Source organism: Paenibacillus anaericanus, assembly GCF_003994475.1.
Classification (GTDB): Bacteria; Bacillota; Bacilli; order Paenibacillales; family Paenibacillaceae; genus Fontibacillus; species Fontibacillus anaericanus.
On record NZ_RZNY01000003.1, the window covers coordinates 115,343 to 173,013 of the forward strand.

General features: G+C 43.3%; 64 protein-coding genes and 1 riboswitch (1 of these 65 cut by a window edge). Of the genes, 6 read left to right on the top strand and 58 right to left on the bottom strand.

Translation table 11 applies throughout. The features are described from left to right. The 16 genes from ccsA to ribD form a co-directional block, all read right to left on the bottom strand. Window positions 1–882, bottom strand: the 5' portion of a protein-coding gene (ccsA, locus tag EJP82_RS04795) for a cytochrome c biogenesis protein CcsA (protein WP_127190897.1). 381 nt of this gene lie to the left of the window's left edge; 882 of the gene's 1,263 nt are visible here — the first part of the coding sequence; the start codon lies at window positions 880–882; its stop codon lies off the left edge, out of view. Next, window positions 879–2,546 carry a cytochrome c biogenesis protein ResB gene (gene resB, locus EJP82_RS04800; protein WP_127190898.1) on the bottom strand — a complete coding sequence of 556 codons (1,668 nt, stop codon included), beginning with the start codon at window positions 2,544–2,546 and terminating at the stop codon, window positions 879–881. Before resB ends, ccsA begins: the two co-directional genes overlap by 4 nt. Window positions 2,547–2,568: 22 nt before the next feature. Continuing rightward, the gene (locus EJP82_RS04805) at window positions 2,569–3,096 is read right to left on the bottom strand and encodes a redoxin domain-containing protein (protein ID WP_127190899.1); all 528 of its coding nucleotides are present in this window, start codon (window positions 3,094–3,096) and stop codon (window positions 2,569–2,571) included. Between the two features lie 124 nt (window positions 3,097–3,220). After that, window positions 3,221–3,976, bottom strand: coding sequence for a pseudouridine synthase (locus EJP82_RS04810; protein ID WP_127191173.1), 756 nt, complete (start codon window positions 3,974–3,976; stop codon window positions 3,221–3,223). A 128-nt stretch (window positions 3,977–4,104) separates the two neighbouring features. Beyond that, window positions 4,105–5,085, bottom strand: a complete 981-nt coding sequence (locus EJP82_RS04815) for a DUF2167 domain-containing protein (RefSeq protein ID WP_170220130.1) — start codon at window positions 5,083–5,085, stop codon at window positions 4,105–4,107. Between the two features lie 167 nt (window positions 5,086–5,252). Continuing rightward, window positions 5,253–5,786 (bottom strand): spore maturation protein, encoded by a 534-nt coding sequence (locus EJP82_RS04820; RefSeq protein WP_127190901.1) that lies wholly within the window; start codon window positions 5,784–5,786, stop codon window positions 5,253–5,255. Window positions 5,787–5,792: 6 nt separating this feature from the next. Then, window positions 5,793–6,419: a nucleoside recognition domain-containing protein gene (locus EJP82_RS04825; protein WP_127190902.1), complete on the bottom strand. Its 627-nt coding sequence runs from the start codon at window positions 6,417–6,419 to the stop codon at window positions 5,793–5,795. 34 nt (window positions 6,420–6,453) lie between these two features. Further along, window positions 6,454–7,635 (bottom strand): D-alanyl-D-alanine carboxypeptidase family protein, encoded by a 1,182-nt coding sequence (locus EJP82_RS04830; RefSeq protein ID WP_127190903.1) that lies wholly within the window; start codon window positions 7,633–7,635, stop codon window positions 6,454–6,456. A gap of 150 nt (window positions 7,636–7,785) precedes the next feature. Continuing rightward, on the bottom strand, window positions 7,786–8,271 hold the full coding sequence (gene ytfJ, locus EJP82_RS04835) for a GerW family sporulation protein (protein ID WP_127190904.1): 486 nt from the start codon (window positions 8,269–8,271) through the stop codon (window positions 7,786–7,788). Then, window positions 8,244–8,927 (bottom strand): DUF2953 domain-containing protein, encoded by a 684-nt coding sequence (locus EJP82_RS04840; protein ID WP_127190905.1) that lies wholly within the window; start codon window positions 8,925–8,927, stop codon window positions 8,244–8,246. Before EJP82_RS04840 ends, ytfJ begins: the two co-directional genes overlap by 28 nt. 155 nt (window positions 8,928–9,082) lie before the next feature. Next, entirely contained in the window at window positions 9,083–9,709 is a 627-nt protein-coding gene (scpB, locus tag EJP82_RS04845) for an SMC-Scp complex subunit ScpB (RefSeq protein ID WP_127190906.1), read from the bottom strand. Continuing rightward, window positions 9,678–10,475, bottom strand: coding sequence for a segregation and condensation protein A (locus tag EJP82_RS04850; RefSeq protein WP_127190907.1), 798 nt, complete (start codon window positions 10,473–10,475; stop codon window positions 9,678–9,680). The genes scpB and EJP82_RS04850 overlap by 32 nt, the downstream gene beginning before the upstream one ends. A gap of 330 nt (window positions 10,476–10,805) precedes the next feature. Continuing rightward, window positions 10,806–11,273 (bottom strand): 6,7-dimethyl-8-ribityllumazine synthase, encoded by a 468-nt coding sequence (ribH, locus tag EJP82_RS04855; protein WP_127190908.1) that lies wholly within the window; start codon window positions 11,271–11,273, stop codon window positions 10,806–10,808. A 54-nt stretch (window positions 11,274–11,327) separates the two neighbouring features. Continuing rightward, entirely contained in the window at window positions 11,328–12,566 is a 1,239-nt protein-coding gene (locus EJP82_RS04860; RefSeq protein ID WP_127190909.1) for a bifunctional 3,4-dihydroxy-2-butanone-4-phosphate synthase/GTP cyclohydrolase II, read from the bottom strand. Window positions 12,567–12,592: 26 nt separating this feature from the next. Then, window positions 12,593–13,273: a riboflavin synthase gene (gene ribE, locus EJP82_RS04865; protein ID WP_127190910.1), complete on the bottom strand. Its 681-nt coding sequence runs from the start codon at window positions 13,271–13,273 to the stop codon at window positions 12,593–12,595. 273 nt (window positions 13,274–13,546) lie between these two features. Next, window positions 13,547–14,659, bottom strand: a complete 1,113-nt coding sequence (ribD, locus tag EJP82_RS04870) for a bifunctional diaminohydroxyphosphoribosylaminopyrimidine deaminase/5-amino-6-(5-phosphoribosylamino)uracil reductase RibD (RefSeq protein ID WP_127190911.1) — start codon at window positions 14,657–14,659, stop codon at window positions 13,547–13,549. A gap of 269 nt (window positions 14,660–14,928) precedes the next feature. After that, a riboswitch (FMN riboswitch) is annotated at window positions 14,929–15,098 on the bottom strand. A gap of 256 nt (window positions 15,099–15,354) precedes the next feature. Here ribD and EJP82_RS04875 point away from each other — a divergent pair. Continuing rightward, complete coding sequence (locus EJP82_RS04875) at window positions 15,355–15,801, top strand: V4R domain-containing protein (RefSeq protein ID WP_127190912.1); 447 nt, start codon at window positions 15,355–15,357, stop codon at window positions 15,799–15,801. Between the two features lie 56 nt (window positions 15,802–15,857). Here EJP82_RS04875 and EJP82_RS04880 read toward each other — a convergent pair whose 3' ends face one another. The 18 genes from EJP82_RS04880 to EJP82_RS04965 all read right to left on the bottom strand — a co-directional run bounded on the left by EJP82_RS04880 (window position 15,858) and on the right by EJP82_RS04965 (window position 31,845). Then, window positions 15,858–16,295 carry a peptidylprolyl isomerase gene (locus EJP82_RS04880; protein WP_127190913.1) on the bottom strand — a complete coding sequence of 146 codons (438 nt, stop codon included), beginning with the start codon at window positions 16,293–16,295 and terminating at the stop codon, window positions 15,858–15,860. Window positions 16,296–16,422: 127 nt separating this feature from the next. Next, entirely contained in the window at window positions 16,423–17,754 is a 1,332-nt protein-coding gene (lysA, locus tag EJP82_RS04885) for a diaminopimelate decarboxylase (RefSeq protein ID WP_127190914.1), read from the bottom strand. 111 nt (window positions 17,755–17,865) lie between these two features. Next, window positions 17,866–19,392: a spore germination protein gene (locus EJP82_RS04890; protein WP_370877670.1), complete on the bottom strand. Its 1,527-nt coding sequence runs from the start codon at window positions 19,390–19,392 to the stop codon at window positions 17,866–17,868. 79 nt (window positions 19,393–19,471) lie between these two features. After that, window positions 19,472–19,897 carry a stage V sporulation protein AB gene (locus EJP82_RS04895; protein ID WP_127190916.1) on the bottom strand — a complete coding sequence of 142 codons (426 nt, stop codon included), beginning with the start codon at window positions 19,895–19,897 and terminating at the stop codon, window positions 19,472–19,474. Beyond that, window positions 19,894–20,535: a stage V sporulation protein AA gene (locus EJP82_RS04900; protein ID WP_127190917.1), complete on the bottom strand. Its 642-nt coding sequence runs from the start codon at window positions 20,533–20,535 to the stop codon at window positions 19,894–19,896. The genes EJP82_RS04895 and EJP82_RS04900 overlap by 4 nt, the downstream gene beginning before the upstream one ends. A gap of 145 nt (window positions 20,536–20,680) precedes the next feature. Then, the gene (sigF, locus tag EJP82_RS04905; RefSeq protein WP_127190918.1) at window positions 20,681–21,436 is read right to left on the bottom strand and encodes an RNA polymerase sporulation sigma factor SigF; all 756 of its coding nucleotides are present in this window, start codon (window positions 21,434–21,436) and stop codon (window positions 20,681–20,683) included. 11 nt (window positions 21,437–21,447) lie between these two features. After that, window positions 21,448–21,900 (bottom strand): anti-sigma F factor, encoded by a 453-nt coding sequence (gene spoIIAB, locus EJP82_RS04910; protein ID WP_127190919.1) that lies wholly within the window; start codon window positions 21,898–21,900, stop codon window positions 21,448–21,450. Then, the gene (spoIIAA, locus tag EJP82_RS04915) at window positions 21,897–22,250 is read right to left on the bottom strand and encodes an anti-sigma F factor antagonist (protein ID WP_127190920.1); all 354 of its coding nucleotides are present in this window, start codon (window positions 22,248–22,250) and stop codon (window positions 21,897–21,899) included. The genes spoIIAB and spoIIAA overlap by 4 nt, the downstream gene beginning before the upstream one ends. An 88-nt stretch (window positions 22,251–22,338) precedes the next feature. After that, complete coding sequence (locus EJP82_RS04920; protein ID WP_127190921.1) at window positions 22,339–23,526, bottom strand: D-alanyl-D-alanine carboxypeptidase family protein; 1,188 nt, start codon at window positions 23,524–23,526, stop codon at window positions 22,339–22,341. A 162-nt stretch (window positions 23,527–23,688) separates the two neighbouring features. Beyond that, a complete protein-coding gene (locus EJP82_RS04925) occupies window positions 23,689–25,020 on the bottom strand; it encodes a pyrimidine-nucleoside phosphorylase (RefSeq protein WP_127190922.1) in 1,332 nt (443 codons plus the stop codon). A 21-nt stretch (window positions 25,021–25,041) separates the two neighbouring features. Continuing rightward, window positions 25,042–25,866: a purine-nucleoside phosphorylase gene (locus EJP82_RS04930; RefSeq protein WP_127190923.1), complete on the bottom strand. Its 825-nt coding sequence runs from the start codon at window positions 25,864–25,866 to the stop codon at window positions 25,042–25,044. Between the two features lie 18 nt (window positions 25,867–25,884). Continuing rightward, window positions 25,885–27,075, bottom strand: a complete 1,191-nt coding sequence (gene deoB, locus EJP82_RS04935) for a phosphopentomutase (RefSeq protein ID WP_127190924.1) — start codon at window positions 27,073–27,075, stop codon at window positions 25,885–25,887. A gap of 20 nt (window positions 27,076–27,095) precedes the next feature. Then, complete coding sequence (gene xerD / locus EJP82_RS04940; protein WP_127190925.1) at window positions 27,096–28,025, bottom strand: site-specific tyrosine recombinase XerD; 930 nt, start codon at window positions 28,023–28,025, stop codon at window positions 27,096–27,098. 97 nt (window positions 28,026–28,122) lie between these two features. Continuing rightward, entirely contained in the window at window positions 28,123–28,359 is a 237-nt protein-coding gene (locus EJP82_RS04945) for a DUF4227 family protein (protein WP_127190926.1), read from the bottom strand. Window positions 28,360–28,569: 210 nt separating this feature from the next. Continuing rightward, window positions 28,570–29,040, bottom strand: a complete 471-nt coding sequence (gene fur, locus EJP82_RS04950; RefSeq protein WP_127190927.1) for a ferric iron uptake transcriptional regulator — start codon at window positions 29,038–29,040, stop codon at window positions 28,570–28,572. A gap of 99 nt (window positions 29,041–29,139) precedes the next feature. Then, entirely contained in the window at window positions 29,140–29,784 is a 645-nt protein-coding gene (gene spoIIM, locus EJP82_RS04955; RefSeq protein WP_127190928.1) for a stage II sporulation protein M, read from the bottom strand. 298 nt (window positions 29,785–30,082) lie between these two features. Then, window positions 30,083–31,279 (bottom strand): endonuclease Q family protein, encoded by a 1,197-nt coding sequence (locus EJP82_RS04960; RefSeq protein ID WP_127190929.1) that lies wholly within the window; start codon window positions 31,277–31,279, stop codon window positions 30,083–30,085. Next, complete coding sequence (locus EJP82_RS04965) at window positions 31,276–31,845, bottom strand: NUDIX domain-containing protein (RefSeq protein ID WP_127190930.1); 570 nt, start codon at window positions 31,843–31,845, stop codon at window positions 31,276–31,278. Before EJP82_RS04965 ends, EJP82_RS04960 begins: the two co-directional genes overlap by 4 nt. A gap of 94 nt (window positions 31,846–31,939) precedes the next feature. On the opposite strand from EJP82_RS04965, the gene mciZ reads away from it, so the two are divergent. Continuing rightward, window positions 31,940–32,080, top strand: coding sequence for a Z-ring formation inhibitor MciZ (gene mciZ, locus EJP82_RS04970; RefSeq protein WP_127190931.1), 141 nt, complete (start codon window positions 31,940–31,942; stop codon window positions 32,078–32,080). 30 nt (window positions 32,081–32,110) lie between these two features. Continuing rightward, window positions 32,111–32,863 (top strand): tetratricopeptide repeat protein, encoded by a 753-nt coding sequence (locus EJP82_RS04975; protein WP_127190932.1) that lies wholly within the window; start codon window positions 32,111–32,113, stop codon window positions 32,861–32,863. Window positions 32,864–32,949: 86 nt separating this feature from the next. On the opposite strand, the gene EJP82_RS04980 is transcribed toward EJP82_RS04975, so the two are convergent. Beyond that, window positions 32,950–34,077: a M20/M25/M40 family metallo-hydrolase gene (locus EJP82_RS04980; RefSeq protein ID WP_127190933.1), complete on the bottom strand. Its 1,128-nt coding sequence runs from the start codon at window positions 34,075–34,077 to the stop codon at window positions 32,950–32,952. A gap of 97 nt (window positions 34,078–34,174) precedes the next feature. Between EJP82_RS04980 and prli42 the strand changes: the two genes are divergently transcribed. Continuing rightward, the gene (gene prli42 / locus EJP82_RS04985) at window positions 34,175–34,273 is read left to right on the top strand and encodes a stressosome-associated protein Prli42 (protein ID WP_127190934.1); all 99 of its coding nucleotides are present in this window, start codon (window positions 34,175–34,177) and stop codon (window positions 34,271–34,273) included. Window positions 34,274–34,281: 8 nt separating this feature from the next. On the opposite strand, the gene lipB is transcribed toward prli42, so the two are convergent. The 5 genes from lipB to lpdA all read right to left on the bottom strand — a co-directional run bounded on the left by lipB (window position 34,282) and on the right by lpdA (window position 39,949). Further along, window positions 34,282–34,962: a lipoyl(octanoyl) transferase LipB gene (lipB, locus tag EJP82_RS04990; RefSeq protein ID WP_127190935.1), complete on the bottom strand. Its 681-nt coding sequence runs from the start codon at window positions 34,960–34,962 to the stop codon at window positions 34,282–34,284. Between the two features lie 60 nt (window positions 34,963–35,022). After that, on the bottom strand, window positions 35,023–36,372 hold the full coding sequence (locus EJP82_RS04995; RefSeq protein ID WP_127190936.1) for a dihydrolipoamide acetyltransferase family protein: 1,350 nt from the start codon (window positions 36,370–36,372) through the stop codon (window positions 35,023–35,025). Between the two features lie 17 nt (window positions 36,373–36,389). Beyond that, a complete protein-coding gene (locus EJP82_RS05000; protein ID WP_127190937.1) occupies window positions 36,390–37,376 on the bottom strand; it encodes an alpha-ketoacid dehydrogenase subunit beta in 987 nt (328 codons plus the stop codon). After that, complete coding sequence (locus tag EJP82_RS05005; RefSeq protein ID WP_127190938.1) at window positions 37,377–38,405, bottom strand: thiamine pyrophosphate-dependent dehydrogenase E1 component subunit alpha; 1,029 nt, start codon at window positions 38,403–38,405, stop codon at window positions 37,377–37,379. A 122-nt stretch (window positions 38,406–38,527) separates the two neighbouring features. Beyond that, window positions 38,528–39,949 carry a dihydrolipoyl dehydrogenase gene (gene lpdA, locus EJP82_RS05010; protein ID WP_127190939.1) on the bottom strand — a complete coding sequence of 474 codons (1,422 nt, stop codon included), beginning with the start codon at window positions 39,947–39,949 and terminating at the stop codon, window positions 38,528–38,530. Between the two features lie 259 nt (window positions 39,950–40,208). On the opposite strand from lpdA, the gene EJP82_RS05015 reads away from it, so the two are divergent. Then, complete coding sequence (locus EJP82_RS05015) at window positions 40,209–40,481, top strand: DUF2627 domain-containing protein (protein WP_127190940.1); 273 nt, start codon at window positions 40,209–40,211, stop codon at window positions 40,479–40,481. Window positions 40,482–40,534: 53 nt separating this feature from the next. Here the strand turns inward: EJP82_RS05015 and EJP82_RS05020 are convergent, their stop codons facing one another. From EJP82_RS05020 to EJP82_RS05030, 3 genes are all read right to left on the bottom strand, one after another. Beyond that, window positions 40,535–40,753, bottom strand: coding sequence for a hypothetical protein (locus EJP82_RS05020; RefSeq protein WP_127190941.1), 219 nt, complete (start codon window positions 40,751–40,753; stop codon window positions 40,535–40,537). Window positions 40,754–40,922: 169 nt separating this feature from the next. After that, window positions 40,923–41,303 carry a VOC family protein gene (locus EJP82_RS05025; RefSeq protein ID WP_127190942.1) on the bottom strand — a complete coding sequence of 127 codons (381 nt, stop codon included), beginning with the start codon at window positions 41,301–41,303 and terminating at the stop codon, window positions 40,923–40,925. A gap of 114 nt (window positions 41,304–41,417) precedes the next feature. Beyond that, a complete protein-coding gene (locus EJP82_RS05030) occupies window positions 41,418–41,645 on the bottom strand; it encodes a hypothetical protein (RefSeq protein WP_127190943.1) in 228 nt (75 codons plus the stop codon). Window positions 41,646–41,902: 257 nt separating this feature from the next. Between EJP82_RS05030 and EJP82_RS05035 the strand changes: the two genes are divergently transcribed. After that, complete coding sequence (locus EJP82_RS05035) at window positions 41,903–43,645, top strand: ABC-F family ATP-binding cassette domain-containing protein (protein WP_127190944.1); 1,743 nt, start codon at window positions 41,903–41,905, stop codon at window positions 43,643–43,645. A gap of 200 nt (window positions 43,646–43,845) precedes the next feature. Here EJP82_RS05035 and spo0A read toward each other — a convergent pair whose 3' ends face one another. The 15 genes from spo0A to EJP82_RS05110 all read right to left on the bottom strand — a co-directional run bounded on the left by spo0A (window position 43,846) and on the right by EJP82_RS05110 (window position 57,637). Further along, the gene (gene spo0A / locus EJP82_RS05040) at window positions 43,846–44,652 is read right to left on the bottom strand and encodes a sporulation transcription factor Spo0A (protein ID WP_127190945.1); all 807 of its coding nucleotides are present in this window, start codon (window positions 44,650–44,652) and stop codon (window positions 43,846–43,848) included. Between the two features lie 228 nt (window positions 44,653–44,880). Beyond that, the gene (gene spoIVB / locus EJP82_RS05045; protein WP_127190946.1) at window positions 44,881–46,206 is read right to left on the bottom strand and encodes a SpoIVB peptidase; all 1,326 of its coding nucleotides are present in this window, start codon (window positions 46,204–46,206) and stop codon (window positions 44,881–44,883) included. A 114-nt stretch (window positions 46,207–46,320) separates the two neighbouring features. Continuing rightward, window positions 46,321–48,045, bottom strand: coding sequence for a DNA repair protein RecN (recN, locus tag EJP82_RS05050; protein WP_127190947.1), 1,725 nt, complete (start codon window positions 48,043–48,045; stop codon window positions 46,321–46,323). Window positions 48,046–48,088: 43 nt separating this feature from the next. Further along, complete coding sequence (gene ahrC / locus EJP82_RS05055; RefSeq protein ID WP_127190948.1) at window positions 48,089–48,538, bottom strand: transcriptional regulator AhrC/ArgR; 450 nt, start codon at window positions 48,536–48,538, stop codon at window positions 48,089–48,091. Window positions 48,539–48,556: 18 nt separating this feature from the next. After that, window positions 48,557–49,036 carry a hypothetical protein gene (locus tag EJP82_RS05060; RefSeq protein WP_127190949.1) on the bottom strand — a complete coding sequence of 160 codons (480 nt, stop codon included), beginning with the start codon at window positions 49,034–49,036 and terminating at the stop codon, window positions 48,557–48,559. A gap of 143 nt (window positions 49,037–49,179) precedes the next feature. Continuing rightward, a complete protein-coding gene (locus tag EJP82_RS05065) occupies window positions 49,180–50,028 on the bottom strand; it encodes a TlyA family RNA methyltransferase (RefSeq protein WP_127190950.1) in 849 nt (282 codons plus the stop codon). A gap of 41 nt (window positions 50,029–50,069) precedes the next feature. Next, window positions 50,070–51,977, bottom strand: a complete 1,908-nt coding sequence (gene dxs / locus EJP82_RS05070; RefSeq protein ID WP_127190951.1) for a 1-deoxy-D-xylulose-5-phosphate synthase — start codon at window positions 51,975–51,977, stop codon at window positions 50,070–50,072. Window positions 51,978–52,067: 90 nt separating this feature from the next. Then, window positions 52,068–52,991, bottom strand: coding sequence for a polyprenyl synthetase family protein (locus EJP82_RS05075; RefSeq protein WP_425464323.1), 924 nt, complete (start codon window positions 52,989–52,991; stop codon window positions 52,068–52,070). Further along, the gene (gene xseB, locus EJP82_RS05080) at window positions 52,963–53,220 is read right to left on the bottom strand and encodes an exodeoxyribonuclease VII small subunit (RefSeq protein ID WP_127190953.1); all 258 of its coding nucleotides are present in this window, start codon (window positions 53,218–53,220) and stop codon (window positions 52,963–52,965) included. The genes EJP82_RS05075 and xseB overlap by 29 nt, the downstream gene beginning before the upstream one ends. Next, window positions 53,198–54,571 (bottom strand): exodeoxyribonuclease VII large subunit, encoded by a 1,374-nt coding sequence (gene xseA / locus EJP82_RS05085; protein WP_127190954.1) that lies wholly within the window; start codon window positions 54,569–54,571, stop codon window positions 53,198–53,200. Before xseA ends, xseB begins: the two co-directional genes overlap by 23 nt. 21 nt (window positions 54,572–54,592) lie before the next feature. After that, window positions 54,593–55,450 (bottom strand): bifunctional methylenetetrahydrofolate dehydrogenase/methenyltetrahydrofolate cyclohydrolase FolD, encoded by an 858-nt coding sequence (gene folD / locus EJP82_RS05090; RefSeq protein ID WP_127190955.1) that lies wholly within the window; start codon window positions 55,448–55,450, stop codon window positions 54,593–54,595. A 47-nt stretch (window positions 55,451–55,497) separates the two neighbouring features. After that, complete coding sequence (gene nusB / locus EJP82_RS05095; RefSeq protein ID WP_127190956.1) at window positions 55,498–55,947, bottom strand: transcription antitermination factor NusB; 450 nt, start codon at window positions 55,945–55,947, stop codon at window positions 55,498–55,500. Between the two features lie 373 nt (window positions 55,948–56,320). Further along, window positions 56,321–56,554 carry a DUF2273 domain-containing protein gene (locus EJP82_RS05100; RefSeq protein WP_127190957.1) on the bottom strand — a complete coding sequence of 78 codons (234 nt, stop codon included), beginning with the start codon at window positions 56,552–56,554 and terminating at the stop codon, window positions 56,321–56,323. Between the two features lie 14 nt (window positions 56,555–56,568). After that, entirely contained in the window at window positions 56,569–57,108 is a 540-nt protein-coding gene (gene amaP / locus EJP82_RS05105; RefSeq protein ID WP_127190958.1) for an alkaline shock response membrane anchor protein AmaP, read from the bottom strand. Window positions 57,109–57,229: 121 nt separating this feature from the next. Continuing rightward, window positions 57,230–57,637, bottom strand: coding sequence for an Asp23/Gls24 family envelope stress response protein (locus EJP82_RS05110; RefSeq protein ID WP_127190959.1), 408 nt, complete (start codon window positions 57,635–57,637; stop codon window positions 57,230–57,232). Window positions 57,638–57,671: the final 34 nt, after the last annotated feature.

The following is a 57,671-nucleotide window of genomic DNA, read 5'->3' on the forward strand; positions in this document are numbered from 1 at the left end:
CCCATACAGTAGGGATCCGGAAATAACTGACCAAACGATCGTGTTCAACTTGCGACCTGCATTTACTCCAGCCATCCATGACGGGGCTTCAAACAAAGGCTTATCCATCCCGAGGAATGACTTTACGCTCTCAGACTGACTTTGATAAGGGGCTACAATGGGAGGCATTTTATAAACCACTTTCCCTATTGTACTATCTTGTTGTACTTGGTTGTCAATCGTTGTCGAATTTGTTGTAAAAACCGCTTCATATCCTGCGGCTCGAAATGCGAAAACAGAGCCAATAAAGCCCACCAATATAATTATAGAAAAAAAAGTGAATTCAATCCACCATTTTTGTCGACGTGTCGATTTATCGTTCTCACCGAATGGAATACTACGTAGCAAATACATAAATCCTGCTACAAAACCAACAGCGAAGAACGATTCACCAGCTGCGGCGAGCGTTACGTGTATGTAGAGCCATATCGATTTCAATGAAGGAATCAACGGCTGAACATCCTGGGGAAATACTGCGGCATAAGCCATTATAATGATCGCGATAGGAACAGCGAACATTCCAAGTAAGATTTTACGATAAATCAGAAATACGATAGTAAAAGCAATCATTATCATCATGGATAAAAAGGACATGAATTCATACATGTTACTTACTGGAATATGTCCACTATAAGCCCAGCGAGTTCCACAATAGGCTAAATGGGACACCAAACCAAGTGTGGAAGTCGTAAAAGATATCCTTCCCCATTTCCGCTCATGTTGCTGTGGATCTCGGTTTCTCCACGTTTTTCCCGTTACTGCGATCACATAGAAGATAAACGCTACACAATACAGATAGAATCCGATGACGAAAGCCTGCTTACTGAATTCTAATAAACTCATGGCCGATTCCCCCCGTTATCCAATGACTTCTCATCCACTTCTACACCCATGGTTTGAAGGAACGATGACACCTCGCGGCGCATTCCGAACCAATTCTTTGTCGTATGTCCACCAAGTGTTAGTATTGTATCGTCCACACGTAGCCAAATCCGGCGATGCTGCCAATAGAATCCCATAATTAACCCCAGCATAACGATCCCTAGTCCCAACCATACAAACGGCATGGCCCTGTCGATACGTATGTTCAAGTAACTGCTTGAATTGCTGAAGTCTACATCTTCCATAGCCAATACGTCCAATTCCAACTTATTCTGTAGACCGCCGAGTTTCTCGTTGATAGCGTCCTGTTGAAAGCGTTCTTTGTCTATTTGCTTAGGGAAATAAATATATTGGCCACCCGTATCTGGCACTCCCGGACCTTTGATTGTAAATAAAAATGCGGGAGCATTCGGTTTGGCTGATTTGGAAATGGGTTGCCCTTGATCATTTAACGAGAAGTCCATAAATTTATTACTAAGTTCAAGTGTGTAAGGTCCTAGTTTGAACTCACGCAGGGGGTTTGTCATATCAAGCTTGAACTTTCCATATTGCTCACCTGTCGTCTTATCAACCAACATAGGCTGTACTGATCGAAGCTTGGGGGTCAGATCGAAATCAAATTGATACGCTGAAAGACCTTTATAACTTAAAGGGTCATTCACTTGAATCGCATGTCGTTTAACCTCTTCGAGCACAGGGATTTTTGATGGATCCCCGCAATCCGCAGTACACTCGTACAACACAACTTTTGTTTCAAAAAGTTTAGGAACTATTTTACCCGTCCCTTTGAAGTCATCCGACATCTCTTCTTCGCTATAATATTCCACTCTAAACTTCTCATTTTTCAAATAAAAAGTTGTATCTGGAATCCGTGTAATCTCGCCTTCTTGAAACCAGTAATGCTTATCAAGATGTAGACCCGGTAATCCACGGAATAATACGGCAAGTAAGAAGATAATCAACCCGATATGAATGACATAAGGTCCCCAGCGGCTAAACCGTTGTTTCTCAGCCAGAAGTGCGTCGCCGTCAATGTGGACGCGGTAGCCCTTCTTCTTCAGTGGACCAGCACATCGCTGTACCCACTCAACGGCATTCTCTTCAATAGGACCTTGATAAACGACTTTCTGCCGGGTGAGAAATTGCAAATGCTTCCGAATCTTCTGTTTGGAGAGGGCCTTGTACAGTGGCAGTACCCGATCCAAGCTACAAATGATAAGTGAGGCTCCGATCATCACTAGCAATGTGATAAACCACCACGACTCATACGTATGAGATAGACCAAGCTTATAATAGATATCGCCAATTGTCCCATAGTTCTCTTTATAGAACTTTGATGCATCTACTTGCACGAAGTTACTTTCTTGCTGAAATATCGTACCGAAAATCGAACCAATCAGCGTAAATATAATGAGATAAATAGCGACTTTAACGGATGAGAAGAAGTTCCAAACCTTGTCGATAATATTGGGATTAACCCGCTGAGAACGTCTAGCGGTCCCATCATAGCGCATTTCAAGGACTTCTCCAGAATCAACCTCAAACAGTGGTTTCCCACAAGCCTCACAAAGAACAGTTCCTACCCGGTTCTGATGTCCGCATTCACATTTTGTATTCTCAATCAACAGAAAGCCCCCTCTATCTTCATCAAGGATTCACCAGTTGCCTGATTTGGTCATTAAGACTTTCCAAATTCAGTTCCCCCTGATGGATGGAGGATATTTTCCCATTCTTGTTTACAAAAAATGTTGTTGGCATCGGTACAACACCGTATTTCCGAACTGCTTCATTATCGCTATCAAACACCACAGGAAAATTCACACCCATTTGCTCGGTAAAATTACGCACGGTCATTTCGTCTTCTCCCGTATTAATCCCCAGAATAACGACTCCCTGATCGCGCCATTTCTCCCATTGAGCTTGGAGCGCGGGCATCTCTTTCACACAGTACGTGCACCAAGTAGCCCAAAAGTTGATGACTATCGCTTGCCCCTTGTAGTCATTCAGGGTATGTACTTCTCCATCAAGTCCGAGCAGTTTGATGGCGGGTGGCTTATCACCGATTACCGGCTTGCCGTCCCCGCCCCCGATTACCGCCGTACTGATGGCATAACCACCAAGGATTATGATAAGTAGCAAAATGACGACTTGTACAGGCCGTCTCGCTTTCCCCATCTCTAACTTCCTTCCGTGACAATAATCATATTATATGAACAAATAGTGAACATCATATGAACATTATAACGAAAATTGACTCGGTTTCAGCTAGGTTGAAGGGGCAAATGTGAAAATTGTGTGTCTATTTGCGTTTACTAGGTTTACCTGGCTTGCCTGCATTTCTGGCTTGTTTAAATAATCCCTCGATCTCTTCTTTAGTCAAGTATCTATATAGGCCCCTCTTCAAGTTGCCTAGAAATAACTCACCAAACGAAATTCTCTTCAATTTAGTTACTGGATGCTGGATTGCCTCGAACATCCGACGTACTTGACGATTCTTTCCTTCATGAATCGTGATCGAAATTGTCGAAAATTTACCCTCGGGATCAATATCCTGATATTCCACTTCCGCCGGCGCTGTAATTCCGTCCTCAAGCAGAATTCCATTCTTAAGCTTGTCAAGTGCTGAACCGTGGGGTACGCCTTTAACAGTTGCTACGTATGTCTTGGGAACATGATGCTTGGGATGCGTCAGAAGATGAGCGAATTCACCATCATTCGTCAGCAATAGCAAACCCTCGGTATCGTAATCAAGTCTCCCAACGGGATAGAGACGTTCCGGAATACTCTTCAAATAATCCGTAACAATCTTCCTGCCTTGTGGATCTGATGCGCTCGTAATAACACCTTTAGGTTTATTAAAAACAACATACAGCTTCTTCTCTGCACCGATGGTTTTTCCTTCAACAGAAATTACATCAACCGCAGGATCAGCCTTTGTACCTAAGGTAGTAACGACCTCACCGTTTACTTCCACCTTACCTTTTAAAATCAGTTCTTCACATTTACGACGCGAAGCGATACCCGCTCCAGCTAATATTTTCTGCAATCTTTCCATGTTCAATAAGTCACCTCATAAACATGATACCCATAGGAGAAGAAAATCACAATAGGAAGCACCTTTCTAATCACAAAACGACCCGCAGGTTAAAATTCCCACGGGTCGTATCATTCTACTACATTCTACTATTCCGGTCGATTGAACCTATCATCGGAATTAAATCGGTCATCTGATTGACCAAATCTATCATCCTGTCCATTGTTCACTTCAATCGGCTGCTGTTGCGGCGTAACTTTCTTCTTCTTCCTGAATATCAGGCGTCCAACAAATGCAAAAGCAGCAATAATAACGACGAATCCCTTCTTAAGTACGAGGAGTATAAGCGCTAATAGTCCTGATTTCTTAGCAACTACCGCACCGGCCCCACCAAGGATAAGAGCTGTCAAACCATATTCAGCTGTCTTATCTGTCTTGGAATTATAATCTTCATAACGTTGTCCTTGCTTCAAATTAAAACCTGCAAGAACTTCATTTTCCATAACTGCGCGGTCTGCTTCTAAATTCTCAGGATCAGTTACAAGTATCGCGGATACAGTTCCTTCACGAGTCAAAATACGTATGTTGTAGTTAACCAATGGGTAATCTTCGGAGTCATGAAGCAAAAGTGACCAAGTTAAACTATGTAAAGTTTCATCATAATGTGGAGGCGTCTCCCAACCATCTACAAACAAATGATTCTCCACAGCGAGTTTTTCATTTGCCGCTTTAGTTCCTTGCTTGTAACTTTCAAGTAGATCATCGGCATTTATTTTATCTTTGTCTTTATCCTTTATATGTCCCGTATCTTCGTATTCAAGGTACAATACCCATCCTTGATTCTCATCCGCAGGGAAAATTGAAGCAATTTCAAGACCATCTGGAATGTTTCCACTTTCCTCCAAATAGGTAATTGTATCCGCCTCATCAAGGAAATAATATCCTTCGTTAAGCGTCAGATCAGCGAGTCCTGATCCTACCTCGATACTTTGTCCTGTTCCTTCTACCCAATTGAGCTCAGTCTCTGCCAGTGCTTGAAGTGGAAAAGATGCGAAAATCAACATACAAATTAACGTAGTGGCTACCCCTAGCCTTATTCTGTTACTCTTTCTGGTTCTGTTCTTGTGCAAATTCATTCTTCCTCTCTCATTCATGCTTATGTATTTTTATAGTAATTCCCATTTTACATATAGAAATCGAATATGGATAGACTTTTTTCCTGTATTAGGGAAATCAACATAAAAAATGACTTCTGAACTAGTTCAGAAGTCATGCTATCAAATCTATTAAAGTAACTTTAACTAAACATAAGAAGGCATACACAAATAGCGGCGATAAAACCAACAATGTCAGAGAATAGTCCGACCTTTAGGGCATAACGACCATTTTTGATCCCCACAGCTCCAAAATATACAGTTAACACATACAGTGTTGTATCCGTGCTACCTTGGACCGTGGAAGCTATCCGACCGATCATCGAATCTGGTCCATATGTCTTAATCAGATCCGTCGTGAATGCGAGCGAACCTGTCCCTGTTAGCGGTCTAAGGATACCTAGCGGTAACACTTCAGGTGGAACCCGAAGGCTTTCTAAGAGAGGTGTCATCCATCCAACAAAAAAATCAAGTGCGCCTGAAGCGCGAAACACACTGATTGCCACCATCATCCCCACCAAATGCGGAATAATGCCAATGGCCGTTGAAAATCCATCCTTGGCCCCATCTACAAAGGATTCATATACGGGTATTCGTTTCAAATATGCATATAATGGAATAAATGCTATCATCACAGGAACAGCCCAGGCGGACAATACATTAATCCAATCCAACAATTAGGCTCACCTCTTCAGGGATAAAGTGGGCGGAGACGATGGTGGCAGTGTTCTACGAATACTCCTCCGTCGATACCAACGATCTGCTACGATTGCAGCAGCAGTAGCAACTGCGGTCGCAAGTAAGGTTGATCCTACTATCTCGGTCGCATTTGCGGAATGAAAGTTAAGACGAATTGCAATCAGCGTAGTTGGTATTAAAGTAATACTTGCAGTATTAAGTGCTAGTAATGTACACATTGCAGGTGAGGCAGTCTCTTTATCTGGATTCAATTCTTGTAGTTCCTGCATAGCTCGGATCCCCATTGGTGTAGCTGCATTTCCAAGACCAAGTAAATTCGCGCTCATATTGGATAGAATATAGCCCATAGCAGGATGGTTCTTTGGCACATCTGGGAACAAGAATGAAACAACAGGACCAAGCACCCTAGAAATGACTTTGACCAAGCCTGAATCTTCTGCCAGTCGCATAATACCTAACCAGAATACTAGCACGCTAATAAGACCAAAACTTACAGTAACACCAGTCGCTGCACCATCAAAAGCTGCTTTCGTTACAGTGTTTATATCCCCCTTGAGCACGGCAAATATAAATCCTATTAGAATTAGCGCAAGCCAAATTTTATTCACCATAACTTATCCACTCTCCCTTCAAGGTCCCCGGTCTTTATCCGGCAAGAAGCAGTGATTTGAATACTGCGATTAGCGCACCCGTCCAACCGCTCTGTTCTGCAAGTGTGTTTCTAGTAGCAGTAGCTCCTGTAGATATTTGACGTTGGTCCTGTTGCTGTGGAATAATCCTGCCTTTCTCGTATACCGGTACATTACCAATGGGTTCACCATCTAAAGTAATTCTAATCTCGCCCCGATACCCAAAGTCATCAGGTGTTCTGATATTGGTTAGCGTAAGTCTCTTCTCAATTTTTGCTACCTCTCCAGTTGCAAGAGCATACCGGAACCCGCTTCCCGTGACTAGTCCATCCCCGACCGCTTGTCCCTCGCCGATCAAATCGGTGAGGGGAAAATTGTTAAATCCATAATCAAGCAACTTTTGATGGTCGTTCCAATCATCACCATCATTAATTGTAACTACGACAAGTTGTTGTCCCCCGCGTGTGGCCGAACTAACAAGACATCGTCTAGCAATTTTGGTATATCCAGTCTTCACACCATCTGCCCCTTCGTAGAGCCGGAGCATCTTATTCTTGTTATCCCATTTATAATCCCATGGATCGTTTGGATTAGGTGCTTTTTTACTTCGTGTGGATACGATCTCTTTAAAGTCAGGATTATGTAATGCATATGCCGTCAATTTAGCGAGGTCGTTTGCGGAAGAATAGTGATCTTTAGCATCTAAACCGTGAGGGTTTTGAAAATGTGTATGCTCTAGGCCAATTAGCCTTGCTTTCTCATTCATCAAATGAGCAAAGCCCTCTTCAGAACCTCCAATATGCTCCGCAATTGCGGTTGCCGCATCGTTACCCGAGCGTAGCATCAAACCATACAACATGTTACGCAGACTCATTTCCTCACCCAACTGAAGATATAGTGACGAACCCTCTTTCGCAAAGGCATTACGCCCAACAGTTACCATTTCGTCTAACTTACCATGTTCAATTGCAACAATAGCTGTCATAATTTTTGTCAAACTTGCAATGGGTAGCTCTTGGTCGCCATGGCTTGAATATAAAATCCGCCCCGATGTTACATCGATAAGCGCAAATGCCTGAGCATGAGTGGAGGGAGCCCCTTGATTCAGTTGTCCCGCTTGTACACCTACGGGAGAAACCAAAATAAAGCAGAGAACCCAAACGCAAATAAAAGCTGTTATTGTTGTTATCTTCTTCATCTCTAATTCCTCCGGACTAGTTGCAAGATTACTTGTATCACTATATGCGACGGTACAAGAGAGTATGTCCACCCTTGATCCGCCAAAAAAAAGACCCTTCCCGAGTTTCCGGAAAGGATCATTTCCCACCTAACACGGTACAAAGTCTTTTTAAGTGGAGGACTGTGATCCATGTTTAGAATCAGTTTCATTTAAGATGATTTTGGATTCCGGCTTACCCGCATTTTTTGAACTACCATCACTTGAGAATAAGGATTGGATTTTATCAATAAAATGTGGCAATGCATCAATCATCTTCTCCATGAGATGTGTCTGATTGTCGAGCGGCACGATGTTTACACCCTGCTTACCGACAACAAGAAATGCAATAGGATTAATGGATACCCCACCGCCGCTACCGCCACCAAATGGCCGTGATTTCCCGCCATCTGCGGAGTTGCCCGCATTATTCCCTGAACTTTCTAAGTTAAAGTCGCTCCCACCTGCTGCGAATCCGAATCCAACGCGGCTAATTGGCAGGATCACACTACCGTCTGGGGTTTCTACAGCATCACCCACAATCGTATTGACATCGACCATTTCTTTAATATTTTCCATCGCTGTTTGCATTAACCCTTGAATAGGATGTTCAGCCATTTCCTCACTCCTCCTTTCACTTTTAACACCCGAACTATAAGTATCAGTCCAGCATATATAGCATAACCGCAGCGGATTTTAGCTATGCAGTGGATTTCGGTGGAAAATAACGGCGGACTATCGAAAATAGGAACAACAAACAGTTTCGGCCTTTGTCTTAAAGATACATGATTAGAGAGCCCCCCAACCAATGTGGACTTGATCGCCCAAAGAATTCCCGTCAGAGTTGCTGTATGTGCCGCATCGGAAAGTGCAATATTTGTAGACCAATCTAGCCTGTGGAAGGAGAGTTTCTTAAGCAACTGCCTAAGCCACTTCTTAAATTCAAAGACGGCCTGCAATACTCTGTGAAATTTTGTGACCCAAATCTCCATCTTTTCCTTATTTACATCTTGTTCGTTACTTGAAGTATGGCCTTTGAAGAAATTAGTAACGACATTGTCCTCCACCTGAAAGCCTTGTTTCACACTACGTAGAACGATGGAGGGTACTTCGTAATGGATGCGAATTAATCCGTATACAAACTTGATATCCAGCAAAACAATCTCATCCCAATTTTTCTTCCGTGCCATCAAATCTATAGATATGTTGGACATCAGGATCAATACAACAGCTAACAGTAGCAAGACTAAAATGCCTCCGAGCCAAATCCACACGGGAAAGCCCTCCAAGCCTATCAAATAACAATCTTCCTGTAGTATGGCTTCCCAAAAGAGATAAAATTCGTCAATATGAACGTTTGCTTAGGCTGAACTAACGTATTTGTACAAAAAAAACGGCCGCTCTTATTCAGAGCGAACCGTCTATTTACTCATTGACCATTCTCATTCGAGTTGTCATTTACATCATCAAAAGTAAGCTGTTGCTGCTCCTCTAGTTTTTGGAACAAGAGCTGTGTCTCCTCTTCCAAGTTCTCAGTGTTCTCGAAATTAGACATATCAGGCAGATCCTTTAGACTTCCTAATGCGAAATAATCTAGAAACGCCTTCGTAGTCCCATATAAGATAGGTCGTCCGATTGCTTCGGCTCTACCTACCTCTTCAATTAAGTCTTTGTTAACCAAAGTATGAATAGCTCGTTCCGTCTTTACCCCACGTATCTCCTCAATTTCTACTCGAGTGATCGGCTGGCGGTAAGCAACAATCGAGAGAGTCTCGAGTGCAGCCTGAGATAAGGAAGAACGAGAAGGTGAATAAGCTAACCGCTCGAAATAAGGGGCATGTTCAGGTAGTGTTGCGAATTGGTATTTCCCCGCAATCTGAACAATCTGTAATCCCCGTTCTTCACGCTCGAATGATGTTTTCATATCCAATAGTGCATCTGTGATTAATTCTGGTCTTTGCTCGGTAACTTCCGAGATCTGCTTAACTCCGAGCCCCTCTTCACCTGCTAGAAATAACAATCCCTCAATAATCGACTTCAATTCCTGAAAATTCATTAACCTGTCCTTCCCCTCTCCACTCCATAACAATATCGTCAAACAGTCTACTCTGATAACAGACGATTTGTTTCATCTTCATCAATTCCAATACAGCGAGAAAAGTAACAACAATCTCATGACGGTACATCTCAGGATGCAATAGCTTTGAGAACAGCAATCTACCGCCCTTGCCGGTCATCTCTAAGGCCGATACGACTTCCCTAATACGATCTTTAACTGAGATTTCATCCCGTTGAATACGTGCGACAACATTTCGTTTAACCGCCCTTCTCAGTGCCTTCTGAAATACAGAGATTAAGTCCTCCGTATGCAGACCTTTCACTGGGTTCTCAACGACTCGAGGCATGAATGGCGTCAAATCCTCCGGCTCTTTGGAGAAAATAAGACTACGCTCCCACTCGCGTTCGTGTAGATGTTCAGCGATTCCTTTATATTTGCGATATTCGATTAGCTTGCGAATAAGTTCATCTCTAGGATCGTCTTCATCATCCATCAAATATTCAAAATCGTCATCAAACTCGATCACTGGTGGTTTGGGCAATAGTTGCTTGCTCTTAATTGACAATAACGTTGCCGCCATGACAAGAAATTCGCTCGTAACATCCAACTCTAATTCCTGCATGCTATGCAAATATTGAAGATATTGATCCGTTATATCGCTAATAGAGATTTGGTGAATATCAATCTCAGCTTTATCGATCAGATGGAGCAGCAAATCAAGCGGCCCCTCGAAAGTTTCCAACTTATATGATACTGTCGTCAATGAAAATATCCTCCGCCCATTAGTGCCTGCTTGTACACATGTAAGTATATTAGTTGATTAAATAACAAGATACAGCGGAGAGAGCGAAATGATTCTAAAGAAGTAAAAGCTTTCCTTGGAAAGTTACCTCGTAAGCATACGCTTCGTTCGCCTTTGTCTCCGAATTTCAACCTTTTAAATAATTTAATCAAGAAATACGGGGACAACAGCGATCGTAAGAACATTTCGCTATCGCAGCCTAATCACAGTCATAATCATCTTATATAGTACAAGCTGAGCAAATGAAAAATGTAGTACCCTAAGAAAAAAGGGTACTACATTAAATAAGCACTATTTTAGCTGTTTCGTCAAGTTTGCCATCTCAATTGCTGCCATCGCAGCATCCCAGCCCTTATTTCCAGCCTTCGTACCCGCACGCTCAATCGCCTGCTCGATATTTTCTGTTGTGACTACACCGAAGATCGTTGGAATACCTGTCTTGAGACCAATGGCTGCTACACCCTTTGCAACTTCATTACATACATAGTCATAATGTGAAGTTGAGCCCCGAATGACCGTTCCAAGTGTTATGACCGCATCGTAGTTGCCACTCTCGGCCAGCTTTTGTGCGGCGAAGGGAATTTCGAATGCACCCGGTACCCAAGCGACTGTAACTTCGTCATCCTGAACTCCATGTCGCTTCAACGCGTCCAACGCGCCTCCCAGTAATTTACTTGTAATAAATTCGTTAAACCGGCCAACCACGATCGCATATTTAAGTCCTTCCGATACGAGAGTTCCTTCGAATACATGTGTCATAGGAATCAAACCTTTCATTATAAGATATTATATTTTTTAGCTGAATTTCTAAGGTTAAACTTTAGCAGATTCATCTTGCTCCAAATCATCAAATTCCAGCAGATGTCCTAGTTTAGACTGTTTGACATGTAAATAATTACTATTATTTTGGTTTTCCTTGATTTGAATTGGTACTCGTTCCACCACTTCCAATCCGTAGCCTTCAAGGCCTTTGATTTTACGTGGATTATTGGTCATTAAGCGAATTTTCCGAACACCAAGATCTTTTAAAATCTGAGCGCCAATCCCATAATCTCGAAGGTCTGCCGGAAATCCAAGTTCAAGGTTAGCATCTACTGTATCCAGGCCCTGCTCCTGCAACTTGTAAGCTTTAAGCTTATTGACAAGTCCAATCCCACGACCTTCTTGCCTCATGTATAAAAGCACACCATTTCCAGCCTCTTTAATTTGGCGGAGTGCCGCTTCAAACTGCGGACCGCAATCACAACGATGGGAATGAAATACATCCCCAGTTAAACATTCTGAATGCACACGTACTAGGATCGGTTTCTCACTATCGATCTCACCCATAACAAGAGCAACGTTTTCCTTGGCATCTACATCATTGGTATACGCAATAGCTTTAAATTCACCGTAATCTGTTGGCATTTGAACTTCTACTTCACGAGTTACGAGCTTTTCTTTTTCGTTACGATAGTGGATTAGATCCTTGATACTTATTAATTTCAAATCAAATGTCTCAGCCATTTCCGCTAAATCCGGAAGCCGGGCCATCGTACCATCTTCTTTGATAACTTCACAGATCACAGCCGCTGGATACGCTCCACACATCCGAGCTAAATCTACTGCTGCTTCGGTATGACCTGCACGCCGAAGCACGCCACCTTTCTTGGCTATCAGTGGGAACATGTGGCCAGGGCGACGGAAATCTGACGGTTTAGCATTAGGATCCATAATCCCTTTCACCGTTGCCGAGCGTTCATACGCTGAAATCCCGGTTGTTGTATCTTTGTGGTCTATAGATACAGTAAACGCCGTTCCATGGTAATCGGTATTCTGTGCCACCATCGGCTGTAAATCAAGTTCTTCCGCACGCTCCTGTGTAATTGGCAGGCACACAAGCCCCCGTCCTTGACTTATCATAAAGTTGATGACTTCAGGAGTGGCTTTTTCTGCGAGAGCGATAAAATCCCCTTCGTTCTCGCGATCTTCATCATCAACCACGATAACTACTTTCCCACGCATTAAATCGTATATAGCTTCTTCGACTTGATCCAGTTGAATATCGTTCATTACGATCCCCTCCTCTGGGTTGTTCATTATACAAAACCATTCTCCACTAGAAATGACATATCTACTGTGGACGATGAAGCTCTGTTGGATGTATTAAGATCACCTTCCCGGGAATTCCCGTATTTCAGTAGGTGCTCCACATACTTCCCAAGTATGTCACACTCCAAATTCACCGTATCGCCAGTATTCTTAAAAGCAAATAAAGTTTCGGACAAAGTATGTGGAATAATCGAAATACTGAACCCTCTATCCGTTATCTCCACCACAGTCAGGCTAATACCATCCACAGTGATCGAACCTTTTGGAATAATGTATTTGAATAAGACATGATCGGCTGGAGCAATTTCGTACACAACTGCATTCTGATCTTTCTTCATGCCCACGATAGTTCCTACCCCGTCGACATGTCCCTGTACGATATGACCTCCAAACCGCCCGCCGGCTAACATTGCACGCTCTAGATTAACTTTGCTTCCAGGCTTCAAATCCTTCAAATTTGTGTTGCGGTAAGTTTGCGGCATCACATCAACAGTGAATTTATTACGATGAAATGTAGTCGCTGTAAGGCAAACTCCGTTTACGGATATGCTATCGCCCAATTTCAGCCCATCGGTTATCAGACCAGCTGCGATTTCCAGCACCATCGCTTCTCCTTTGCGACTGACGGAACTCATTGTTCCTACTTCTTCTACGAGACCGGTAAACATGGGCTCTCCTCCTTTGCTTAGTACATGTAAAAGTGTGGTGAACAGGCATGGACAATCGGTGTGATTCAAACTTCCGATCGTTGTTGCCACGTGATTGTATGATCTTATAACACCCAGCAGGGTTACAATCACGTGGCAAAGACGAACGCTACGCTTCTCCAGTTCTGAATCTCACCTCGTGTCCACCTGTACTTTTCACCACACTTTTAAAAATGTAGTGAATCAAACTCGTTTCGCGGTAGAATACGCGATTGAGTTAGATCAACGGATGCGTCAGGTGGTTTCGGTGGGCCAGATGGGGTTTCCTCTGATGCATACGTTATCTCCGATTTGTTCCACTTGGATGTTGCTTAAAGTGATTGCATCCTGCATGAGGTCAAAACCGTCAAACATGAAGTTCCCTGGAGATTCATAGCCACCGACAAGTTTTGGTGCAAAGAATAGGACGATCTCATCGGCTAGTTTCTTGTGGATGAGGGAACCATTCAATCGACCTCCACCCTCTACAAGAACTGAAGAAATATCCATTTCTCCTAACTTGGTTAGCCCTAGATACAGGTCTACTTCAGGTCCATCACCGCAGGGGATAACCGTGATCCCTTGCTTAGTTAATGTAGACAATCTTCCTTCATCTGCCTGACTTGTTGATAGGATAATCGTCTGAGCTAGGCCGTCAGTAAGTACTTTGGAGGACTCTGGAATCCGTAATGTAGAGTCAACAATGATACGGATCGGTGACAATCCAGGCACCTCAAGTCTCGTTGTTAACTGCGGGTCATCTGCAATAACCGTTCCCACACCAACCATGATCCCTTGATGCCTATGACGCATCGTGTGAACCATCTCACGGGACGACTCATTTGAAATCCATTTACTATCCCCTGACTTAGAGGCGACTTTCCCATCCAATGTACTCGCAGTCTTGATTGTCACGTAGGGAATACCGGTAGTAATAAACTTAATGAATTGCTTGTTCAGCCTGATTGCCCGGTCCCGAAGCACACCAACTTCCACTTCGATCCCGCTCTGTCGAAGTAATTCAATACCACGACCTGCAACCTGGGAATTAGGATCCTCACAAGCCACCACTACTCGTGATACCTTCTCAGCGATAAGTCGTTCTGCGCAGGGAGGGGTTTTTCCATAATGGCTACAAGGTTCAAGTGACACATAGACTGTGCTACCTTCAGCCGACGGTCCGGCCATGTTTAGAGCATAGACTTCAGCATGTGGATCGCCTCTTTTTAAGTACGTGCCTAGTCCAAGGATGGCTCCATCTTTCACCACTACAGCCCCGACAACTGGATTCATCCCCGTTTGACCTTGTGCATGCTCCGCCATATCTAGCGCTAATCCCATGTAATACTCGTCGTTGATCTTATCCATTTGCTCTTCTTCCACCCCCTACAACTGCTGATAAACATAAAAATCCCTACCGGAAAAATCCAGTAGGGAACAATGAGAGTTGTTGTACGCAAATAAAGTCAGCAAATCAGGACATTAGGCGACAAAGTTAAAATAATAGCTAACCCAAATAAGCCTAAAAACCCTTTTTCTAATGCCCACAACAAAGCAATACTACTTTGTGAAAAAATGGACATAAAAAAAACTGCTCTACATTTAGGACACATAGGTATTAATCTATGTGTACCTGCGTTCTCCTTCTCCCATCCAGACTATACTGTCGGTCCCGGAATCACACCGGCTCAGCCATATGCACATGAAAAGCCACATACAGGTCACGGACTCATGCATACCTTGATAGTTTAATCCAAGATATGCCATCACCGTCGGTAGGGAATCTCACCCCTCCCCGAAGGATTGCATCAAATATTAAATTTTGAGTTGTTACTTGAAAAGTATTACCTTTCCATTATGACGGTATCTTATCACCAAGACAAAAATAAATCAAGGTTCCTGGAAACACTTGCACGCAAACTATATTCTTGTCAAAAAATATAACTGAGAATAATTCTCATAATTTAGTGATGATAATCACAAGGGGTGTTCAAAGTTGAGGGTAGGATAAAAGCAACTGGTACAAGTAATTAAACTCTACATAAGGAATGGAGAAATGCGAAATGAATGATTTTAGCTTTGAGGACATGAAACAGATTAAACGGAAAAATTTAGGTTCTGAAGTTCCTTTAGAATTATTCAGGGCTATTCGATTAATTGGAATGTATCAAGGCTTGCCCTCAGGTGGGAAAGGTACAACCATGACGATAGGAAGAAAAATTGGTCAGAGCTTGCCTGTAACAACGGTCGAAGAACTACTACAGCTTTTGGAGGATTTAAAGATTGGTATACCTCACATCATTAGTTCTACTGAACGAAGTATGCATATCGCTGTTGAGGATTGTTTCTGTGAAGGACTTCCAGCACATGAAGGTCAAATGGTCTGTGATCTTGAAGGAGCCATTATGGAGGGGGCATTGTCTAAAATTTACAACAAGAGAGTAACAGCTAAGGAAGTGAAGTGCAACGTTAACGGAGATGAACGGTGTGAATATGAACTGAGATTCTAGCTTACAAAAAATCCCCCTTCTGATGAGTGCCATCAGGAGGGGGATTCATTATATTCCTACTCTTCGTCCCAAACAGTAACTTCTTTCATCTTGTCGCCGGCTTTGATCTGATCAACAAGTTCCATACCGGAAGTAACTTTACCAAATACAGTATGCACTCCATCCAAATGTGGCTGTGCTTCGTATACGATAAAGAACTGGCTTCCGCCTGTGTCTTTACCAGCGTGAGCCATGGATAGAACCCCACGAGCGTGTTTCGTTGTGTTGGTTGCTGTTTCACATTTGATTGTGTAACCAGGTCCACCAGTACCATTACCTGTTGGACAGCCACCTTGAGCAACAAAACCTGGAATTACACGGTGGAATGACAAACCATTATAAAATCCGGAGTTCGCTAATTTTTCAAAGTTAGCTACCGTACCTGGTGCTTCTTCTGGCAAGAACTGAATTTCTAGTTCTCCACCCTTTTCCAAAATGATTTTACCTTTTTTCATATGGATCACTTCCTTTTCATGTCTCTTAAATTGAACCTATTACAGTGTACTATGAAATCGCACAAGGAGCAAAGAGACTTGCAAAGGAAGTTCAAATAATTAAAGAAGAATACCTGAATAAATACCCTTATTTAAGCGAAGGTTGCTTTGAAATCCGTTCTGGAATCAAGTCGCCTGCGATGATATCCTGTAGACTTTCTCTCTTGACGACGAGATCGCTAGTACCCTCATTAACGAATACAACAGCAGGACGAGGAATTCGGTTATAATTGCTCGCCATAGCATAATTGTATGCTCCAGTACAAGCAACAGCAAGTAGGTCACCACTGTTAGCCTTAGGAAGTTCTAAATCCCAAATGAGCATATCACCACTTTCGCAGCATTTACCCGCAATTGAGACCGTTTCTTCGGCAGGATCATTAGCACGATTTGCTAGTGTTGCCTCATATTTGGAATCGTACAATGCTGGACGAGGATTATCTGTCATGCCGCCATCCACAGCTACGTATTTACGCACACCTGGGATGTCCTTCATCGTACCGACCGTATATAAGGTCGTTCCGGCGTCCCCGACAATACTCCGGCCCGGTTCAACCCAGATCTCTGGTAGTTGAGCGTAGACATCGGCAAAATATGTCTTCACAGCATCCGTGATTGACTTAACGTAATCGGATACTTTCAACGGCGTATCTTCAGCTGTATAACGGATGCCGAAACCTCCACCCAGATTCACTACTTTAAAGATAACATCTAGCTTTTGCTTCACTTCTCTCGAGAAGTCTGCAACTCGTTCGATTGCCAATTGAAATCCTTCAACCTCAAAGATTTGTGATCCAATATGAGAATGAAGACCAAGTAAATTCAAGTTCGAACATTCTGAAGCTAGCTGTACCGCTTCAAATGCCGATCCATTTGCGATATCAAAGCCGAACTTGGAATCTGTTTGCCCTGTAGAAATGTATTCATGTGTATGAGCCTCCACCCCAGGTGTAACACGCAGAAGAACATTGACGTTCATACCTTTATCCGCTGCGAGCGCCTGGAGCATGTGAAGCTCAGTAAAATTATCTACTACAAAACAACCGATACCTGCTGATAAAGCCATTTCTAATTCGGCAAGTGTTTTGTTATTTCCATGAAAATGGATACGCTTTGCAGGGAAGCCAGCTTGAAGGGCTGTATAAAGCTCACCTTCTGAGACAACATCAAGGGATAGTCCCTCTTCTTCGACAAGTCGGCACATCGCCATTACACAGAAAGCTTTACTCGCAAAAGCAACCTGAAACGTCAGACCTGATTCTCTAAAAGCCCCCATATATTCGCGGCATCTTTGCCGAACAAGAGCTTCATCCATGATGTACAACGGAGTGCCATAAGTTTCTTTCAATTCTACAGTGTCACAACCGCCAATTTCTAAATGAGCTTTTGCATTTATTTTGCTCGTACCGTGTAAATACATCTATGCAGGCCTCCACTTTCAATTTTTACACCAGTATAGCAAACAACTAGCAAACTGAAAAATGGATTTTTGTGAATATCATTTGTATTCTTTGTAGGACGGCCTGTTTATCTACTCATCAGTTGGCATTCTCGTATTGTCTCTTGTCTTATTTATTGACGGTCTGAGCTTAGAAGTTAAGACCGGTACACGTACCAGAACAGCCGCCATTGCTTTTGCATTAAACGGAATAAACGGCCACATATACGAAGAATTGTAGGAGCGTCGTAACGTAAGGAACACAATCCATGCAGTAACACCTACAATAAAGCCAGATGCACCAAATATGGCGACCGCAACGAGTAGTATAAGCCGTACGATTCGATTAGCTAAACCCAGCTCATAACTCGGTGTTGCAAACATACCGATTGCTGCCACGGCCATATACAACACAACCTCATTAACGAACAGCCCCGTCTTTACTGCAATATCGCCGATCATGATAGCTGCGATCAAACCCATCGCCGAAGCTAGCGGTGTCGGGGTATGTACTGCAGCCATTCTTAGAAGATCTACGCCAATCTCTACAAATATAAACTGAGCGATCAGCGGGATATTTCCCTGTTCTTGTGGACCAATAAATGCTAGAGCAGCCGGCTTCAATTCGGGATGAACAACTATTAACAGCCAGATCGGGAGTAGAAATAGGGAAGCAAATATGCCGAAGAAACGAACCCATCGCAGATAAGTTCCCATAAAGGCTGTTTGTCTATTTTCTTCGGCATGTTGGCATAGATCAAAGAAGGTAGTCGGGAGAATAATGACACTCGGTGAGGTGTCTACAAAAATAACCACGCGTCCTTCCATCATATGTGACGCCACGACATCAGGACGCTCAGAGTAACGTACGAGGGGATAAGGATTCCAACCTTTATGAAGGATTGCCTCTTCCAGTTGCTTGTCCGCTAGTGGGATCCCGTCGATATTCACTTCCTCAATCTTCTTCCGTACGTCATCCACCAAATTTTTATCTACAATATCATCGATATAGGAAAGAACAACATCCGTCCGCGTACGACGTCCAACAGTCATGGCTTCAAATTTAACGCCTGGATCCCGTAGTCGCCGTCTTACAAGTGTCACGTTGGATAGTAAAGTCTCCGTGAATCCATCTCTTGCCCCTCGAACAACCCTTTCTAGCGAAGGTTCTTCTGGACTCCGTGATGGGAAAGAGCGGGTATCCATAACGATTGCTGCCTGTACTCCTTCGATGAACAGTGCACTCATTCCCGTCATTACCTTGTTTACAGCCTCACTTAATTTCTCAAAGGTCATCACTTGAATATGAGGAATATACAAATCAAGTAGTCTTTGGAGTGCATCTTTAGACAGACTGTCCGGCTCCAAATACGTTAGTCTTTTAAGTACATCCTGCATTATTTCATCTTTAGCAAATCCACTAATGTAGAATAGCGCTGTTTTTCTGCCCCCAAACGTCATCTCACGGAATTCAATATCAAAGCTTTCACCAAGTCCTATAACTTCCTTGAGCGTCTGCTTTGTAATCTCTAGCGAATCATTGATCTCGTCTGTTTTCTGCCAATATATAATGGACTCTTCTATAGAGTCGGATTCCTCATTCTCTTTCTTACGCCGCATCGCATCACTATCAACATTATGTAGCCCTTTCTCATCATTCGCGGTTGTCCGTCCCATTTACTCATTCCTCCCTAACGATTTATGACCTGTAGATAAACCATTCAAAAAATGAACCCGCTACCTTACCACATACCATCGCAAGCAGTAAACCTAACAAATAACGCTGCATTCGCAATCTTTTGGCCAGAATCGGAAGAACGTTAAGCACTTCTGTAAGTGCAGCAGCAAGCATCCCAACAAATATCCCATTAAGTAATCCGACAATCCCGCTCCCAATCCATGGGCCAGAAATATGCCAATTCCAGAAATCGCCTACTGTTCCAATAAACGAGCCACATACCATCGCACCTTCGTACCAGTGAACTTTTTTATACGTTCTAGTAACTTGAGCCAGCCTCGGAATTACATCCAGAACGATAAACAACGCTATCACACCACCGCCTACGGCAACGCCCCCCGCTAATCCAAGAAAAATAGAAACTAGACCCGATACTAAGGGGGTCAAGGAGCTTTCTCCCGTACGGAATCATTCGGCATTTTCTTGTACTCCTCAGCTATGATGTAATGATTCAAGTTCTCCTGATATAGAAACATTTCTACTTCAAGCGGGGTAGGTTCATCATTCCAATTTTTTTTGAATAAATGGTTAAAGAAAACAATCATCCCGAGTCCGAGTCCCATGGAATAAGCCGCCTGGAACAAGTAAGGATGCTCGTCTCGTTCCCCCGTGATCATTTCAACGATACGGACTTGTACCTCAGGCATACTGACATCTGCGTGAAAGTTCATAATCGTTAGTGCAGCACCGAAGAACAATAGTAACCAGACGAGCACAAATAGGATTGGAGATGGTTTCTTCTCTTTGCTAACTAGTTCGACTAACACATGCGGCTCACCGACAAATTCGACCTGAATTTCAGGAAACTGTTCTCTGATGACTCTAATGACATGCAACATATCAATAACGATCAAATTTCCATCACGACTCTCTGGCCGAACAAGAACCAGACTCAGCAATTTTGCCTCCTGATCTGGTTCAGCTAACACGCGGGCAACGTCCCCCAGTTTAATCGGAGATCCTGGAGGGAGTCCTACCTGTTTACGAAGACGTAAATATATAATAGAGGCGGGTTTTATCCCCATTAAATTCACCCCTTAACTGCCGTATTGTGCATAGTATGCCAAGACATACTCATTTTTACTCTGTCCCACTGACTCACTGACATAACAAAAAAACGGCTCCTCGGAAAAGTCCCTGAAGAAGCCGTTTTTTAATGTTATGCATTGATTATTGAGCGATCTGGTCACGAATGCTTTGCAATATTTTTTTCTCCAACCGGGACACTTGTACTTGAGATATCCCAAGCCGTGTCGCAACTTCAGACTGGGTCTGATCGCGATAGTATCGCAAATACACGATAAGCCTCTCACGTTCATTCAAACCATCAATCGCTTCATGTAGAGCGAGCTTATCAAACCATCGTTCTTGAGACTCATCGGCAATTTGATCCATTAGCGTGATGGGATCTCCATCATTCTCGAATACTGTTTCGTGAATGGAAGCTGGTGGTTTATTCGCTTCTTGAGCAAAAACCACTTCTTCAGGGGATACCCCGAGTGCTTCAGCGACCTCTTTTATCGTTGGAAGTCGATTCAAATGCTTAGATAACTCATCTTTCATTTTGCGAACTTTATTCGCCATCTCCTTGAGAGAGCGGCTAACTTTGAGAGTTCCATCATCACGTAAAAAACGTTGAATCTCTCCGATAATCATGGGTACCGCATACGTAGAAAACTTCACATCATAACTAAGATCAAATTTATCAACCGACTTTAATAGACCGATACAACCGATTTGAAACAAATCATCTGGGTCGTATCCTCGATTCATAAACCGCTGCACTACAGACCAGACCAGCCGAATATTACTATTAACCAGCCGATCCCTTGCTCCGTTATCGCCAGACTGGCTTAGAGCAATCAACCGCTTCACTTCCGTGTCGTTTAGAAACTCTCGCGAGGTTTGCTTCACATCAGCATCCATAGACCCAACCCCTAATTGTATAAAGCTTTCTTGGATACAATCCGTTTCTTCATTCGAATGGAGGTACCACCACCGACCTCACTGACGACGTCGAACTCATCCATGAAATTCTCCATGATTGTGAAGCCCATACCCGAGCGTTCCAACTCAGGCTTTGACGTATAAAGTGGCTGTTTAGCCAACTCCAAATCCTCAATGCCTCGTCCCTTGTCTTCAATGATCAATGTAACCGTGTCGTCTTCGATACTTGCAGAAATGATCACGACACCTTCTGGATTACCATCATAGCCATGAATAATGGAATTCGTAACCGCCTCCGAAACTACCGTCTTTAAATCAGTAATTTCATCCATAGTAGGGTCGAGTTGAGACACGAAAGCCGCTACGGTTACGCGGGCAAACGATTCATTCTCCGACCTCGCAGCAAAATGCAGCGACATAAAGTTACCTTCAGTTGAACTCATAGCGCCACCTCCAAATCAGAGAGAGCCACTTCTTCGTTCTCGAATATGGACATAATCTTGAACAAACCTGACATATCAAACAGTCGGTACACCGACGGGTTGACGTCGCATAATACCATTCTGCCACCTCTCTGCTTGATCAACTTGTATCTCCCCAGAATAACTCCGAGCCCTGAACTATCCATAAACTGAAGTGATTTCAGGCTTAATACAAGATGACGGCAACCAGCACGACCAAGTTCTTCATCCATACGCATCCGTACATCATCCGCTGTATGGTGATCTAACTCTCCACTTAAACGTACAATTAACGTATCGCGGGTTCTTTCCATCTCCGCATGCAAATTCACGTCTGTTCACTCTCCTCTCTGACATGAACACACATTTCTACATGTAATTGATATAATCCTTCTCTGTGACAAAACTAGAAGAAAACTCCTATGAATCTACAAAAAACAAGTGTGATGCCGTTCGTTTAAACAATGTCCACCAACCTGCTTTATCAATCGCTGAGGGTGCTTTCAATTCAAACTCGGTTAATACCTTACCATCTTGGTAAACAACCAGCTTGCCAATTACCTGTCCTTCTTTCACAGGTGCACTGACCTTTTCAGGCACAACTACCTTCTGGGTGATTCCTTCCGCCGCTCCTTTTTTAACAAGAACGCTCAGTTGACGTGGTGCAATTATTTCAAGTTGGGCTGTTTTACCCTTTTGCACCTTCACTTTGCTGACGACTTCACCCGCTTTATAAATTGGCTGTAATGAATATTGGGAGAATCCATAGTCAAACATGGCCGAAACTTCATTATTTCTAGTCTTTGTATTTGGTTCTCCAAGCACAACCGCGATTAACCTTAGCCCATCCCGTGTAGCGGTAGCTGACAAACAGAACTTCGCTTCGGATGTATACCCTGTCTTAAGACCATCTGCGCCGCTATAGAAACGGACTAACTTATTGGTATTTACCAGCCAAAAGGGCTTTGCAGAATCTTTACGTAAATAATCCTGATAGGAACCTGTGTACTTTGTAATAATTGAATATTTGAGCAACTCTCGGCTCATAACAGCGATGTCATTAGCCGAACTATAATGATTCGTAACAGGTAAGCCATTGCAATTTTCGAAATGTGTATCCTTCATACCCAGTTGTTCTGCTCTTTGGTTCATCAGCTTTATAAAAGCCTTCTCCGATCCAGCGATTTTCTCGGCCAGAGCTACAGATGCATCATTACCTGATGCCATTGCTACCCCTTTTAACATATCGTCAACGGTCATCTCTTCCCCAGGTTCAAGGAAAATTTGTGAACCACCCATGGATGAGGCATATTCGCTCGCCCTAACTTTATCCGTTAATTTCAACGAACCTTTGTCAATGGCTTCCATAGTTAGGAGCATTGTCATGATCTTTGTAATACTAGCAGGTGGTAACTTCTCATGACTTTTCTTCTCGTAAATCACGGTACCTGTGTCCGCATCCATCAAAATAGCAGAACGGGCACTCTCCGCAAGTACGGTACCATCATCGTCTTCATGAAGTCGGCTTTGTGCTGCGTTACTAGATGCAGGATAGACCGAGACTACCAATATCAACGTGAGTATCCACGTCAACATTACCTTTTTCATGATTAATCCCCCTTAGACATACATTTAATTCTGATAACCTAGTATCATCCATATCACGGTAAAATATTCCTTATAGCACAAAAAAACCGTAGCATCTCCGGTAACCCTGATTCGGATTACTGAAAATGCTACGGTTCGCAGCAATTCAGGCTCTATCTCAACCTAGAATCTCTTTATTCCTTCCGGTGTTACGAGAGCAAATACAAGGGGGCGTCTTTGCACTTTAACTGTAGAGATACCATATGCCTCTCTTACTCTATTCCCCGCTTCTACACACCCGGCCCTATGCACCTCATTCAGGTGCAGAACAGCTAATGTTTCACCTAAGGCCACCGGATCACCGATCTTCTTGTGAAGGACTACACCTGCCGCTAGATCGATGATAGAATCCTTTGTCTCTCGTCCAGCGCCAAGTAACATTGCGGCAATTCCAATCTCCTCAGCTTGTATAGACTCCACAAAACCATCACTCGAAGATTTGACTTCGACAATAATTTCGGCCTGAGGGAGTAATTGTAGATCATGAATTTGAGTGATATCTCCACCTTGGGCTTGAACTAAGGCTTTTAACTTGTCCAGTGCTTCGCCACTGCTTAGCTTCTCCTGAAGGATCTTTCGCGCTTCAGCTTCCGACTCTGCCTTTCCACCCAACACAAGCATATGCGAGGCTAATATCAGGCAAACCTCTTCTAAGTCTGCAGGGCCCTCACCCTTCAGAGTTGCTACAGCCTCTTTGATTTCTAGTGCATTACCAATGGCATATCCGAGCGGTTGATCCATATCACTGATTACCGCAACCGTGCTTCTTCCGACCTGTGTCCCTATATCGACCATCGCTTTAGCAAGACGGATGGAATCATCCAACGTCTTCATAAAAGCTCCACTACCCGTTTTGACATCAAGAACGATTGCATCTGCACCCGCCGCAATTTTCTTGCTCATCACGGAACTAGCAATGAGTGGAATTGAATCCACCGTTGCTGTCACATCACGTAGACCGTACAGCTTCTTATCCGCAGGTGTCATGTTGCCGCTCTGACCCACAACAGCAAGTCCGATCTCATTCACTTGATTGAAGAACTGTTCTTTCCCAAGCTCCACAGAGAAGCCTGAGATGGCTTCTAGCTTGTCGATTGTTCCACCAGTATGTCCTAGTCCACGACCAGACATTTTCGCCACTGGCACGCCAGCAGCGGCAACAAGTGGCCCAAGAACAATGGTTGTCTTATCGCCTACACCGCCTGTAGAGTGCTTATCGACCATAAGACCATGAATCGAACTAAGATCAACCATATCTCCTGAAGCAGCCATATGAAGCGTCAGATCAGCCGTTTCACGCGCACTCATACCTTGATAGTATACAGCCATGGCCCAAGCCGCCATTTGATAATCAGGAACATCACCTACACTGTAACCTTGAATCAAGAAGCCAATCTCTTCGTTGCTAAGCTCCAAGCCATCTCTCTTTTTTCGAATCAGATCTACGGCTCTCATCAGTTTCATCACCTTCCAGATTTACAATTCAGGAATGATTGACAGTACAAGACTTAGAAACTTCTCACGAACCCGCTCAGTTGTCTCCATCACTTCAACATGCGATAGCGGTTGATCAAGAATACCAGATGCCATATTACTAATACAGGAAATACCGAGCACTTCGATTCCCGCATGTCTGGCTACAATAACTTCTGAAACGGTGGACATTCCAACTGCGTCCGCGCCTAGTGTACGAAGCATTACAATTTCAGCTGGCGTCTCATAAGTTGGACCAAGGAGTCCAGCATAAACACCTTCCTGAAGCTGTACACCCTGTTCTATGGCGACCCGCTTGGCTGTCTCGCGTAGTTTACGACTATAAGCCTGCGACATATCAGGGAACCTTGGACCCAGTTCATTGTCATTAGGTCCGATTAACGGATTCTTACCAGTCATATTGATATGGTCAGAAATCAGCATTAAATCCCCTGGTTCATAAGCAGTATTAACACCACCTGCAGCATTGGTTACGAGTAGTTTCGATACCCCAAGCTCCTTCATGACTCGAACGGGAAAGGCTGTCAGTTCTGGGCCGTAACCTTCGTACATATGAAAACGGCCTTTCATGAGTACAACGGGTACTCCTTGAAGTGAACCAACTAGCAATTCGCCCGCATGTCCCTCAACAGTTGATTGTGGAAAATGAGGGATATCTTGATAAGCGATACTTACCGCTTCTTCAATATGCTCAGCTAGAACACCTAGACCAGACCCTAGGATAAGTCCAATCTCTGGGGATACTGGAGATTTTGATTTGATGTATTGTGCAGCTTCTCTGATCATGTCTTGCGTTAAAGTCGTCATTATTACTTTCACTCCTAATTATGATTTCAATTGTTTTAGGAAACTTTTCCCATGCTGCGTACCGTTGATGCCAAAGTTATCTGCAATCGTTGCCGCAAGATCCGCGAATGTCGCACGAATACCCAAATCAACTGACTGAGTTAACCCTGGGCTATAAACAAGTAATGGAACGTATTCCCGTGTATGATCCGTCCCTGCATGAATTGGATCATTTCCGTGATCCGCCGTAATGATGAGTAAATCTTGATCTCCTACCTGATTCATCAAATCCGGCAATGAAGCATCAAATTCCTCCAGAGCACGAGCGTACCCTTCTGGATCTCTCCGATGACCGTATAAGGAATCAAAGTCAACTAAATTCGTAAACAATAGGCCTGAGAAATCTTGTCCCATAAGAGCAATTGTCTCATCAATGCCATGACGGTTACTCTTGGTCGGATGGGATCCTGTCACACCTTCTCCACTAAAAATATCGTTGATTTTCCCAACAGCGACTACATCTCTCCCTGCATTCTTCAGGGCGTTAAGAACCGTTGGCTCCGGTGGATTCACTGCATAATCGTGGCGATTGGATGTTCTTTTAAAATTACCTGGCTCGCCAACGAAAGGACGGGCAATAACTCGGCCCACGGTATGTTCCGGTTCTAACGTGAGTCTGCGGGCAATTTCGCATGCGCGATATAACTCGGCCAAAGGAATAACTTCCTCGTGTGCAGCAATTTGAAACACACTATCTGCTGAAGTATATACGATCCACGCCCCTGTTTCCATATGTTCTGCCCCAAGTTCATCAAGAATTTCGGTTCCCGATGCCGGTTTATTACCAATCATTTTGCGTCCTGTCTCTGCTTCAAAGCGAGCGATCAAATCACGTGGAAATCCTTCCGAATACGTTTGGAATGGAGTAGAAATCTTAAGGCCCATCAATTCCCAATGTCCGGTCATCGTATCCTTACCTGTGGAGATTTCAGCCATCTTACCATAAGAAGCAGCTGGAGACTCTACCGCGCTTAGATTTGGCAACTCAGCAATATTCCCAAGCCCTAACTTCTGTAAATTCGGTAATTTGGTGTTCGGCACTTTCTCTAAAATATGACCTAAAGTATGTGAGCCCTCATCGCCATATTTCTTCGCATCCGGTAATTCTCCAATACCCACGCTATCAAGTACAATTACAGTAATCTTCTTAAACTTGTTATTATTATCCATTTTCATTCACTCCTCTTTTCTTAGCGGTTAGTTAAGTTATCCCCATTAGTCATAAAAGCATTCTTCGCTCGGGGGTGAAATGAATCATATACGGATTTAATATTCGGCTTAGATTTATTCAAATAAATCTGTACTGTCGAAACATCAGCATGTCCTAACATTTCCTGAACCGACCTTAAGTCAGCCCCTCCGGCAATTAAATGCGCAGCGAAGGAATGACGTAACGTGTGGGGCGTAATATCGATAACAAATCCGGCTTCTTGACCATATTTCTTAATAATCTTCCAAAATCCCTGGCGGCTAATAGCTATCCCGCGGCTATTGAGAAATAGAGCACCAAGACTCTCATCATGACTCAATTGTGGCCTACTTTCCAGCAAGTACCTTTCCATCCAATCAGCAGTCATACCGCCAATCGGAATAATCCGCTCCTTGCCGGTTGTTCCGGAGCAGCGTACAAATCTTAGGCCAGTATCTACATCCTCCACCTTTAATGAGATGAGCTCAGACACTCGGATGCCCGTAGCGTACAAGAGCTCCAACATCGCCTTATCTCTCATACCCAGCGGGTTGGTTACATCAGGTAATTCCAGCAGTCTTTCCGTTTCCTCCACCGTAAGAGTCTGAGGAGTTTTCTTATCGCTCTTAGGCATGTCCATCATTAGAAATGGATCCTGATCAACAAGTCGTTCACGAACAAGAAATTGAAAGAACGCTCGTAGGGATACCGCGGCTCTAGTGATCGTCGCAGGCGCTTTTCCCCATTCCTTCATTGCAGAGAAATAGAGCAAAATTCCTGCCCGAGTAACCTCACGAAAACTGCTCGTCTCTCGATCATCGAGATAGGCAACAAACTGTTTCAAATCTCTAGAGTAAGACTCTAAAGTCGCACCGCTAAGTCCTTTCTGATCTGCTAAATGAGAAATAAAAGAGGCTACATATTGTTCCAATTTCTCATGCCTCCTTTCATCCACCATAAGTCCTATCCTATAGGATAAGTCTATTTATAATAATTCAACATTCCTACGTAATTCCCTGCTGTTGGGCTTATTCTCCATACCAGAAAAATAACTTTAATCTTTCCGACATTACACCAACGGCACTGTCCCCATCCGTACCGGAACGAAACGCTTTGACGGCGGATCCATCTGGAATACGGTACTTGTCCATCGGAAATATATACCCTTCCAACAGCCCAAGAACCCTATACATGATATAAGCTAATACGATAAAGGCTATCAAATATTTAAGCGATCGCAGCCACTTCCGCAATGAAATTACCATAATCTCTCCCTCTTCCTATATAACCGAAATGCCATCCCATCAACCCATTTGCTCATTGCATGGGACTCGCTTATATCAGTATATAAAAGAGATGTGGCTATTATGTATGTTAGCTATGGTTATGACTTGTTCTTTGCTGGCTACGACTTACAGGCCAAAAAAAGCCTCACACAGCTCAGGTGGCCATGGGAAGCTTCTCGATTCCATTGATTAATCAGTACTTTTATCCTGGTTATCACCATTCTTGTCTTTACAACGATGGCAAATGCCATGAAAGTCAAGGCGATGATCACTAACGGTAAAATTGAACTCTTTGTCCAATCGTTCCTCCAGCTCTCCAAGCCAGTCTTCACGGATTTCATCCATTGCCCCACACTGTACACAAATTAAATGATGGTGATGATGTTTCGATGTGTCCGTCCGCAAATCGTACCGGGCAACTCCGTCACCAAAATTAATCTTCTCCACGACATGCAATTCACTCAATAACTCTAGTGTACGGTAAACAGTCGCAAGACCGATTTCCGGAGCTTTATCTTTTACAAGCATAAATACATCTTCCGCACTTAGATGATCTTCTTCATTCTCTAGCAGTACCCTTACCGTGGCTTCCCGCTGGGGTGTCAACTTGTAACCGTGGGATTGTAGCTGCTGCTTGATTTTATCGATCTTTGCTTCCATGATGTCCCTCCCCCAGGAATCGCCGTGCATTAATTTCTCTTTGATCACTTCTTTTATTATAGGGGGAGTCAAACAACAAAGTCAAACATTTTACTAGAGTTACACAGGGTTTAGAACCTGCTCCAACATAGGAGTAACCCAACTCATCATCACCGGGGTAACCCATGTTTCAAAGGATGACGCCGCCAGGATTACCAGTACCATTGCGAGCGTTAAGCCTGAGTAGGACAGAAAAGGACGCGCTACGCTTCCACTACGGTTCATCAACACCCTACTTCGGATAATGCCTAACGAGAATCCGATTGCTGCAACACTACCTATAAGTAAGGCTGGTATAATAATTAAGTTATGCGGTGCAATTGAAACAAGGGCGAATAATAACCCAGACCAAGTGAATTGCCCAACCAGACAACCCACCGTAAATCCAATCAGAACACCTTTCAGGAAATCAAGAATCAGAATACCTGGAAGACCGATGACAGAAAGTCCTAAAATCCAAATCAGGCCCAGCCACTTCAAATGTAGCGCCGCCACAGCCCAAAAATCCAACTGATTAAACTCAGTCCCTCCTTGATTCACTGATACGAAGAAATCCCCAAGATACCGAGATAAATCCTGCTGTTGCTCTAAAGTCAGTGCATTAACCATTAGCGCACCAAAAACAACACCCATCAGAAAGAGCACAGCTACAAATACATATAGTGGCGTCTGATCCTTGAGCGCATGACGAAAAGGTTGAAGCATGCGTGAGCCCCCTTTCTCTTGAACATAGTCGTCTTTCCCTTTACAACAGACTATGTACAAGCTGGCTACCTTATGCTTCAACCAGAGTGATCAATTGTCGACTTTTTGAACTTCCTCTAGGATAAATGTTCAAAAAGTCGACGATTCAGCACCGAGAAGATTACTTCAAACCGAAGAAGGAGTAGCGGAGTGTAGGCAAACCTACATGAGCAACGGACTTCAAGGATTGGAGTAATCTTCGATGTAGTAAAACATCCAGAGTTACTTCGTGATCAATTGTCGACTTTTTGAACTTCCTCTAGGATTTGATGACCTTACCGTAGGTCCCGCCACCACCTGGCGATAAAGATAGCCGTCCACTGCGTGCTTCGCAGATAAGGGCAGCTAGCTCCTCATCAACTACTTCAGCAAGTTCAAGCTGAGAGACTCGGTGCAGAATATTCATTTCCGTGCCGAAGGCTTCAAGTAGGAGGTTAAGTTTAGCCGGACCAAGCCCCGGAATAAATTCAAGCGGCACCTGATAATGATACGGCGGACGATGAGATGGAATCATCGTCTCCTTGCGGTCACCGATAGAATGAATTCTATCCAGGACACCACGTACTAATTTGGTACTTCCGCAATAAGGGCAACGCTCAACAGAATGCTCAGTCTCGTTGATGATAAAATTACATCCTCCGCAGTATGTTCGGTGGTATTTGCCAAGACGAGGATTCAAACCAAAATTCCCAGCTACCCTCCGGCCACTTTCACGTTTCAGAGCTTTTTCAAATTCTCGGTAGCTAGGCCTTTGCAAGATTAACTCATTATATTCTCTTCCGATCTTACCGAGCGAATGTGCGTCAGAATTAGTTAGAATTGTATATCTGTCCAACTCGCTAATCAGTCCTGCCATTTCACTGTCAGCACTTAGTCCAAGCTCTACCGCACTAATGAGTTCAGGATTAAGCACCTGATCCAACCGTGGGGCACAGCTTCCATAAATACTGCGGTGAGGTGTAAATATATGAGCAGGAATCACCATTCCCCCTCTGTCATAAACCTCTGCTTGTAAATCACGTGCTGGTGCATACACTCGCTGAGAACTTAAACTAACATTCTTCATTCGTTGCTCTAACCAGCCAGTAAATGACTTCATCATTTCGAAGTATGGAAAATAGACAAGAATATGTGCGGGACCCATACCGGGCTCACGAATTTCTAACTCCGAACCAAGTAAGATGGTTGTTCCTTTGTAAGATATCCCACCGTCTTCTAATTCCTTCATTTCGCCCTTTTCCAAGCTTGCTACAATATCCTCTTGTACTCCAGGGGAATGACAGTCGATGATGCCTACAAGTCCAATTCCCTTATGTCCTTGGGCTTCCTTGGCGATGTTCTCAAACGTTAGATTACGACTACCGCTTATTTTGACAGGAGCCCCTTGTTCTGTTCGTCCAATATGAATATGTAGATCAGCATAGTAAGACGATAAGTCCGGTTCCTTTGGACTCATATTTCTTTGCTCTCAGTATCCCGTGCAAGCTGTTGTTGCCAAATATATACGGCCATAATGGTTTTGGCATCTGCAATACGCCCTTCCACGATATACTGCTGACATTCCTCTAGAGTCGCTTCATAAACTTCAAGAAATTCATCCTCATCCAACGCCATCTCCCCAGCCGATAATCCCTCAGCCAAATATAAATGAATGATTTCATCGGCAAATCCAGGGGAAGTATAGAAAGAATGAATGAGACTGATTTGATCACAGTGATACCCTGTCTCTTCTTGAAGTTCACGCTTAGCCGCTTCCATTGGGTCTTCGCCTTTCTCTAGCTTACCAGCGGGGATCTCGAGCTCACATCTTCTCATTGGTTGACGAAATTGATCAACGAGTAGTAAACGCCCCTCATGAATGGCAATGACCGCTACCGCACCGGGATGCTTCACAACTTCCCGAGTAGCCTTGGAACCATCAGGAAGCTCAACTGTATCGATCTGTAGAGATATAATCCTGCCCGAGAACACGGGTTCTGTAGATATTGTCTTCTCGACTAACTTATCATGCGATGTTGTCATTATTATTCCTCCTTTAAATGTAAAACGTCATAACTTGTCCGCCTGAGACATATGGTGTTATTATACCAAACTCGTTAAGAAAAGGAGCATCAACATGAAGTCATATTTCTCAAATGATCGCTTACGTGCCCAAGGAAAGGCTTGGCAAATTCGTATTCTTTTATCTCAGTGGCAAAAAGAGGCGGGTCCTTCCGTTAAAGTAAAAGAACTCTTAGCATCAAGACTCACTAAATAATTGAACTCATCGGACTGGAAGTGATGAACTATGAGCAGTTCTCCAATCTGTGAAAATAATAAGACAGAGCCGTATCGTATAATATATCTCGAAACACTCATTCGCACTGGCGAGATTGAGATAGCTTTTCAATGTATTCAGGAGTGGGAAAAGGAAGAGGCAGCTATTTCATTGCCTTTTCAAGAAGCATTACGACAGTTATCGGTCATTTGCCAACTCCATAGGGATACAAACATTTCCCAACATAACCTGAGTTCTATTCATCTCGCAGAACTTATTCAACGCACTGTATCATTAGGTTTACTTGATATCGCCGACACATTACTGGGTGGATCTCCAGACATTTACCTCCAAAGCGAGCTCATTCAAGCCCTTTATGAACAGGGGTACGTACAAGAAGCTAAGGATAAATTGTCTGCCTATCCCATTAACGAGAACAGTAACTCTATGTTAAATTTGACTTACATTTCTGCTGAGATACTTTATGATGAAGGTCAATATTCCCAAGCAACTGAATTATTTGAGTCCCTTTTGCAAAAGAGTCCCGAAATCGCTCGCGCCCGATTTGGTGCTGCATCCTGTTATTTGAACGAAGCGATGTCCAACCTCCTAAGACGGATTACGTTGTATCATCCCGCTGAAGAAGAGAGGACCAAGATTGAGCGATATCTAAATGACATTACTCAATCTCTCCAAATCATACATAGCTCGGGCTGGCATACCGAATGGTCACTGGAGCAACAACGTAACCTCCCTGCGCAAAGCGTATCCCTCAAGCATTAACTCACTTCTCTTATATTAAGCTAATAACAACGAAAAACCGCCCGAGCAGGCTTTGTAAAGCCTACTGGGCGGTGAATAAACATTGATTAATTAGTCAAAGTCTGCGTGACAATCTCAAGGGCAAGCTGAGCTACTTTAACAATATCCTCACTTTTGATTCGCTCTTTAGTGGTATGAATATCCTCGTATCCCACGGCCAGATTAACGGTTGGAATTCCTAATCCGTTGAATATGTTGGCATCACTGCCCCCGCCTGAAGTAAAGGTATCACCCGAAAGCCCCAATTGATCCGCAGCTTTCTTCGCTAGTTTGACAACATCTTCATTCCCTGAGAAATGGAAGGCCGGGTAAATAATATCGCTCTTAAATTCTCCCCGAGCATTGTAATCACGACAAGCTGATTCAACCGCTTCCTTCATCTCCGCCAGTTGTTTATTGACCTTATCTTGCGAAAGACTCCGCGCTTCTGCATACAACTTCACATAGTCAGCTACAATATTCGTCTGACCGCCGCCTTCAAATTTACCGATATTAGCGGATGTTTCTTCATCAATACGTCCCAGATTCATAAGGGAAATCGCTTTACCAGCCACCTGAATCGCACTAATTCCATCCTCTGGATTCACACCGGCATGAGCCGATTTGCCGAATATTTCAATTTCAATCCGCGCTTGTGTTGGAGCCCCAACACAAATGGTCCCCACTTCCCCGTTAGAGTCAATCGCGAATCCGAATTTTGAGTCAAGATATTTAGCATCTAGCGCTCTCGCACCCAGCAGTCCTGATTCTTCACCTGCAGTGATCACGAACTGAATTTGTCCATGTGGCAGATTGTTCTCTTTCAGAACCTCAATAACTTCTAGGAGGGCTGCAACACCTGCTTTATCATCTGCTCCCAGAATAGTAGTACCGTCGCTGCGAATCCATCCGTCTTCCCCAATTATTGGTGTGATTCCAATTCCGGGTGTCACTGTATCCATATGGCAAGTGAACAGGAATGGCTCAGCCGTATTGGCTCCACTTGGTTTAAGAGTAGCAATTAGATTGCCAGCTCCGTGACCTGTGATGGCCTGGGAGTCGTCCTCCACCACTTCAAGGCCTAGACTTTGAAATTTTGATTTCAGATAATCTGCGATTTGCCGTTCATATTTCGTTTCACTATCAATAGATACTAACTCGATGAATTGTGCGATAACTCTTTCCTTATTTATCATAATACTTTCCTCGCCTTCTTTTTTGCGTTAATATAAATGGATGTAGTCTTTAAATATACTACTTCCAATCTAATTTAATCAAAAGGAGCTTTTCTATATGCGAAAAAAATGGTTAAAGATCGTTATTTATATAATGTTGTTTGCAATGCTTGGATCGACACTACTCGCCCTGATTGAACCATTTCTCATCCGTTAATTACGGGGCTAGCTCCACGACCCATACATGCTAAATACCTCGTTAAAATAGGGGACGATGTCCCGTGAAACTTGCTCCACTGTGAATGGAAGTCCAGTGACATCCTCAAGTGATGTCACTCCATATTGCTCAATGCCACAGGGAATGATGCCCTGAAAGCCATCCGCTTGAATGCCCGCTTTGATATTAAAAGCGAATCCGTGACTGGCGATAAATCCTTTCCTGTGGCGGCACTTATTAAACTTCACGCCGATGGCTGCGATCTTCGTATCCCCGATCCAAACCCCGGTGTATTTCGGTTTTCTAGATCCGTCAACTCCGAACAATCTCAAGTAATTAATGATTACTTGTTCCAGCTCTCGTAAATACCCGTGTAAATCTAAGCCTTTCGTACCATCAAGCCACAATAAGGGATAACCCACAAGTTGCCCTGGTCCATGATATGTAATATCTCCACCTCGATCGATTTCAAACAACGCTATTCCCTGCTCCTGCAACTCTTTTGAACTAAGCAGCAAATGCTCAGGATGACGCTGTGAACCGATAGTATATGTTGGTGGATGCTGAAGAAGCAGCAGGTGTTCCTGCTGCTGACCTTCATCGATGGCTTTTACGAGCATCTTCTGCATTTCCCAAGCTTCCCCGTATTCCATCATCGGAAAATAGCGGATTTGCAAGGACTTCGTCATGCCGTTCATCGCCTCATCTCTAAATATCGCGGAGAAGGGATTTCATAATCCGCTGATCGATTAATATACCTGAGTATCCAGAGAATAGCTCTCCATATTATCTTTCACACGCTGCATAAAACGTCCACATATGACACCATCCAAAATCCGATGATCAAGTGACAAACACATATTGGCCATCGAACGAACCCCAATCATATCGTTAATAACCACAGGTCTCTTCACAATAGATTCAAATGTAAGTATAGCAGCCTGCGGATAATTAATGATCGGTTGAGTCAAAATAGAACCAAAAGATCCCGTGTTATTAACGGTAAACGTTCCACCCTGCATATCGTCTAGCTTCAGCTTACCCGCACGAACCTTACTAGCAAGATCCTCGATTTCCCGGGCAAGACCAGCGATATTTTTCTGATCTGCTTTTTTGATGACTGGAGTCATAACCGAATCTTCTGTACCTACAGCAAGTGAGATATTGATGTCCCGCTTAACAATAATCTTATCTACTGCCCAAACAGAGTTCATAATTGGATAATCTTTGATCGCACCAACAACAGCCTTCATTAGGAAGGCTAAATAGGTTAGGTTTACGCCTTCTTTTTTCATAAAATCATGTTTCAACTTATTCCGGAGCTGAACCAGATTCGTCACATCAACCTCGATCATCATCCAGCCATGCGGGATCTCCGATACACTCTGACGCATACGCGTAGCAATCGTGTTACGAATAGGTGTCACATCAATGAAATGTTCGTTGTGATTCCCTTCCTCAATCTCAATAGTTGGAATTCTAGGAGGCTCTGTTAAATGCAGTCCGGAATGACGAACAGGCTCTTCAACTACCTTCTTGGGCTCAAATGCTGCAGGTTGTGGTGTGACTTGCTGATTAAGCTGCTGTGCAGACGAAGGAGTTATTCCTGATGCATTAGTTGAAGTTACTCCGCCTCCGTCAATATAGGCCTGTACGTCCTTACGCGTAATTCGTCCGCCGAGACCACTACCTGGAATATCTTGCAGATTGAGACCGTGTTGTGCAGCAAGTGTCAATACTGCCGGTGAATAACGGCTTCGCTGATTATCTTCTGTGGTCTCTGCAGAATGAGCACTGTTCTTTGCTTCAGCAGAATTGGCATTTGAGCTCGATTCCACACCAGTAGTTGCCGTCTCAATCCGACAAATAACAGTTCCAACCTGAATCTCTTGACCTTCCTCTGCAAGCAACTCTCCCATCACCCCATCTAGGGTCGAAGGAATTTCTGCGTTAACTTTATCCGTGATTACTTCACAGATCGGTTCGTATTGTTCTACTGGATCGCCCGGCTTCTTCAACCATTTTCCAATCGTAGCAGATACAAGTGATTCCGCAAGTTGAGGCATTGTAACATCGGTTAAAATTTTATTTGATGGCATATTCTTGTCACTCCCAATTAGTAAAGCGCCAACTGTAACATGGCCTCTTTAACTTTATCTTTGTTGAGCATAAAGAACTTCTCCATTGGAGGACTGATCGGCATCGCTGGTACATCCGGTCCGCACAAACGCTGAATTGGTGCATCAAGATCGAATAGGCACTCCTCCGAAATAATCGCAGAAACCTCAGCACCAACGCCACCCGTTTTATTATCCTCGTGGACGATTAGCACTTTACCAGTTTTACGAGCTGATTCAACAATGGCTGCATGGTCCAGCGGCTGTAGTGTACGGAGGTCTAGGACATGGGCAGTAATTCCCTGCTCCTTTTCCAATTCTCCCGCAGCCTGCATAATAAAATGTAGTGGAAGACTGTAGCTGATCACTGTGATATCAGAACCTTCTCGTAACACATTTGCCTTACCAATCGGTACGATGTAATCATCCTCTGGAACATCTTCTTTAATCAGTTTGTAGCATTTCTTATTCTCGAAGAACAACACAGGATCAGGATCCCGAACTGCCGCCTTGAGCAACCCTTTGGCATCATAAGCTGAATAAGGGGCGATGATCTTCAGTCCTGGTGTACCAAAGAAAATCGATTCTGCACATTGAGAATGGTATAATCCACCGAAAATCCCGCCGCCAATAGGTGCACGGACGACCAAAGGACAGTTCCAATCATTATTGGAACGATAGCGAATCTTTGCCGCCTCGCTGATAATCTGATTTGTTGCTGGAAGCATAAAGTCAGAATATTGCATCTCTGCAATGGGCTTCATTCCATACATCGCTGCTCCAATCGCCACTCCAGCAATTGCAGATTCTGCCAGTGGTGTATCCATTACACGTTGTTCGCCGAACTGCTCCTGCAAACCTTTCGTCGTCGTGAATACTCCACCTTTGACACCAATATCTTCTCCCAATAAAAATACGTTCTCGTCGCGTTCCATTTCCTCTTTCATCGCAAGGCGAATGGCGTCGATATACTCCATAACTGGCATTTATTGACCCTCCCCTTCGCTGTCAGCGTAAACATGTAATAACGTATCTTCCGGCTTTGGAAACGGCGCTTTATCAGCCGAATCAATCGCTTCTTTTACATGCTTAGTTAATTCCTTGTTCAATTCCTCGTCCTTCGCTTCATCCCATAGATCGCATTGGATCAGATAGGACTTCAGTTTCGGGATTCCGTCTTTCTTCCAGTTCTCATCGACTTCTTCCTTCGTCCGATAAGCCAAATCGTTATCCGAGGTCGTATGTGGTGACAGTCGGTACATCACGGATTCGATTAAAGTTGGTCCTTCACCACGTATTGCGCGTTCACGTGCTTCCTTGACAACACGATATACCTCTAAAGCATCGTTCCCGTCCACCTCAACTCCAGGGAAACCATAACCCTTAGCACGGTCATACACTCTGCCACCAAGCTGTTTACTAACCGGTACCGAAATCGCATATTGGTTATTTTCACACATGAAAATGACCGGCAGCTTCTGCACACCAGCAAAGTTCAATCCTTCGTGAAAATCACCTTGGTTACTGGAACCTTCACCAAAAGTAACAAAGGAGACGATGTCTTCACCCTTCATTTTGGCAGCTAATGCCACACCAACTGCATGTGGTACCTGTGTCGTCACTGGACTAGATCCGGTAACAATCCGTAGTCGTTTGCTGCCGAAGTGACCCGGCATCTGCCGTCCACCACTGTTTGGATCTTCCGCTTTAGCGAAAGCCGACAGCATGAGTTCTCTCACTGTCATGCCGACAGAAAGAACAAAGCCGTAATCACGGTAATACGGTAGGAAATAATCGCGTTCTCGATCCAGAGCAAACGCTGCTGCTACCTGCGTAGCCTCCTGTCCAATACCCGAAACGTGAAAATTGATCTTACCTGCCCGTTGTAATAACAGGTTAAGCTCATCGAACTTCCGTGCAAGCAGCATATATCTGTACATGTCCACCACTTCGGTGTCCGATAATCCGAGCTGCTCATGTTTATGTTTGGTTTGTGTTAAACTTTTTGCGTTCATGGGAGTTACCTCCTTCAATTAGAACCCATATTCTTAATTATATGCCTCATCTTAAAACCTGGTACTAAGACTTGGGTTAACCTCATTATAATCTCTTTCTCCGCAAAAAGAAAATAATACTTTTAGATACCAATAGCGTGTCCGTCTACTGCTAAGGCAGCTTCACCAATGATTTCAGAAAGGGATGGATGTGCGAACACGGCTTGTCCGATTTCCCATGGTGTTGCGTCAAGGAGTTGGGCTAGCGAAGCACCACTGATCAACTCAGTTACATGGGCTCCGATCATATGAACCCCAACAATATCATTAGTGTTTGCATCAGACAGTATTTTTACAAATCCGTCTCGTTCCCCTAGTATTAACGCTTTACCAATTGCTGAGAAAGGGACCTTACCTACCTTGATCTCGCGTCCCTGTTCACGTGCTTCCTTCTCCGTTATTCCAACGGAAGCTACTTCAGGACGTGTATACACGCAGCGAGGTACATGATGAACGTTATAACCATGAGCAGATTCCTCTGCCAAATGATTGACGGCAACCAGACCTTCATGGCTAGCAACATGCGCTAACTGCAAACCACCAATGCAATCACCAATAGCGTATATATGCGGCTCCGTCGTCTGCATGGACTCGTTAACTCGGATGAAGCCATTTTCTAAGGCAATATCTGTATTCTCAAGTCCAATGTTCTCCACATTAGCCTGACGTCCGATGGAGAGCAGCAACTTGTCTGCTTGTAAATCAATGAGTTCTTCGCCACGTTTGGCTGAGATATGTACTAAATTATCTTGTACATCGAAAGTATCTGTTAGCACACTCACACCGGTCAACACTGCAACGCCTCGGCGTTGAAGCTGTTTCTGTAACTCACGAGCAACTTCCTCGTCTTCAGTTGGCAATAATTGCTTCGCAGCTTCCACGATGGTGACCTGTACACCAAAATCATTCAATAATGACGCCCACTCAACACCAATCACTCCACCACCAACAATTAGTATCGAGGCAGGGAGTTCTTCCATTTTAAGCGCTTCGTCACTGCTTAATATATACATCCCGTCTGGCGTTAATCCTGGTAATGTTCGTGGACGAGATCCAGTAGCGATGATCAAATGTGTCGGAAGAATGGTTTCCATCTCTCCATCACTTAATTCAACAGCAACCGCACCACTCTTAGGCGAAAAAATAGAAGGTCCCGTAACGCGTCCCTTACCTTGAACAACTTGTATTTTATTCTTACTCATCAAATATTGGACCCCTTTATGAAGCTGATCCACAATTCCCTGCTTTCGCTCCTGAACCTTCGGGAACACGAGGGAAATTCCTTCCGCTTGTATACCATAACTAGCACTATCCTTCATCTGAGCGAACAGTTCTGCACTGCGTAGTAATGCTTTACTGGGAATACATCCCCTGTGTAAACATGTCCCTCCGAGCTTGTCCTGTTCGATAATTACAACTTTCTTCCCTAGTTGAGCCGCGCGGATAGCCGCAACATATCCTCCGGTACCTCCACCAAGAACTGCTACGTCGCATGAAATTGTCATAACCTATCTCCACCCATTCCATTGAATAATCACTAGTATTTCGCCTCTTATTGTACCTCGTTTTACAGCTATTACAAATATAAGGAACCAAATAGACAGAACTTCAAGAAAAAGTTATGATCAAATAGAACCATTCTTTCGCTGTCCTCATTTGGACGATTGCCTATCTCAGTGAGTAACAACAACCAAAGTATGCGATAAACATCGTCTTTCTTACATAAATCAAAAATTGCTTTTTATCAGGAAAGGAACCGTGTCTATGAAATTAAAAACCTCCCGATTTATCGCAATTATCATCCTAGTCATCCCAGGAATCGCGGCCATGTATGGCTTTCTCAAGATGAAAGACGCCTTATTTCTATACTTAGCTAACCACGGTGATGACACACTAACCAGCATTTCGTTTGACTGGCTGAATTTCATTATCGGCCTGCTGCTGTTTCTCTGTGGGATCAGTTTTCTAGCTGGATGGACCTTCTTTCGGGATCGCAAACGAAATTATGTGGGACCCAGGTTCCGCAAGAAAGCATAAATATCTCCATACCAAAAACCTCTTCCGCTTAAATGCTGAAAGAGGTTTTTATGTTACTCATAGAGTGCGTCCTTCAATTTGCTAGACATCTTGGATTCATTCTTCGATGACACACGTAGTAATGTTCTACGCAGTCGACCATTCTCAGCTGTTAATGTTTCCACTTGTTCAATCAATTGACGAATCACAACTTTATCTTGCTCAGGAATTTCTGTATGTTCAAGCAGTTGGTTATATTGTTCCAAGTTCACATCATCTGTATTTACTGACATACTGTACCTCCGTTCAACTTAACCACATTTTTAGAATGAGTCTTTATTTTAACATATTTTCATCTTTCCACTATAACTATATAAGTCAAACTCACACCAACTTTGATCCAGTACGACAGAAAAAAAGCCAACACGAAGGTTGACTTATTCTTTCGCTTTATTATGTGATTTATTGTTTTTCCACAATTGCAAAGTAATTATTCTCATTATCAGCAAAATTAAATACTCTTCCCGTAGGCATACTCACAATTTCTCCAACTGTAATATCTTTGTCCGAAAAATCTTTGTAAAGTTGGTCGAGGTTTTCCGAGTAAAACAATAATGAAGGTGTATTAAGATTCAATTCAGGTTGCATTTTAGCAATTAGTTCCTTGTTGTGGAGCACGATACTCGTCTCCGAATCTTTTGTAGGAGCTATTTCAATCCATCTCATACCATGGCCATTATCTTGATCAGCGATTAAGCTAAAGCCAACTTTTTCAGTCCAAAATTTCAATGTTTCCTCTTGGTTATTCACATATATCATAATTTGTCCAACTTTACTGATCATTGGCTTCGCTCCATTTCCGTATATATTAACATTAATATTAATATTTTAATTTTAAAACATTCCATTATATTTTAACATTAAAAATTACATTTACAAATAAGTCTGAAGAGAATCCTAGCCGAAACTTTTTCTCGCATCTACCTCATTATCAAATAGTCTACAACCCCAGAAGGTCATAGTATCCTTATTAAAATATCGTAGCTGCTTGTGTTTTTTATCTGTTTCCATAAAGTTGATACATGCCTCCCTAAAAGTTTCACCCTCAGCACATCCAAGGTAAGCGGCACCACAAATTTGTCTAGAATCAGCAAAACCCTCTGACCAAATTTCGAAACTCTTCAAACAACACATCTCCCTAACGAATCAGTCATTTTATTACTTTACCACATTTTAAATACGACTAGAACGTAAAAAAGACGCCATCTAGGCAGGCGTGATCATGTTCTAAGTTGTATTTTTCGATTTCACGCCCAACTTTAAAGTGAAATGATTGAAGTTGGTTGTAAACAGTGTTACTCTAACAACGGCAAACTCAAAATCCATGTTCTGCAATACATCAAATAATAGTCACTATTTTAGTTATAAAGAAAGGTAATACTATGATAAAATTTGATAAGTTATCCTTCTCATTTCCGCAAAAAGAACTATATAAAAACATTTCATTTACGTTAGAAGAGGCACAACAATGCGCTTTTATAGGAACAAGTGGCAGTGGGAAAAGTACACTAATAGACATACTGATGGATCCAGAAAGATATTTGTTTGATGGCTTGTTAGAGATAGACCCGACTTGCAGAATTGGGTATGTAAGTCAGTTCTCACAACCAGAAAAAACTAAAGAAACAACCGTTTTTGAATATATCGGAGAAGAATTTATTAAGATACAACATGAAATAACAGCTATTTGCACTGAAATGGAAACATCTCAGGATATTGATTCATTACTGGAAAAGTATCAATTAGCTCTAGACGCCTTTGATTCAATAGGCGGGGATGATTTTGAAAGCAACATTAATAAGAAACTAAACCTGGCAAACCTCATGAAGCTAAAAGATGTTAGGGTATCCGACCTGAGTGGCGGGGAATTCAAGCTTATTCAAGTGATGAAGGAAATGCTTAGTAGTCCAGACTTAATGATTATGGACGAACCCGATGTATTCTTAGACTTTGAAAACCTAAATGCGCTTAAAAATCTTATTAATTCTCACAAAGGCATACTGCTAGTTGTTACGCACAACCGCTATCTATTGAATCATTGCTTCAACAAAATCTTGCATCTTGAAAACATGGAGATCCAAGAGTTTGATGGACGATATATTGAGTATAACTTCTCATTACTTCAAACAAAAATTGAGTTACAAGAACTCACGGTCGCTGAGGGTGAAGAAATTGAGAGAAACGAGAGCATCATCGATAATCTTAGAGCTATCGCAACCTATAATTCAGAAGCATCTAGAGGGAGAGCGCTCAAAGCAAGAGTTAGATTTCAAGAAAGATTGGAAGCGCGTAGAATTAAAGCGCCATTTGTTGATATTAAGCAACCGAATATTAGCTTAGATATTGATCATGAAATGGAAGAAGACACCACGGTTATCAATGTCAGTAATTATCGTGTTGCCTTTGATGAATTGCTGTTAGAAAATGTGAACTTTGAGATCAAATCAACGGATAAAGTAGCTCTGATCGGTGCAAATGGTACTGGGAAAACGACTTTACTCCGTGAAATCTTTAAAAATAATCATGATTCCATTGAAATAAATGCGAATGCTAAAGTGGCTTATTTATCTCAGCTTCAAGGCGAAGTTCTAAAGGATTCTAATACAATACTAGAAGAATTCATCGATGCTGGGTTTAACTCTTATGATGAGGTTAGATCATATATTTCGCACTATGGCTTTGAAGGCGAAATCGTTGATCAGAAGATTGAATCTTTATCTGGTGGAGAAAAAAATATACTTCAATTAGCTAAAGTTTCTGCCAGCAAAGCAAATGTATTGCTTCTGGATGAACCGACAAGTCATTTAGACACCTATACACAAATAGCACTGGAGAAAGCCACCCAAGACTACAAAGGCGCGATTCTCATGATTTCTCATGACTTCTATTCTGTGGTAAACGGTATGGATTATGTTTTAATCATTGACGATAAGACGATTAGAAAAATGAGTATGCGAAAATTTAGACAGATGATTTATGCTAGTCATTTTGATAAAGACTATTTAGAAACTGAACAAAAGAAAAAGTCAGTGGAAATGAAAATAGAATTAGCTTTAAAAGATACCGATTTCGAACTTGCAAAAGTATTGCTTGATGAGCTAGAAGAGCTGATTAAGTTGCTTTAAATTACAACCCTCTGATGGAAATGTATCAACAAAAAAGACACTGATGAATAGAATCTCAGTGTCTTTTTACTGCATTGATTTCTTGATAGCTCTTGCCGTGCACAGCGGTTCACTTTTTTATTAAAAATCTCTCTCAACATAGGATGTATTTCACATCTAGCAACATTTAATACCCTTACCCCACAAAGCCCCTAACCCTTTCAACTAACCTTATGCTCAATCCGTAGCTTGTCAGCTACCATGGCAATAAATTCGCTGTTCGTTGGTTTGGATTTGCTGATGTTGATGGTATAGCCGAAAAGGTGGCTGATGCTGTCGATGTTGCCACGTGTCCATGCAACTTCAATAGCATGACGAATTGCACGTTCGACACGAGATGGTGTTGTTTTGAATTTCTCAGCTACCGCAGGGTATAACGTTTTGGTAATCGCACCAAGTATTTCTATGTTGTTGTAAACCATTGTGATCGCTTCACGTAGATATTGATAACCCTTAATATGCGCAGGAACCCCGATCTCATGGATAATGGAAGTGATATTCGCATCCAGGTTCTTGCCCTTACCAAGGGGCACTACGTTCGATCTTGTGAACACGGAAGTTTGAGCTCCGCCAATCGTTAGGCTTTGTACGCCAACAAGTTGTCTAATTCGATTGACCAGTACCTCCATATCAAATGGCTTGAGAATGTAATATGAGGCTCCAAGTTGTACTGCACGTTGTGTAATGTTCTCTTGTCCGAAAGCTGTCAGCATAATGATCTTAGGCTGTGGAGACATATTTAAATCACGCAAACGCTCCAACACACCTAGTCCATCCAGATGTGGCATAATGATGTCTAGAATTAATACGTCCGGAACCTTAGGAGCATTCTCGATCATTTCCAGAACTTCTTCGCCATTATAAGCAATACCTGAGACGATCATATCGTCTTGTTCCGAAATGTATTCAGCAAGTAAACTTGTGAATTCCCGATTATCATCCGCCAACAACACTTCTATTTTCTGCACCGACTACTTCCTCCTTAGAATAATTACATAAATTATATTTTTCTCTTCCAGAATAAGGATTCGACATGCAAATGTAAATCCCTTCTGTCGAAATTTATTTTTCTTTATTTTTTTTTATGTATGATATATAATAATATATTTATTTACATATTACGATTCTATTCGTTAGTTTTCGACAATCACATACGAATTAATCCCCTTTTCTTTATAAAAAAAATCTTAAGGCGTCTAACTCGCCTTAAGATTTTTCTGTTGATTCCCTTGAAGAATTCCAGCATCTTGAAGCATCCATTCAATGAAACATCCATATCCAGACCGTGGATCGTTGACAAACACATGTGTAACGGCACCAATTAGTTTTCCATTCTGAATGATTGGGCTGCCACTCATGCCCTGAACAATACCACCTGTTTTATCAATAAGTCGTGGATCCGTAATACGTAGCACGAGTCCTTTTGTTTCTGGAGAGCTTTGGCGAGATACATGTACGATTTCAACCTTAAATCGTTCTACACGTTGGCCTTCTACAACCGTTAAAATCTCTGCCGATCCTTCTTTTATCTCTTCAGAAAAAGCCACAGGAATCGCTTTATTATAAACACTATGCTCTGGATTCTCAGACATTTTCCCAAAAATTCCAAAAGGAGTATTTCGCTCGATATTACCGAGAGTTTTTCCTTCTTTCAGAAAATGAGCTCTCTTCTCGCCTGGTTCTCCACTTTCACTTTTAGAAATTGAAGTTACACTGGATTGAAGAATCTCTCCGCTGCCAACAACGATCGGTGTCTGTGTATTCATGTCCGTAATAACGTGGCCTAACGCCCCATACACGCCCTGCTCAGGAGCAAAAAAAGTAAGAGTCCCGACTCCAGCAGCTGAATCTCGAATATAAAGACCTAATCTCCAAGCTTTATCCTCTTTATCAAAGGCAGGTGACAAGGAGGTAAAGTATTCCTTCCCTTTCCGCTTATAAGTAACTTTTAGCGGTTTCTTTACATCGCCAGATCTTTCAACAATCTCGCCCACTTCTTTTACGTCCTTCAATGTAGTTCCATTCAAATGGGTAATCAAATCCCCGACTTGAATACCCGCAACTTCTCCGGGTGATACTTTGCTGTCATTCGTATTAACTTGATGATGCCCCACTACCAAGATCCCTGCCGATTTAACTTTGACACCAATCGTTTGCCCGCCAGGGATAACCTTCAAGTCGGGAATGACATTAACCTTTACAGTCTTTAACGGAATTTGACCGAATAATTTCATGCGAAGTTTCGCTTCCCCACTGCTTAACGAGGAGAGATTGAGCGGATTTCCGAGGGATACCTTCATGGAGGAGCTTTTCCCGCCATTCAGCATAATCACATCGGGCCGATCCACACTGACTTCTGCCTGTACAGGCAAAGCCGAATGGATTTGCGCATTCTGCCCCTGAAATAATCGCATTTCGCCTGGCATAAAGGGCAGTTGCCCCTCAGCTGCAGATGTGCCAAGAAAACAAAAGAAGAAGGCAAGTAAAAGACCGAGCAATCTTTTCCTGAGGTTTGGGTTCAATGGCTGTCACGCTCCCTTTGCTTCTTTCGCTTGACGAAAAGGTGGTCGCCAATTGCGTACCTATAAGATACCCCCGGTGTGGTCTTTTATTACTGTCAAACATTGCTCCGAACACTAAAATGAATCCTTTTGTGCCTGTGCCAACTTCAGCATCTCCTGTGCGTGATGCAATGTTTTTTCCGTTATTTCCACGCCACCAAGCATACGTGCCAGCTCATGGACTCGCCCTTCTTCAGATAATGCTTCAACTGAAGTCATCGTGCGATCCCCTTCCACTACCTTTTCAATCAAATATTGTCGGTCAGCCATACAAGCAACTTGAGGAAGATGACTAATGGAGAATACCTGGCAGGACTTTGATAATGTATATAATTTCTCGGCAATCGATTGGGCTGCACGCCCACTGACACCCGTATCCACTTCATCAAATATCAGGACAGGCACTTCATCATGTTTAGCAAAGATACTCTTAAGTGCCAGCATCATTCGTGATAACTCCCCACCAGAGGCGATTTTACTTAGTGGTCTTAATGGTTCTCCAGGATTCGGGGAAATTAGAAACTCAGCACTGTCGATCCCCTGCTTACCTGGTCTAACTCGCTTACCTTTCCATTCGAAACCGTTGGCATCTTCATTCCAATTAAGCTTTACTTGAAGAGATGTCCGCCCCATTTGCAGATCCTTCAGTTCGCTTTCAATCTGAAGCGCCAACTCCTCAGCGTTCTTCTGACGGATGTCACTTAGTTCCCCGGCTTCATGAAGCAAACGGTTCAGCAGTTTGTCCCTGGTAGCCTCCAGCTTCTCTAAGAGTTCATCCTTATTCTCTAACGTCTCCGTCTCCCGAGATATTTTCTCGTAATACTCCAAGATACCCTCTATCCGATCACCGTATTTACGACGTAATGAAGAGATCAAATCCAACCGATCTTCAACTTCTTCCAATCTGCTGGGATTAAATTCAATGTTCTCACGGTAACTCCGAAGACCAAACGAAGCATCCTCCAATTGATAATACGCCGATTGCAATTGCTCTAATAATGGATTAATTCCATTGCTATCGTATCCAGCTACATCTTGAAGTCTTGAAACGGCCTTAGCAATTGCCTCCAAACCCTGGGGGCCATGCAGAAGGTTGTATGCCTCAGAGATTGAACCCATAGTCTTCTCACTATGAGATAGCTTGACCTTTTCTTCAGAAAGAAATTCATCCTCACCCAGTTTTAAACCAGCAGTTGCAATTTCCTCTAATTGGAACCGATACAAGTCAAGCATCTGAAGCGCTTGTTGGCTATTATTTCGTAATTCATTCCATTCTTTATCCACTTTGACAAAAGAAGCATACGTCTCTTGATATTTCGCCTTAATGGAGTTGATGGATTCCGCACCAAATGCATCGAGCAAACTCAAATGGCGTTCTGGGCGAAGAAGATTCTGATGTTCATGTTGACCATGAAGGTTGACTAATTGTTCGCCCACTTCGCGTAACATAGATAAATTGACGAGTTGCCCATTAATTCTGGCAGTACTTTTTCCCTGATGGCTAATCTCCCGGCGAATGATTAATGATTCCTTTTGGTCGGCAATAATACCTAATCCCTCAAGTGTCTTCCACACTGAATGAGCTTCAGGCAAGTCGAAGGAAGCCTCCATTTCTGCTCTTTCACAGCCATACCTGATCAAATCAGCCGTCCCCCGGCCCCCAGCAATTAGACCCAGCGCATCGATTACTATCGATTTCCCCGCTCCTGTTTCTCCTGTGAGCACGTGAAAACCACGGTAGAACTTTACGTCCACCGCTTCCACCACTGCTAAATTCCGAATCGATAAATGGACTAACAAGGTGAGTACAACTCCCTTCGCCTAAAAAAAGTCAATTCAATAATTAAGAGATAAAACCCATAATTTGTTCGATAATAAAGTGACTGTACTTCTCGTCTCTACAAATAAGCAGAATGGTATCGTCCCCACAAATGGTTCCGAGCAAATCCGGCCATTCCATATTATCGATCAATACAGCTACCGAGTTGGCTGTTCCGGGAAGACATTTTACAACAACAAGATTTCCTGTGTGATCGATATGTACGAAACTATCCACCAATGAACGCTGCAGCTTTTGTACAGGATTGTACCGCTGAGCCGTTGGCAAGGAATACTTATACTTACCTTCATCTGTTGGTACTTTGATCAGCATCAATTCCTTAATATCGCGTGATACTGTTGCTTGCGTTACCTGAAATCCTGCTTTACGTAGTGCTTCTACCAATTCATCTTGCGTGTCGATTTCCTGTCCAGTAATAATTTCTCGAATTTTAATATGTCTTTGACCTTTCATCTTGTCCTCCAAATGCCCTTAATAGGCTGATTCATCTTCGTCTTCATCACTTGTTAAGGCAATTTCCTTGATATCTCCAAGATCAGTGTCCACATAAAGCACACCAGCACATTCTGGATATAGAAGTAAATATGGCAGGAGTTCTCTACGTACACCACTGCCAGTCCATTCTAATGTTAGCCGTTCCCTAGATGTCTTGACTAAATACATTTCTCTGTTCTTCGTCACTATGTAGTCGATAAACAAACGGCTGTGCAGCACATTTCCATTTACCTTGAAAACGAGTGGCACCTTAAGCTTGTCACTGACGATCTCAAATCCTGACTGCTCTAGAAGGTCTACCGCAGGATGTTCCATGATCTCCTCATTATAATGAAACCCGATCCCTGATCGTAACGTAAATGGTTTGCGAACCCAAGATTGTAATCCACGATAAATCAGGAAAATCACAATACCTGTAATGAGTACCATCAATAGTCCATCGGTGTAATGTCCCATCGAAATCACCTCAAGGATTTAATTCGACGAATGATCTCAAGCTCCTGTTATAACAGCATAATTCATCAAGGAAAATAATGAATTATGCATTTTTATTCATTATATCGAACACTCGTTCTGATATCAAGTATACAAAAAGCCCATCACTTCGATGGGCTTCCTGTAAAGGTATCCGTAGCTTCAGCGACCACTTTCTTGGAAATATCCTTGATGTAACTCATATCGATAGTATTAGCACTTTCACTTTGATCATCAAGAGTCAAATGGACCAAAAATTCAATATTCCCTTCCCCACCTGTAATCGGAGAGTAGGTCAGCTCCTTCAACCCATACCCACCTTCGAGTGCAAATTGGAGAACTGTCTCCAAAACTTCGGAATGAACTTTGGGATCCCGTACAACTCCAGACTTACCAACCTTGTCACGTCCTGCTTCAAATTGTGGCTTTATCAAAGCAACGATATCCGCAGGTCTCTTCAGCAGTGTAAAAAGAGTTGGTAAAATAATCTTCAAAGAAATAAAGGATACATCTATACTAGCGAAATCCGGACTTGGTCCATCTAGATCTTCGGGGGTCATATAACGAAAATTGGTCCGTTCTTTCACATTAACCCGCTCATCATTACGAAGCGACCAATCCAACTGATTGTAACCAACATCAATAGCATACACATAACTGGCCCCATGCTGCAGAGCACAATCGGTAAATCCTCCGGTCGAAGAGCCAATATCAAGCATCACACGACCATTCATATCGATGTTGAATCTTTTTAGGGCCTTTTCTAGCTTCAACCCACCACGGCCAACATAAGGATGAACGGCCCCTTTAACTGTTAAAGGGGTATCTCGAGGGATCTTGGTCCCCGCCTTCTCGATTCGCTCCTGTCCTCCAAATACAAGTCCAGCCATAATCGCAGCCTTTGCTTTTTCCCTACTTTCAAAATACCCCTGTTCCACCAACAGGACATCAATACGTTCTTTGGAAACAGACATCAAATTCTCCTGACTCTCATCGGCCCCAAAGGTACCGTAACTTAAGACGGTTTGACCTTCTTGCCATAAGTAAACTGATGCTCGCTACGGAACTTCTTGATCTCACGAACGACGGATTCCGCCGTCAAACCAACTTCATCCAATTGTTCCTTTATCGAGCCATGTTCTATAAAGCGATCTGGAATTCCAAGTAGTGAGACGTCCACGCCGGAAATTCCTTGCTCCGCATAAAATTCTAACACTGCACTCCCCAAGCTACCTGCTTGCGAAGCTTCTTCCAGCACCACCATCTTGTTGCCCTCGCGAGCTAAATTAAGCAGCATGGTGTGATCGAGAGGTTTGATGAAGCGAGCATTAACTACACTTGCCGATACACCTTCACGTTTCAGAATTTCCGCTGCTTCTTCCGCCACCTGTACCATCGGTCCAACAGCTATAATGGCAAATCCTTCGCCTTCACGTACCTTCTCCCAGCTTCCGATCGGAATAGGGGTAAGGACCTCATCCAGAGGTACTCCAGGTACATTAATACGTGGATATCTATAAGCAATCGGTCCATCATTATACTCAAGCGCCGTCTTCATCATATGGCGTAGCTCATTCTCATCCTTAGGCATCATCAATACGATATTCGGTATATGGCGCATAAATGCAATATCATAAACACCATGATGAGTTTCCCCATCGGCGCCTACAAAGCCTGCTCGGTCAATAGCAAACATAACATTGGCATTATGACGGCAAATATCATGGACAATTTGGTCGTATGCTCTTTGCATAAAAGTCGAGTAGACGGCATAGACCGGTTTCATCCCTTCCATAGCCATTGCCGCACACATCGTTGCCGCATGCTGTTCAGCAATACCAACATCGATCATCCGATCAGGGAATCGTTCGGCGAATTTAACTAAGCCCGAACCACCTGGCATTGCTGGTGTAACTGCAACAATACGCTTATCCTGCTCGGCAAGTTCAATTAGTGTCTTTCCAAACACTTCGGTATACATAGGATTGCCTACCGCTTTCAACACTTGTCCTGACTCAATTTTGTATGGTGAAATCCCATGCCATTTATGTGAATCCTCTTCCGCCGGAGAATATCCTTTCCCTTTAGTGGTCAATACATGCACCAACACTGGACCGCCAACATTATTCGCCTGTTTAAAAGCTTCAATTAATCCATGTATATCATGTCCATCGACAGGTCCCAGATACTTAAAACCTAGTTCCTCAAACAGAACACCCGATACCACCATATATTTCAAACTGTCCTTCAAACGTTCGGCTGTCTTGGCTAACTTACCTCCAATGGCCGGGATTTTCTTCAATAACTGCTCAATTTCATCTTTGGCGCGCAAATAATTTTTGTCAGAGCGAATTTTCGATAAATAATTATGCATCGCCCCTACATTTGGAGCTATCGACATCTCATTGTCATTCAAAATAACCATAAGGTCTTTCTTCTCATGACCTATATGATTCAATGCTTCAAATGCCATCCCACCAGTTAGAGATCCATCGCCAATAATTGCAACTACTTTATTATTCTCGCCCTTGAGATCGCGAGCTAATGCCATCCCCATTGCTGCTGAAAGCGAAGTGCTGCTATGACCTGCTTCCCATACATCATGTTCACTTTCACACCGCTTAACAAAACCACACATACCATTATGCTTCCGTAGTGTGTCGAACTTATCCATTCTTCCCGTCAATATTTTATGCACATAAGCCTGATGACCCACGTCAAAAATAAATTTATCCACCGGACTGTTATAGCAATAATGTAGTGCAATCGTTAATTCTACTACCCCTAAATTAGAGGCAAGATGTCCACCCGTTACCGAGAGCTTCTCAATTAGAAACTGCCGGATTTCCGAAGAAAGAACCGTTAATTGCTCAACCGAATATTTCTTTAAATCATTAGGTTCATTAATTTTCGAAAGCAGCATACGAGTTCCCCGCTTTCCTTAAAAGTTGTCTCGCGTAGTTAATAGCACTCATTATATCATATGAATAGCTGAATCGAAATCTTTGTGCGATCAATGATCCCGCTCCATTAAATAATCTGCGATATCCAGCAGTTTCTCTGGATTCGGAATAAGACCACTCGTTATGGCTCCTTTTGCAGTACGGGTCAATGCTTCCAATTCGGCACGCGAGTTGTCCAGACCGATAAAATACGGATATGTTACTTTCTGTTGCTTCACATCACTTTGGGTTTTCTTTCCCAATTTCCCCTCATCGCCGATAAGGTCAAGGATATCGTCTTGAATCTGAAACGCAAGACCAATTGCCCGGCCAAACTGTTCCAGTGCAGCAAGCTGCTGTTCGGAAGCCCCAGCCACTCTTCCTCCCGCTTTCAAGGAGAACACGATAAGATCACCTGTTTTGTGCTGATGGATATAACGCAGTTGGTCCAGCTCAGTGAGACCTTGCTCACCCTCCATATCAGCAACTTGACCACCTACCATACCCGCAGGTCCAGCGAACAAAGACAGCTCCTCCACAATCGCTAGTGCAGACTCTGCTGTAATTCCAAATTGCCGGCTTGTTTGAATAATACTATAAAAGGCATGTGTCAGAAGACCATCTCCAGCCAGGATTGCCATGGCTTCACCAAACACCTTATGATTCGTTGGTTTACCACGCCGGAAATCATCGTTATCCATTGCGGGAAGATCATCATGAATCAACGAATAGGTATGAACCATTTCCACGGCGCAAGCGACGGGCAAAGCCGCTTCTCGGCTTCCGCCCAACGACTCCGCCGCAGCAATGACAAGGAGTGGCCGAAGTCGCTTGCCCCCCGCCATAAGCGAGTATTCCATCGATTCCCTAAGGTTCGTAGGAACTTCCCACGAACCAGGTACGATATCTTGAAGAGAAGAAGTCACCAAACTGGAAACAGCTTCTATATAGTCGCGAATGGACGATTTATCCAAGAGAATCACCGCTCTCCTCACTTTGTGGAGCAAAAGGTTTTTTCTCAATGTCTCCGTCATTCTCTACGATCATTTCGATTTTGCGTTCCACTTGAGCCAGCTTCTGGCTGCAAAGCTGCGAAAGCTGCATCCCCTTCTGAAACAGATCAATTGCTTTCTCAAGGGGAACATCCCCATTCTCCAATTGCGACACGACATCTTCCAATTGATTCATGGCATCCTCAAAATTAATTTGCTTCTCCTGTTTCATGATCGTCTCCTCCCCGCTTCATACCCCATACTTGGCAATCCAGCTCGCCGTCAGTCACTTTTACCTTCACCCGATCACCAAGCTCCACATCATTTAGTGATTTAATTAAAGACTTCCCTTGTTCGTCATATACGAGGCTATATCCCCGTGCCATAACCTTCAACGGACTGAGTGCATCCAATTGCCGGATGCCAGAGGTCAACTGCTGTGACTTCTCTCTAAACATTGCATTCATGGCCCCGCGAAGCTGACGCCCGGCTTCACTCTGTCTACGCTTAGCCATCTTTAGCGCATCCTGTGGATGATAACGCAGCAATCGCTCATTGAGGCGACCATGAGTCGAAATCGTGAGCTGAGTACGCGATTTCATCCTGCTCACTAAGCGAGATTGAAGCGTATCCAGCCGCACAGCATGCTGGAGTAAACTTCGCCGCGGCTGAAGCAGCGCTGGTGATCGCTGCAGACGCCGAAGTCGCTCACGCGCTTGTGACACTTGATGCTGCAAGGCACGCTGCAGCACTTGCTCACGCTGGTTCAGCTGCGCCTTCAGCTCGGCGACGTGAGGTACGGCAAGCTCCGCTGCAGCAGTTGGCGTAGCAGCGCGTAGATCCGCAACGAAATCGGCAATAGTAAAGTCTGTCTCATGGCCAACAGCCGAGATAATAGGAATTTCCGATTCGTAGATCGCACGTGCTACCGCCTCTTCATTAAACGCCCACAGTTCTTCTAAAGATCCGCCTCCACGGCCAATGATTAGGACATCAGCCTCATTCATATCGTTCAGCGTTTGAATCGCTCGAATGATCGATGGTGCTGCGCCTTTACCCTGTACCGACACGGGATACAGAACAACCTCTGCTTGAGGATATCGACGTGAGAGCGTAGTTAAAATGTCGCGCACAGCCGCTCCGGTGGGGGACGTAACCACACCGATCACACGGGGAAACCGTGGTATAGGTGATTTACGCTCTGGGGCAAACAGCCCTTCACGCTCCAGCTTTTGTTTTAATTGTTCAAAAGCTAGATACAAGCTCCCTATTCCATCTGGCTGCATATGTGTCGCATAGAACTGATACTGTCCATCACGTTCGTACACCGACACATTGCCACGAGCAATTACACGAGCACCTTCCTTTGGTATAAAAGGTAGTCTCTGATTGTGCGAAGCAAACATAATACTTTTAACTCGGCTCTCAGCATCTTTCAAGGTGAAATACATATGTCCGCTAGAGTGATGCGTAAAGTTCGAAATTTCACCACGTATCCAAACTTCCGACAGCAGCGTATCCGACTCCAGCTTCATCCGGATATACCGGTTCAATTCCTTGATGGAATAAATTCGCTGCTCCATAGGCGCTGCCCTCCCCAGATATTACGCTAGACCTTTTAGTCTCTTAGCCGCAAGTACTGTATTCATCATTAGCATTGTGATCGTCATTGGGCCTACACCGCCTGGGACAGGTGTAATCGGACCGGAGATTTCTTTTACACTCTCAAAATCTACATCTCCAGCCAATTTTCCATTATCCAAACGGTTCATACCTACATCAATAACTACTGCACCTGGTTTTACGAAAGAAGCATCAACAAAGTTTGCGCGACCAATAGCCACAACAAGAATGTCCGCCTGCTTAGTCAATTCCTTCATATTTGCCGTTCTGGAATGGCACATTGTTACGGTTGCATTCTCCCGTTGTAACAGAAGTGATACAGGTTTACCTACGATATTGCTACGTCCGATCACTACCGCATGTTTGCCAGAAATATCAATTCCTGCCCGTTTGATCAATTCAATCACTCCAGCAGGTGTACAAGGCAACAAACTATCGTCACCGATCATGAGATTGCCTACATTTACAGGATGAAATCCATCAACGTCTTTCTTCACTGAAATCGCATCAATAACAGACTTTTCGTGAATGTGTTGTGGTAAAGGAAGCTGTACGAGGATACCATGAATGCTATCCTGGTGATTTAACTTGTCCACTAAGACTAAGAGATCCTCCTCAGAAGTGGACGCTGGAAGACGGTGAACTTCCGAATAAAAGCCGAGATCCTGACATGCCTTTTCTTTATTACGCACATAAACCTGCGAAGCTGGGTCTTCTCCGACAAGAACGACCGCAAGGCCGGGTGTTAATCCCTGGCTTAACAATTGTTCAACCTCTTTGCGGAGTCCTCCGCGTATTTCCTCAGAAATTTGTTTCCCACTAATAAGTTGTGCAGTCATGTCACTCTCTCCCCTTTACCCCAATTTATCTTTACAACTTGCAGACATTAATTTTTACTTTTGATTTCATCCACTTCATGAATCATTTTTCCTAGAACGCCGTTTACGAATTTCCCGGAATCTTCCGTTCCAAAATGCTTCGCAAGGTCGATCGCTTCATTGATAACAACTTTGCTTGGAATATCATCACGGTAAATCATTTCATATGCAGCTAATCGAAGCACTTGTCGATCTACTTTGGATAAGCGACTGATATGCCACCCTTTCAAGTAGTCAACGAGGAGTTCATCGATCTCCACTTTACGTTCCCAAGTACCGTTTACAATTTCCAAGACAAATTCTTTAGTGGCATCCACATCGGACAAATCCACTTCACTTTCGTTTTCTCCTGCTGCTTCAGAAATTAACATGGTTACAGCTTCCTCAGCTTCTACTTCATTCATTTCCATTTGATACAGACTTTGTATGGCAATTTCTCTAGCTAGTCGTCGTTTCATGTGTTTCCTCCTTAAATGATTCTCATCCCACCCAACCCCTCACTTCCGTAAGGAAAGGCCCCAAGGGTTGACCACCTTTGGGACACCCGCTTAGGGAAGATTGGTTGGGAAGAGGCGCTCCTACCCGCTGTCCCCTGTGGGGATGCGCTATACTTTGGCGTTAAGAACGCTTTACCCCTTCGGGTACGTCTTACTTATGGCACTCACTGAACATTTTCTTCTTACCTTCATGATGATCCAAAACGATACGAATCATCACATTTTCTTATGGGTAATTCATTTCAAACAAAAAAATCCCTTGACACGCTCTCTCCACAAAAAATGGGCAAGATGAAATCGCAGCTCTTTTTCCGGAGAAAGCATATCACAGGAATTATTTAAAGGGGCGCCATCGAGACTCCAACCATTCCCGAAGTTCCTTCCAAGGGAAAAGTGGACCTTGACCTACATCCTTGTGTTTGCCAACTGTATATCCAACAAACAACAATAGTGCGCAGAACAGCATATTCCAAAATCCGAAATACAGATAAATTAGGCAAAAAAACACGGCCGCCACTACACCTAATAGACGTCCCTTATAACTCTCCCACAATTGTCTCCAAAACATCGGGTTACTCACCCCTATTCAACCCGGTTTTTCACAGTAGTTGATTGGACAAGGTTGGCAATATACACCGAAACATAAGAAACGGGAATGCCAGTGATGTCCTCCACATGATCATGGACTTGTTTTTGCACTTCTTCGGTCAAAGCCGGTATAGAAGATTCTCCATCTACCATGGCTCGTACCATAACTTCCATACCTGCATCCGTAATTCGAATTCTTGTCTTAACCTCTCTGATTCCCCGAACACGAGAAGCAGCCTTATAAGCTAAGTTCTGAATCGTTTCCACAGAGATTTGAATATCTCCGTACTCGGTACGCTGATCAATCGATGGCAACGAGTTACGATCCCGTCGAACAGAAATATAGAAGAAACGGATACTTAAGAGGAACAACACTACGGCAACTACCAACGTTACGATTAAGAGGTTTTTCTCTTCTGTGCTATTTAGTGATAATGGCACGACGTTCGTCAGCAGGAGGATGGCGATGACAGAAATGATTCCGATACTTAAGCTGTAAATGAACAGCAAAAGTCTGTCCAAAATTTTGGCCACGACGGGTACAGCCTCCTTAAAATGTGAGTGATCAAAAAATGACTTTTTGAACTACATCTAAAAGTTCTACTCTGAAAGTATAGTAAACCCCTGACGTAAGTCGGGGGTTTATCAATGCAATTTATTTCACTCTGTGGGTCAACTCTACCTCTTCGACTCTCTCCACTGCCTTAAAGATTACATCGTGAATATGTACATTCACTTCAATCACAGTGAGACCAGTCATTGTTTCGATAGAACGTTTAACATTGCGTTGAATTTCGGTAGCTACTTCAGGAAGACGATGACCAAACTCCACAATAACAGAGACGTCAACAGCCGCTTCACGTTGGCCTACTTCCACCTTAACACCCTTGGACAAATTCTTTCTTCCCAAGAGTTCAACAATACCTCCAGCGAATCCGCCACTCATTCCCGCGACACCTTTGACTTCAACTGTAGCAAGACCTGCAATGACTTCAATTACCTCAGGAGCAATTTGAATTTCACCAATATCTGTTCGTTCAAATTCGGTAGGCACTGTACTCATTCTATTCATCCACCTCTCAATAAGTATGACGTTG

Excerpts from the sequence above, each read along its gene's own strand:
- scpB (WP_127190906.1), bottom strand. The coding sequence starts at position 9,709 with ATGAATTTTCAGGAATTGAAGTCGATTATTGAGGGATTGTTATTTCTA.
- lysA (WP_127190914.1), bottom strand. The coding sequence starts at position 17,754 with ATGTATTTACACGGTACGAGCAAAATAAATGCAAAAGCTCATTTAGAA.
- EJP82_RS05100 (WP_127190957.1), bottom strand. The coding sequence starts at position 56,554 with ATGTTTTGGAGACAATTGTGGGAGAGTTATAAGGGACGTCTATTAGGT.
- EJP82_RS04930 (WP_127190923.1), bottom strand. The coding sequence starts at position 25,866 with ATGACGACTTTAACGCAAGACATGATCAGAGAAGCTGCACAATACATC.
- EJP82_RS04825 (WP_127190902.1), bottom strand. The coding sequence starts at position 6,419 with ATGGTGAATAAAATTTGGCTTGCGCTAATTCTAATAGGATTTATATTT.
- spoIIAB (WP_127190919.1), bottom strand. The coding sequence starts at position 21,900 with ATGAGTTCAACTGAAGGTAACTTTATGTCGCTGCATTTTGCTGCGAGG.
- mciZ (WP_127190931.1), top strand. The coding sequence starts at position 31,940 with ATGAAGTCATATTTCTCAAATGATCGCTTACGTGCCCAAGGAAAGGCT.
- xseA (WP_127190954.1), bottom strand. The coding sequence starts at position 54,571 with ATGGAGCAGCGAATTTATTCCATCAAGGAATTGAACCGGTATATCCGG.
- ytfJ (WP_127190904.1), bottom strand. The coding sequence starts at position 8,271 with ATGGCTGAACATCCTATTCAAGGGTTAATGCAAACAGCGATGGAAAAT.
- EJP82_RS05025 (WP_127190942.1), bottom strand. The coding sequence starts at position 41,303 with ATGATCAGTAAAGTTGGACAAATTATGATATATGTGAATAACCAAGAG.
- EJP82_RS05000 (WP_127190937.1), bottom strand. The coding sequence starts at position 37,376 with ATGCCAGTTATGGAGTATATCGACGCCATTCGCCTTGCGATGAAAGAG.
- prli42 (WP_127190934.1), top strand. The coding sequence starts at position 34,175 with ATGCGAAAAAAATGGTTAAAGATCGTTATTTATATAATGTTGTTTGCA.
- dxs (WP_127190951.1), bottom strand. The coding sequence starts at position 51,977 with ATGCTGCTTTCGAAAATTAATGAACCTAATGATTTAAAGAAATATTCG.
- EJP82_RS05065 (WP_127190950.1), bottom strand. The coding sequence starts at position 50,028 with ATGTCTGTTTCCAAAGAACGTATTGATGTCCTGTTGGTGGAACAGGGG.
- EJP82_RS05005 (WP_127190938.1), bottom strand. The coding sequence starts at position 38,405 with ATGAACGCAAAAAGTTTAACACAAACCAAACATAAACATGAGCAGCTC.
- deoB (WP_127190924.1), bottom strand. The coding sequence starts at position 27,075 with ATGGATAATAATAACAAGTTTAAGAAGATTACTGTAATTGTACTTGAT.
- EJP82_RS04900 (WP_127190917.1), bottom strand. The coding sequence starts at position 20,535 with ATGGGGATAAAACCCGCCTCTATTATATATTTACGTCTTCGTAAACAG.
- EJP82_RS04945 (WP_127190926.1), bottom strand. The coding sequence starts at position 28,359 with ATGGTAATTTCATTGCGGAAGTGGCTGCGATCGCTTAAATATTTGATA.
- EJP82_RS04975 (WP_127190932.1), top strand. The coding sequence starts at position 32,111 with ATGAGCAGTTCTCCAATCTGTGAAAATAATAAGACAGAGCCGTATCGT.
- EJP82_RS04805 (WP_127190899.1), bottom strand. The coding sequence starts at position 3,096 with ATGGGGAAAGCGAGACGGCCTGTACAAGTCGTCATTTTGCTACTTATC.
- ribE (WP_127190910.1), bottom strand. The coding sequence starts at position 13,273 with ATGTTTACCGGTCTCGTAGAAGAAGTAGGAACAATGAGTTCCGTCAGT.
- ahrC (WP_127190948.1), bottom strand. The coding sequence starts at position 48,538 with ATGAAAGGTCAAAGACATATTAAAATTCGAGAAATTATTACTGGACAG.
- EJP82_RS04960 (WP_127190929.1), bottom strand. The coding sequence starts at position 31,279 with ATGAGTCCAAAGGAACCGGACTTATCGTCTTACTATGCTGATCTACAT.
- lpdA (WP_127190939.1), bottom strand. The coding sequence starts at position 39,949 with ATGACAATTTCATGCGACGTAGCAGTTCTTGGTGGAGGTACCGGAGGA.
- EJP82_RS04995 (WP_127190936.1), bottom strand. The coding sequence starts at position 36,372 with ATGCCATCAAATAAAATTTTAACCGATGTTACAATGCCTCAACTTGCG.
- spoIIM (WP_127190928.1), bottom strand. The coding sequence starts at position 29,784 with ATGCTTCAACCTTTTCGTCATGCGCTCAAGGATCAGACGCCACTATAT.
- EJP82_RS04980 (WP_127190933.1), bottom strand. The coding sequence starts at position 34,077 with ATGATAAATAAGGAAAGAGTTATCGCACAATTCATCGAGTTAGTATCT.
- EJP82_RS04965 (WP_127190930.1), bottom strand. The coding sequence starts at position 31,845 with ATGACAACATCGCATGATAAGTTAGTCGAGAAGACAATATCTACAGAA.
- EJP82_RS05110 (WP_127190959.1), bottom strand. The coding sequence starts at position 57,637 with ATGAGTACAGTGCCTACCGAATTTGAACGAACAGATATTGGTGAAATT.
- EJP82_RS04860 (WP_127190909.1), bottom strand. The coding sequence starts at position 12,566 with ATGAACGATATTCAACTGGATCAAGTCGAAGAAGCTATATACGATTTA.
- fur (WP_127190927.1), bottom strand. The coding sequence starts at position 29,040 with ATGGAAGCAAAGATCGATAAAATCAAGCAGCAGCTACAATCCCACGGT.
- ribH (WP_127190908.1), bottom strand. The coding sequence starts at position 11,273 with ATGACACATGTATTCGAAGGAACTCTCGTATCGGAAGGACTTAAATAT.
- EJP82_RS05020 (WP_127190941.1), bottom strand. The coding sequence starts at position 40,753 with ATGTCAGTAAATACAGATGATGTGAACTTGGAACAATATAACCAACTG.
- EJP82_RS04890 (WP_370877670.1), bottom strand. The coding sequence starts at position 19,392 with ATGCGGCGTAAGAAAGAGAATGAGGAATCCGACTCTATAGAAGAGTCC.
- EJP82_RS04810 (WP_127191173.1), bottom strand. The coding sequence starts at position 3,976 with ATGGAAAGATTGCAGAAAATATTAGCTGGAGCGGGTATCGCTTCGCGT.
- EJP82_RS05015 (WP_127190940.1), top strand. The coding sequence starts at position 40,209 with ATGAAATTAAAAACCTCCCGATTTATCGCAATTATCATCCTAGTCATC.
- EJP82_RS04875 (WP_127190912.1), top strand. The coding sequence starts at position 15,355 with ATGAATGATTTTAGCTTTGAGGACATGAAACAGATTAAACGGAAAAAT.
- EJP82_RS04880 (WP_127190913.1), bottom strand. The coding sequence starts at position 16,295 with ATGAAAAAAGGTAAAATCATTTTGGAAAAGGGTGGAGAACTAGAAATT.
- EJP82_RS05060 (WP_127190949.1), bottom strand. The coding sequence starts at position 49,036 with ATGGGACATTACACCGATGGACTATTGATGGTACTCATTACAGGTATT.
- lipB (WP_127190935.1), bottom strand. The coding sequence starts at position 34,962 with ATGACGAAGTCCTTGCAAATCCGCTATTTTCCGATGATGGAATACGGG.
- EJP82_RS04920 (WP_127190921.1), bottom strand. The coding sequence starts at position 23,526 with ATGAAAAAGGTAATGTTGACGTGGATACTCACGTTGATATTGGTAGTC.
- xseB (WP_127190953.1), bottom strand. The coding sequence starts at position 53,220 with ATGAAACAGGAGAAGCAAATTAATTTTGAGGATGCCATGAATCAATTG.
- EJP82_RS05035 (WP_127190944.1), top strand. The coding sequence starts at position 41,903 with ATGATAAAATTTGATAAGTTATCCTTCTCATTTCCGCAAAAAGAACTA.
- folD (WP_127190955.1), bottom strand. The coding sequence starts at position 55,450 with ATGACTGCACAACTTATTAGTGGGAAACAAATTTCTGAGGAAATACGC.
- EJP82_RS04830 (WP_127190903.1), bottom strand. The coding sequence starts at position 7,635 with ATGAAGAAGATAACAACAATAACAGCTTTTATTTGCGTTTGGGTTCTC.
- EJP82_RS04925 (WP_127190922.1), bottom strand. The coding sequence starts at position 25,020 with ATGAGAGCCGTAGATCTGATTCGAAAAAAGAGAGATGGCTTGGAGCTT.
- nusB (WP_127190956.1), bottom strand. The coding sequence starts at position 55,947 with ATGAAACGACGACTAGCTAGAGAAATTGCCATACAAAGTCTGTATCAA.
- sigF (WP_127190918.1), bottom strand. The coding sequence starts at position 21,436 with ATGGATGCTGATGTGAAGCAAACCTCGCGAGAGTTTCTAAACGACACG.
- ribD (WP_127190911.1), bottom strand. The coding sequence starts at position 14,659 with ATGGATAAGATCAACGACGAGTATTACATGGGATTAGCGCTAGATATG.